This window comes from Winogradskyella sp. (assembly GCF_013213835.1).
Lineage (GTDB): Bacteria > Bacteroidota > Bacteroidia > Flavobacteriales > Flavobacteriaceae > Winogradskyella.
This window is the reverse complement of sequence record NZ_JABSSU010000001.1, coordinates 57,672-113,674: the sequence shown is the minus strand read 5'-3', so window position 1 is coordinate 113,674 and position 56,003 is coordinate 57,672. Positions and strand designations below refer to the sequence as shown.

The window sequence follows — 56,003 nt, the reverse complement described above, 5'->3', positions numbered from 1 at the left end:
TATTGAAAGTCTTTGGGGAGACGCTAAAACAACCCAAATTGAATCTAGTTACTAAAAAGATAAAAAGCTTATAATGGCAAAAGACAATAAAAATCTTAATAAAAAACCAAAAGTAAACCCTTATTGGATATATGGCGTTATCATTGCCGTATTCCTATCAATCCAATTATTTGGTGGAGGTGCATTCCAAAACACTAAAGAGATTAAAACTTCTGAATTTATATCTTATTTAGAAAGTGGAGATGTAAAAGAAGTAATGATTGTTAGTAATACAAAAACTGCTAAAGTTTATCTTACTAAAGAAGCACTTGAAAAAGAAGTACATAAAAACTCTAAATCAAAAGGATTACTGCCTTCATTTAATGAACCAAACTACACACTAAAATTTGGTGATCTTCAAAATTTTGAAAACCAGATTGACACCATAATTGCAGAAAATGACTTAGCAACAACTAGAGATGCCGATATTGAACAAAATTTATTCGGTGATATTCTTCTTACACTATTGCCATTTGTATTAATTATTGCGGTTTGGATTTTTATAATGCGCCGAATGTCTGCTGGTGGTGGCGGCGGTGCTGGTGGTCAGATCTTCAATATAGGTAAATCTAAGGCTAAACTGTTTGATGAAAAAACAGATACTAAAACGTCATTTAAAGATGTTGCTGGCTTAGAAGGTGCAAAAGAAGAGGTGCAAGAAATTGTAGACTTTTTAAAGTTTCCTGAAAAATACACATCACTTGGTGGTAAAATTCCTAAAGGAGCATTACTTGTAGGACCTCCAGGAACAGGTAAAACCTTATTAGCAAAAGCAGTAGCAGGTGAAGCTAAAGTACCTTTCTTCTCGCTCTCTGGTTCAGATTTTGTTGAGATGTTTGTAGGTGTTGGTGCGTCTCGTGTAAGAGATCTATTTAAGCAAGCTAAAGAAAAATCACCGTCAATTATCTTTATTGACGAAATTGATGCTATAGGTAGAGCAAGAGGTAAAAACAACTTCTCTGGTTCTAATGATGAACGCGAAAACACCTTAAACCAATTACTTACCGAAATGGATGGTTTTGGGACAAACACTAATGTTATTGTTTTAGCAGCTACAAACAGAGCTGACGTTTTAGATAGTGCTTTAATGCGTGCTGGGCGTTTTGACAGACAAATTTATGTGGATTTACCAGACGTAAGAGAGCGTAAGGAGATCTTCGAAGTGCATCTGCGTCCACTAAAAAAGGAAGAAACTTTAGATGTCGATTTCCTTGCTAAGCAAACACCAGGGTTTTCTGGTGCGGATATAGCTAATGTTTGTAACGAAGCAGCACTTATAGCTGCAAGAAAAGGAAAGAAAGCGGTTAACAAACAAGACTTTTTAGATGCTGTAGACAGAATTATTGGTGGTCTAGAAAAGAAAAATAAAATCATAACTCCTGAAGAAAAAAGAGCTGTCGCTTTCCACGAGGCAGGTCACGCTACTGTGAGCTGGATGCTTGAACATGCAGCGCCTTTGGTAAAAGTAACCATTGTACCTAGAGGACGCTCTCTCGGTGCTGCTTGGTACTTACCAGAAGAACGACTAATAGTGAGACCAGAACAAATGCTTGATGAAATGTGTGCTGCACTTGGTGGTAGAGCTGCTGAACAAGTTATCTTCAATAAGATTTCAACTGGTGCCCTTAGTGACTTAGAAAAAGTAACTAAACAAGCTAGAGCTATGGTGACGGTTTATGGCTTAAGTGACAAAGTAGGTAATTTAACCTATTATGATTCAACAGGTCAATCTGAATACGGATTTACAAAACCATATAGTGAAGAAACTGCTGTTTTAATTGACAAGGAGATATCAGATATTATTGAAAAGCAGTATGATAGAGCAGTAAAACTGCTTGAAGAAAACAAAGATAAACTTACAGAACTTGCTGAAGTCTTGCTTGAAAAAGAAGTAATCTTTAAGGATAACCTAGAAAAAATCTTTGGTAAAAGAGAGTTTGATAAGGACAAAACATTAGCCGAAGAAGAAGAATAAACCAATAGTGTTTTTATAAAAATCTTAAATTAATAGTAATTAATTTAAGATTTTTTATCTTTGGTAGGAATCCCTCATATTGATAATAATAGCAGTATTTAAATGAGCATATTTCGTAGACTCTTCGGTAAAAAATCTGAGACTTCAGATCAAGTACCAAATCAAGAGCGTGGCAAATACATGCCAGAAATAAAACTTCCTGCTGATGAGAGGTTTACCATAAATTTTAAAGCCAATGGAGGTAAGTTTTTGTATTGCGAAAACTTAGACGAAATAAAAGAAAGTTTCAATGCCATATTAACGGAAAATGATTGGCAGGATAAAAAAGCTTTCTTAATAGATGACCGCCTAAAAGAATTATTTAAAGACTTAAGCCTTAATTCTACCAATAAAATTTCTGAGAGTTCTTATTTTCTATCTACTTGTGAATATTTAATTTCGGATGATGGCTCATTACTCATCTCTTCAAATCAAATAGCAGAGAAGAAACTTAAAGAACTACCTCATCATTTTATTATCTATGCCACTACTAGTCAATTTGTTGAAAATATTGGTGAAGGCTTAAAAGGAATTAAGGAAAAAAACAAGAATAAAATTCCGACTAATATTACCACGATAAAGCACTTCAAAACTGCTGATGATAAAGACTTTTTAACTTACGGAAGTAGTGCAAAAGATCTCTATCTACTTTTACTTGAAGATTTATAATGAAAGAATTATTCATTAGAACATTATCTGGTATTGTATATGCAGCCTTACTTATTATGTCGCTCTTGAATGAAACGGCATTAGTGCTGCTTTTCGCCGTTTTTGGGTTTTTAAGTTTAATTGAGTTTAGCAAACTAATTAAGTTAAAGTCTTACATACAATACATCATATTTATTGTTCTTTATTTTGGTTTTTGTTTCTTTTCAATTTACAATGCAGATTTCAAAGGTTCAGATGAAGCGGTTCAAATCCTTTTAGTGATTTCGATTTTTGTAAATCTTTTACTTCTAAAAGATTTATTCACCTCAAGAAAAATACCATTGTTCGAATCAAAAAGATACGTCCTAACTACTTTTTATTTATCAAGCAGCTTCATATTTTTATTACTTATTGCGCATTATCACAATACGTTTTCACCACTTTTATTATTAGGATCTTTCATTTTGATATGGATTAACGATAGTGGTGCATATATGGTTGGAAAAAATTTAGGTAAGCAAAAACTTTTTCCAAGTATTTCACCAAAAAAGACCGTTGAGGGATTTCTTGGTGGTTTATTTATTGCCTGTGTTTCAAGTTATTTCATATTCATTTACACAGCAACATTGAGCTTTACAAGTTGGTTAATACTCGCTATTACGGTTAGCGTTCTAGGTACATTTGGTGACTTAATAGAATCAAAATTTAAAAGACAAGCAGAAGTTAAAGATAGTGGAGTATTAATGCCTGGTCATGGAGGTATTTTAGATCGATTAGATAGTATTATCTTTGCATCACCATTTATATATTTATTTTTAAGAATTATATCAAGTTATGTTTCATAAAGAAGGACATAAAATTATATTTATAACACTCGTCATTGTAGTTGGATCTTTTTTTCTAATTGACGAGTTCATCCTAAATGAATGGATACGAAAAGGATTGATGATTACCGTTTTGGTTTTCTTTATTCTAATTCTTCAATTCTTTAGAAATCCTAAAAGACATACACACCCAAACGAAAAACATGCACTTTCACCGGTTGACGGTAAAGTTGTTGTTATTGAGGAAGTAATGGAAAACGAAGTTTTTAAGGACAAACGTATTCAAGTTTCTGTATTTATGTCACCTTTAAATGTTCATGTTACACGATACCCAATAAGTGGTAACGTAAGCTTTAGTAAATATCATCCTGGAAAGTATTTAGTAGCTTGGCATCCAAAAGCTAGTGAAGAAAACGAGCGTACTACAGTTGTTGTTGAAAACGAAGGTTTTGGTAAAGTACTATACAGACAGATAGCAGGTGCATTGGCTAAACGTATTGTCAACTATGCAAAACCGAATGACACAGCAGTGCAAGGTGCTGACTCTGGATTCATTAAATTTGGTTCAAGAGTAGATTTATTTCTACCTTTAGATGCTGATATTAAAGTTGAGCTTAATCAAAAAGTAAGAGGAGGCGAGAGTATCATTGCAGAAATGAAATGACACCAGAAGAATTACATAAAACATTTGAAGATGCGGTAAAACGCATTAATGAACATACCGAGCCGTTTCCTGCGGATTTCCTTCTTAGATTATATGCTTATTATAAAAAGGCGACTAACGATTATGGTAGACCAAATAGTCGTAAACCAATTATTAATGCATTTAAGACAAATGCTTTATTTCAAGTACAAGATATCAGCGAGGATGAAGCTAAGCAAGAATATATAATCCTAGTAAATAATTACTTTTTATATCGGAATTAAAGCTAAAAAATGGTAAAAGCGGCGTTTATAGAAAATCCTTTCATATTCATTTGATAGTCATCATCTAAATTTATTCCTAAGCTGTAATAATTAATTTCTACCATATATTTATTTGCATAAGTCAATCCTATACCAAAAAAACCGCCTGAATTGGATTTTTTGTCCATATTTGCTTTTCGTCGAAAAAAATAAGGTGTCGGAGATATAGATTCCTCTTCGATAACAGTATTTTGACTAGAACTCATAATAATACTCTGTGAATAAGCTAATTGTGAAAACAATTCTAAGTTATCACTAATGTCAAAATAATGCCTTATACCTAAAGGAGCCTGAATAAATGAATAAGACAATGTAGAAGTAATCTCGAAATTTGCAATATTAGGTTCTGTAAAAGCGATACTCTCTTCTACTTCCTGTATATTATGATAATTTGGTGCAATAAATAAACTCCAATTATTTTGTCCAAAGGGTAAACGCATTTCCAACTCAAATCCAAAAGAAGAATAATTGCTTACATTATAATTACTAATACCGCCATAATTTCTTACTACATCCTCACCAAATGGACTTCCTGAAAAAGGTGGTGTTGTATAAGATAGTAAATAGCCACTCGCTTTATCTGTAACACTCGAATTAAAATTCATACCACCTTTTAACTTTAATTTTATTTTAGTTTTTGTTCTTTTTTTATGTAAGTTGGTATAACCTTCACCCATACAATCATTATATTCAGAAAAGAAATCTGATAACTTTGTACTATTATATCTCAAGGAAGAGTAGTCTTTTAAAGTGAAATTTTTGCACTTAAAATTATCATAAAGCTGCTTTTTATACTTCGCATTTTCTTTTATCTTATTATTCTCATCAACTGTACGTTCATAGTCAAGCATCACTAAGACGTCATCCCTTTCATAAAAAAAATAGTATTTTCCATTAGTATGAACCTCCAACAAATCAGATTGCCCTTCAACTAATACTCTAAGCAATACCATATTATTTGATAGTTTCATCTCCTCCCAAAATGAACCCACCAACTGTTTATTTACACTACGCCTTTTGTAAAAATTATCTGTATTTTGTATTCTAAACTCTTTTAATTCACTAAGCGATATTTTTTCTTCCCGAGAATTATCACTTAACTTATAAATTATTTCCTCAGGACTCTTTTTCCAATCCTTGTTTTTTATTAAACATTCAAATTTATTATTAGAATTATCAATTATATAACCCTTTTGAAAATTAACTTGAGAATATAGCGGTAAAGAAAATAAAAGTAGTAGTGTAAAAATTTTCATGTTAAATTAATTTTGACAAATGAAAATCATTAATAATGAAAAAGCAAGTAATTTAATCTCTTATTAGTGGCATTGTTGAGCAACGTAGTAAACCTTCTTGCTTCGCAATCTCAGCATAAGGGACTTCTTCTACTGTAAAGCCATTTTGTCGTAACCAAGTATTTAATCTAGTGAAGTTTTGTTCTGAAATGATAATATCTTCAGAAATTGAAAATATGTTACTATTCATATTATACATTTCCTCCTTTGTAATTTCAAAGACATTGCCTTTTCCAAAGTAATCAACCAACCACTGGTACTCACTTTCAACCAAAAATCCATTTTTATGAATAATAGCTTTATCTTTTCCTATTGGCTGAAAACAACAATCTAAATGCAAGGCATTTTCTTTTGGATTTGTATTTGACTTTCTAAGCTCAAAAGCTTTTACCTTTTTATGAGGAAATAACTCTTGAATAGCATTTACAGCCTGAATATTTGTTCTTGCAGTGATAAAATCTGGATAATCTTCGCCAGTATATGTACCTATAAAAATATATTCATTCCAAGGCATAACATCACCACCTTCTACATGACATTCCTCAGGTAGTTTAATCCTACTTTCCTTGTCAATTAAAGCCCAAACATGTTCTATGGCATCTATCTCTCGCTCTCGGTTAGGCAAAATATTGGCAATAATAATTTTATCTTCTATTACAAACGAAATATCTCTCGAGAATATCTGATTATAATCCTTTATTACCTCTGGTCTATAAACTTTTACATCATACTTCTTCAACACATTTGCAACAGCTTCCATTTCTTTAATCATATCCTCTTCTAGTGGATATGTGCCAGCTTTGATGTGTTCGATTGATTTTGGATCATAAGCTTCTTCAATTGAAGGTATTGGCCCATTACTCTTTGCAGTTCCTAATACCACTGCTCTTAATCGCGAAGTTTCGTTGTTTATGTTTAATTTCATAAAGCCTAAAATACAAAAGCTTCATAATTATTATGAAGCTTTTTTATCATTTAAGAGATTTCTTATCTTTCGTTAATTGTTTTGAAAGGTCTATAGGTTTCACCAGTGTATAACTGACGAGGACGACCAATCGGCTCTTTTCTTAGACGCATTTCTCTCCATTGGGCAATCCAACCCGGCAAGCGACCTAGTGCAAACATTACTGTAAACATTTCTACAGGAATACCCATTGCTCTATAGATTATTCCCGAATAGAAATCTACATTAGGGTATAACTTTCTATCCACAAAGTATTGATCATCTAAAGCTTCTTGTTCAAGACCTTTAGCAATATCTAAAATTGGATCTTCAACACCTAAGTCACCTAATACTTCATCAGCAGCCTTTTTGATAATTCTAGCTCTTGGGTCAAAGTTTTTATATACTCTGTGCCCAAAGCCCATAAGACGGAATGGATCTTCTTTGTCTTTTGCTTTAGCCATATACTTCTTAGTGTCGCCACCATCTTCTTTAATAGCTTCAAGCATTTCTAATACTGCTTGGTTAGCCCCACCATGTAATGGTCCCCAAAGTGCTGAAATACCAGACGCTAGAGAAACAAATAGTCCGGCATGTGAAGAACCTGCAATTCTTACTGTAGACGCAGAACAGTTTTGCTCATGATCAGCATGAAGTATCAATAACTTATCTAAAGCATCAACAAGAATTGAATTTTGAACATATTCACTATTAGGCTTCTTAAACATCATTTTAAGGACGTTCTCAACATAACCCAAATTATCATCTCCGTATTCTAAAGGCAATCCTTGTTTCTTTCGCATGGTCCATGCTACAAGAATTGGAAACTTAGCCATGATCTTAACAATTGCATGATACATTGCTTCTTCAGATCTTACATCTACAGAAGCAGGATAAAATGCTGTTAACGCACTCGTTAAAGAAGATAGCACACCCATTGGATGTGCTGCTTTAGGGAAAGCATCTAAAATCTTCTTAATATCATCATCTACAACAGACTCTTCTTTAATGTCACTTTCAAATTTTGAAAGTTGCTCTTCAGTTGGTAATTCACCAAAAATCAAAAGATATGCAACCTCTAGGAAATCAGCCTTTTCAGCTAATTCCTCAATTGAATAACCTCTATACCTTAGAATTCCTTTTTCACCATCTAAGAATGTAATGGCGCTTTCGCAACTTCCCGTGTTTTTGTAACCAGGATCAATAGTAATTACACCTCCTGTTGCACTTCTCAAAGTTTTAATATCAATAGCAACTTCGTTTTCTGTGCCTACTTTTATAGGCAAATCAAACTTGTCACCATTAATTTCTAAGGTAGCTTTTTCTGACATATTTAAATATTAGTTTATTGTGAATTTATAAGGACCGTAAAATTACAAAATATCAAACGATTTCGGAAGGAGTTTTACAATCGATTTAACAATTGAAGCATCTAGAAACTCTATAAAAAAGAAAAGCGATTATCGCTTGATAATCGCCTTCAATATTTTTGATTAAAATAAGTATAAATTACTTCACTTTAAACGCGTTCTCTTGTGGAAAATAAGCTACATCAGCTAATTCTTCTTCAATGCGTAATAACTGGTTGTATTTTGCCATTCTATCAGAACGAGAAGCAGAACCAGTTTTAATCTGACCTGTATTTAATGCTACAGCTAAATCAGCAATTGTGTTATCTTCAGTTTCTCCAGACCTATGAGACATTACAGATGTATAACCTGCATTATGTGCCATGTTTACTGCAGAAATAGTTTCTGTTAAAGTACCGATTTGGTTTACTTTAATTAAGATAGAGTTTGCAATCCCGTTTTCAATACCACGAGATAAGCGCTCAACATTAGTTACAAATAAATCGTCACCTACTAATTGTACTTTATCACCGATTTTTTCAGTTAATAACTTCCAACCATCCCAATCGTTTTCATCCATTCCATCTTCAATAGAAATGATAGGATATTTTGAAGCTAGCTCAGCCAAGTATTCAGCTTGTTCCTCAGATGTTCTTACCACACCTTTATCACCTTCAAACTTCGTGTAATCGTATTTACCATCTACATAAAACTCAGCCGAAGCACAGTCTAATGCAATCTTAACATCATCACCAAAAGTATATCCAGCTTTCTCAACTGCTAATTTTATAGAATCTAAAGCATCTTCTGTTCCACCTGCCAAGTTTGGTGCAAAACCACCTTCATCACCTACTGCAGTACTTAAACTTCTATCGTGTAATACTTTCTTAAGGTTATGGAAAATCTCAGTACCCATTTGCATTGCATGCGTAAAGTTCTTCGCCTTTACTGGCATTACCATAAACTCTTGGAATGCGATTGGTGCATCACTATGAGAACCACCATTAATGATATTCATCATTGGTACTGGTAATGTATTTGCTGAAACTCCACCAACATATCTGTATAATGGCATACCTAATTCGTTAGCAGCAGCTTTAGCAACAGCCAAAGACACACCTAAAATAGCATTAGCACCTAATTTAGATTTGTTTGTTGTACCGTCTAACTCAATCATTAATTTATCGATAGCGTTTTGTTCAAAAACGGAAACACCAAGTAATTCTTGAGCAATTACAGAATTAACATTCTCTACAGCTTTAGAAACACCTTTACCCATGTAAGTATCTCCACCATCTCTTAACTCAACAGCTTCGTGTTCTCCTGTAGAAGCTCCTGAAGGCACAGCAGCTCTTCCCATTATTCCACTTTCTGTAACAACATCTACTTCTACTGTAGGGTTACCTCTCGAATCTAAAATTTGTCTTGCGTGTACGTTAACTATAATGCTCATTATATTAAGTTTTTAGTTTAAATGTTATATGTTCAAATTTACTAAATTGATGGCTGATTTCCTTGTGAAAACGCCTTATTAGGATTAATATTTACGATAATGTTTTCGTAACTAAAAAAACGCAACAAATGTAAAATTTTGTTGCGTTTTTCCTATTAACTATTCTTTATATTCTCAATAAATTGATCGAATAAATAGACCGAATCGTTTGGTCCAGGACTTGCTTCTGGATGATACTGTACCGAGAAGCAATTTTTATCTTTAATTTTTATACCAGCTACAGTATTGTCATTAAGATGCACATGCGTAATTTCTACATTCTCATTTGCTTCAGTTTCTTCTCTATTGATAGCAAACCCATGGTTTTGAGATGTGATTTCACCTTTACCTGTAATTAAGTTTTTTACTGGGTGATTTATTCCTCTATGTCCATTATGCATTTTGTAAGTCGAAATTCCATTAGCTAATGCAATAACTTGATGACCTAAACAAATTCCGAATAATGGCTTATTCTTTTCTATAATTTCTTTAGCAACAGCTTGTGCCTCTACTAATGGTTCTGGATCGCCAGGTCCATTAGAAATAAAATAACCATCTGGATTAAAAGCCTCTAATTCTTCAAATTTAGCATTATGTGGAAATACTTTAATATATGCATCTCTACTTGCTAAATTTCTAAGGATATTCTTCTTAATACCAATATCTAAAGCTGAAATTTTATACGTCGCATTTTCATCACCAAAATAATATGGCTCTTTTGTAGATACTTTTGAAGCCAATTCTAAACCTTCCATTTTTGGTTGCTCAGCTAACTGTTCCTTTAATGCAGCAACATTATCTACATCTGTAGTAATTACGGCATTCATTGCGCCATGATCCCTGATATAACTTACTAAAGCTCTTGTATCTACATCCGCAATTGCCATAGTGTTGTGCTTTTCGAAAAACTCTTCTAACGACGCATCGCCACCAGGTCTTGAATACTCAAAACTAAAGTTCTTACAAATAAGACCAGCAATCTTTACTGTATCAGATTCAACCTCTTCTTCTTTAGTACCGTAATTACCAATATGTGCATTGGTAGTAACCATTAATTGCCCAAAGTATGAAGGATCAGTAAAAATTTCTTGATAACCAGTAGTTCCAGTATTAAAACATACTTCACCAAATGAAGTGCCTTCTTTACCTATAGACTTTCCATGAAAAATTGTTCCATCTGCTAATAGAATTAATGCCTTTTTTCGTTGTTTATATTTCATGTGCAATATTTAAAAAGATTTCTGTTTGTACAGAAATGAGTTTTGCAAAATTCCAAAAAAAAAGGATAAACTAAAAAAGTTTATCCTTCATATTTATTAATGCTTATTAACACTCGATAATCGAGATTTTTTAAAAACGAATAACTGTCCTAAATCTATAGTAAAAGATGATTGGAAGTTGGTTCGTCTTAAATGCATTTTTATTCTTCTTCGTTCGTAGCTTTAGTTTCTACTGGTGCAGCAGCCGCAACAGCTTTCTTTCCACCTCTTCTACTTCTACGAGTTGTTTTCTTAGCAGGCTTACCAGCGTTGTATAACTCATTGTAATCTACTAATTCTATCATTGCCATATCAGCGTTATCACCTAAACGGTTACCTAACTTAATGATACGTGTATATCCACCTGGACGATCACCAACTTTAGCAGCTACATCTCTAAATAATTCAGTTACAGCTTGCTTTTGCTTTAACTTAGACATTACAATACGTCTGTTGTGTGTAGTGTCTTCTTTAGATTTAGTTACTAAAGGCTCAACAAATTGTTTTAAAGCTTTTGCTTTTGCAACTGTAGTGTTGATACGCTTGTGCTCTATTAAAGAACAAGCCATATTTGCCAACATTGCTTTTCTGTGAGCTGTTTTTCTTCCTAAGTGGTTGAATTTTTTTCCGTGTCTCATGACTTTTGTTTTATCATCTTGCTACCAAACTCGTTAATTCGAGGAGCAAAATATGATTATTAATAATTGTATTTGTAGAATGAGATTCCTGCTTTCAAAGGAATGACAATCCTTAATCTTTATCTAATTTATATTTGCTTAAATCCATTCCGAAGTTAAGACCTTTAACGTTTACAAGCTCTTCTAGCTCAGTTAAAGACTTCTTACCAAAGTTTCTAAATTTCATTAAGTCATTTTTATTAAATGATACTAAATCACCTAATGTATCAACTTCTGCAGCTTTTAAACAGTTAAGTGCACGTACAGACAAATCCATATCAACTAATTTAGTTTTCAATAATTGTCTCATGTGAAGTGATTCTTCATCATAAGTTTCTGTTTGTGCTATTTCATCAGCTTCAAGAGTGATACGCTCATCCGAGAATAACATGAAGTGGTGAATTAATATTTTAGCTGCTTCTGTTAAAGCATCTTTTGGGTGAATAGATCCGTCAGTAATAATTTCGAAAACTAATTTTTCATAATCCGTCTTTTGCTCAACACGGAAGTTCTCGATACCATACTTAACATTCTTTATTGGCGTGTAAATAGAATCTGTAAAGATTGTCCCGATAGGTGCAGAAGCTTTTTTGTTCTCCTCTGCTGGCACATAACCTCTACCTTTTTCTATAGTAATCTCCATGTTGATGTTTACCTTAGGATCTAAGTTACAGATTACTAAGTCTGTATTTAATACTTGGAAACCAGAGATAAACTTCTGGAAGTCACCTGCAGTAATTTGATCTTGTCCAGAGATTGAAATTGTAACAGTTTCGTTATCAACTTCGTCAATTTGACGCTTAAAGTTAACTTGCTTTAAGTTTAAGATCATTTCAGTAACGTCTTCAACTACACCAGAAATTGTATAGAATTCGTGCTCTACACCTTCTATTCTTACAGATGTAATTGCAAAACCTTCTAAAGAAGATAACAAAACTCTTCTTAATGCATTACCTACTGTTAATCCGTATCCTGGTTCTAAAGGTCTGAATTCAAACTTACCTTCAAAATCAGTAGAATCGATCATGATTACCTTGTCAGGCTTCTGAAAATTTAATATTGCCATTTTTGTTCTTCGTTTTAATTGTTATTTGGTTGCGCGGTTTAGAGGTTTGAAGAAGACCATAAACCCTTTGGCCAAATACCAATATGATTATTAAATTATTATTTAGAGTAAAGTTCTACGATGAACTGCTCATTGATTTGCTCTGGAATTTGGATTCTTGCAGGAACAGAAACATAAGTACCTTCTTTTGTATCATTGTTCCAAGTAATCCACTCGTATACATTGCTAGAGTTAGCTAATGAATTTTGAATAGCTTCTAAAGACTTAGACTTTTCTCTTACACCTACAACATCACCAGCTTTTAATTGGTAAGAAGGAATATTTACCTTTTCACCATTTACTGTAATGTGTCTGTGAGATACTAATTGTCTTGCTGCACTTCTTGTTGGTGCGATACCCATTCTGAAAACCACGTTATCTAAACGAGACTCACATAATTGTAATAAAACTTCACCAGTAATACCTTGAGCAGCTGTAGCTCTTTTGAACATGTTTCTGAATTGACGCTCTAAAATACCGTAAGTATATTTAGCTTTTTGCTTCTCCATTAATTGGATAGCGTATTCAGATTTCTTACCTCTTCTTTTGTTAGGACCATGTTGTCCTGGAGGATAATTTCTTTTTTCGAAGGCTTTGTCATCTCCGAAGATAGCTTGACCAAATTTTCTAGCTATTTTAGTTTTAGGACCAGTATATCTTGCCATTTTAAATTAATTTTGAGAGTGATAATAAAATTAAGGTCTTAAGCTTATCCTTCTACTATCCTTAATCTCTCGTTGATACTTGTTTATTTTTTCGGTTTGCAAATGTACATAAAAAATTAATATCAACCGCATAAACGATTGATATTAATCTCATCTACATATGTGTATGTATTATACTCTACGTCTCTTTGGAGGACGACAACCATTATGTGGTAGTGGAGTAACATCTACAATTTCTGATACCTCAATACCTGCATTATGAATTGATCTGATAGCAGATTCTCTACCGTTACCAGGACCTTTAACGTATACTTTTACTTTCTTTAAACCAGCTTCTTTTGCAACTCCTGCTGCATCTTCTGCTGCCATTTGTGCTGCATATGGTGTGTTCTTTTTAGAACCTCTAAATCCCATTTTACCAGCTGATGACCAAGAAATAACGTCACCTTTTTTGTTTGTTAAAGAAATGATGATGTTGTTAAATGATGCTGTTATGTGAGCTTCACCAATTGCATCAACAATTACTTTACGTTTTTTTGTATTTGACTTTGCCATTTTTTTAAGTTTCTAGTTGTTAGCTTTTAGTTGTTAGAATCCTAAACCTTCCGATTTCGAACAGATTCATCTAACGTCTAATTACTAATGACTAATGTCTGTTATTACTTAGTTACTTTCTTTTTGTTAGCAACTGTTTTTCTTCTACCTTTTCTTGTACGAGAGTTGTTCTTAGTACGTTGTCCTCTTAAAGGAAGACCAGCTCTATGACGAATACCTCTGTAACATCCAATATCCATTAAACGCTTAATGTTTAATTGTGTTTCAGAACGTAATTCACCTTCGATCTTAAATGTACCTACAGCTTCACGGATCGCTCCGATCTCTGCATCTGTCCAATCTTGAACTTTTGTACTCTCGTCTACTTTAGCAGTTTCTAAAATTTCTTTTGCTCTACTTTTACCTATTCCATAGATATAAGTCAAAGAGATAACTCCTCTTTTTTGTTTTGGTATGTCTACACCTGCAATTCTTGCCATAAATTTAGTGTTTAGCTGTTAGCTTTTAGTTGTTAGAATCCTAAACCTTTCGATTTCGAACAGATTCATCTAACTACTAATTACTAATGACTTTATTATCCTTGTCTTTGTTTGAATCTAGGATTCTTTTTGTTAATTACGTATAGTCTTCCTTTACGTCGTACTAATTTACAATCAGCACTTCTTTTTTTAACTGATGCTCTTACTTTCATCTTTTTTTAAATTTAGAACTCCTTGTGGCTTCGAGTACCTCAGCCACCAGAGCATTCTTAGTATCTATAAGTTATACGAGCCTTTGTTAAATCGTAAGGGCTCATTTCTAGTTTTACTTTATCTCCTGGTAATAACTTAATATAGTGCATACGCATTTTACCAGAAATGTGAGCTGTCACAATGTGACCGTTTTCTAATTCTACACGAAACATTGCATTAGATAATGCTTCTATAATTGTTCCGTCTTGTTCTATTGCTGCTTGTTTTGCCATAAATAATTTTTAGTATTCAATCCAAGTTTAACAAATACCTTGCCTAATTTTTTGAATGGAATCTTCTAAATAATTTTATAATTAAGCGGTAACAGACTTTCTGTTTTTACCGGTTTTCATCAAGCCATCATAATGCTTATTTAATAAATAAGAATTAATCTGCTGCATTGTATCGATCGCCACACCAACCATAATTAATAGTGATGTACCACCGAAGAATAATGACCAACCTTGTTGCGTACCAACTAATTGATAAACAAAAGCTGGAAATACAGCTACCAATGCTAGGAATATAGATCCTGGTAATGTTATCTGTGACATTATCTTATCTAAGTACTCCGCAGTTTCAGTGCCTGGTCTTATACCTGGAATAAAACCACCGCTACGCTTTAAATCGTCAGCCATTTTATTAGTAGGTACAGTAATCGCAGTATAGAAATATGTAAATATTATAATTAAAAATGCGAACACTAAATTATACCAGAATCCAAATATATTATTACCGAACTCAGCTTGTAGCCATTGACCAGTATCAGTTCCTTCTAAAAACGAGGCACTACCAATTAAACCAGGCACAAACATAATAGCTTGCGCGAATATGATTGGCATAACCCCAGAAGCATTGAGCTTTAATGGTAAAAACTGACGCGATCCGAATACATTCTTTTCATAACCACCTGAAGCTGTTCTTCTTGCATATTGTACAGCAACTTTACGTACTGCCATTACAAGGAATACTGACGCTAAGATGATTAAAAACCATATTACTAATTCTATTAATACCATCATGATACCACCATTTCCACCTTCAGTTCTAGAACCTAGATTTTGTAAAAACGATTGAGGCATTGTTGCAATGATACCAACCATAATTAATAATGAAATACCGTTTCCGATACCTTTGTCTGTAATTTTCTCACCTAACCACATTGCAAAAACACAACCAGTTACTAAGATTACCACAGAAGAGAAATAGAAAACACTTTCGTTAAAACCTGGTAAAAGTAAAGCACCCATAGATTGTGCACCCGATAAAGCAGGTACACTCGCTAAATAACCTGGTGCTTGCACTAAACAAATACCAATAGTTAACCAACGTGTAATCTGAGTAATTTTCTTCTGACCACTAGCTCCTTCTTTTTGTAACTTCTGTAAATAAGGAATCGCTATACCCATTAATTGTACTACAATAGATGCAGAAATGTAAGGCATAATTCCTAATGCAAATACAGATGCGTTTGCAAAAGCACCACCTGTAAAAGCGTTTAATAATCCTAATATTCCGCCATCAACACCAGATTGTAGTCCACCTAAAGCGTTGATATTAATACCTGGCAATACAACTTGAGCACCAAAACGATATACTAATAACAATCCTAAAGTTAGAACAATTCTATCTTTAAGCTCAGTGATTTTCCAGACGTTTTTTAATGTTTCTATTATTTTCATCCTTGTGTTCTTATAAAGTTACAGCCTCACCACCAGCAGCTTCAATAGCAGCTTTTGCTGTAGCAGTAAATTTATGAGCAGTTACTGTTAATTTAGACTTTAATTCACCTCTTCCTAAGATTTTAACTAGATCATTTTTTCCAGCCTTACCTAAAGACACAAGTGTTTCAAAATCTACTGAGTCGTTAATTTTCTTCTCATCAACTAATTGTTGTAAAGTATCTAAGTTGATTCCTTGATACTCTACTCTGTTGATATTTTTAAATCCAAACTTTGGAACACGCCTTTGTAAAGGCATTTGACCACCTTCAAATCCTAATTTCTTAGAATAACCAGAACGAGACTTAGCACCTTTGTGACCTCTTGTTGCAGTACCACCTTTACCAGATCCTTGACCACGTCCTATACGTTTTCCTTGATTTTTAACTGAACCTTCTGCAGGTTTTAAATTACTTAAATCCATTGTTAAGTGTATATTTTTAAGCTTCTTCTACAGAAACTAAATGTTCAACTTTTCTTACCATACCAAGGATATTTGGTGTGGCATCGTGCTCTACTACTTGACCAATCTTTTTAAGACCTAAAGCTTCTAATGTTAACTTTTGTCTTTTAGTACGATTGATTGCACTTTTTACTTTAGTTACTTTTATCTTCTTTGCCATCTTTCCTATGATTTATCCTTTAAATACTTTTTCAAGTGAAATTCCACGTTCTCTTGCAACAGTTTTAGCATCTCTTAATTGTAATAATGCATCAAAAGTTGCTTTCACTACATTGTGAGGGTTAGATGAACCTTGAGACTTAGATAATACATCATGTACACCTACTGCTTCAAGTACAGTTCTTACAGCACCACCAGCAATTACTCCGGTACCAGGTGCAGCTGGAATAATGTTTACTCTAGCACCACCAAATTTACCTTTTTGCTCGTGTGGTAATGTTCCTTTAATGATAGGAATTCTCACTAAATTTTTCTTAGCGTCTTCAACAGCCTTTGCAATTGCAGTTGCAACGTCTTTAGATTTACCTAAACCGTGACCAACAACACCTGCTTCGTCTCCTACTACTACTATAGCAGAAAAACCGAATGCTCTACCACCTTTTGTTACTTTAGTTACACGCTGTACGCCAACTAAACGGTCTTTTAAATCTAGTCCGCCTGGCTTTACTAATTCTGCGTTTTTATATTTTTGATACATAATGTCTTAAAATTTAAGTCCTGCTTCTCTAGCACCTTCTGCTAATGATTTTACTCTTCCGTGATATAAGTAACCACCTCTATCAAAAGAAATAGCTTCAACACCAGCTTTGATAGCTTTTTCTGCAACAGCCTTACCAACTAAAGCAGCTACTTCAGTCTTATTACCTTTAGACTTTGCGATCTCTTTGTCTCTTGAAGATGCAGCAGCTATAGTTACACCGGTTACATCATTTACAACTTGAGCATAGATCTCTTTGTTACTTCTAAAAACAGTTAATCTTGGTCTTGCTTCAGTACCAGATACAACCTTACGGATTCTGTTTTTTATTCTGTGTCTTCTTTCGTTCTTTGTTAATGCCATAACTCAATTATTAAGCTGATTTACCTGCTTTTCTTCTAATTTCTTCACCAACAAACTTGATACCTTTTCCTTTGTAAGGCTCTGGCTTACGGAAACCACGGATTTTCGCAGCAACCTGACCAACTAATTGTTTGTCGTGAGATGTTAATTTAACTATAGGGTTTTTACCTTTTTCAGAAATAGTTTCAACTTTTACTTCTGGCGCAATATCCATTACGATATTGTGAGAGAAACCGATAGCTAAATCTAATTTTTGTCCTTGATTAGAAGCTCTGTAACCAACACCTACTAATTCTAATTCTTTAGTATACCCGTTAGAAACGCCTTCTATCATATTTGCAATTAACGCTCTGTAAAGACCGTGTTTTGCTCTGTGATCTTTTTTGTCTGATGGACGAGCAACAGTAATTGTAGCATCTTCCATTGTTATCTCAACATCTGAATAATCTTGAGTTAACTCTCCTAATTTACCTTTAACGGTAATTACGTTGTTTTGAACATCAACAGTAACACCATCAGGAATTGTTATTGGGCTTTTACCTATTCTTGACATAATTTCCTGTTTTTAGTAAACGTAACATAATACCTCGCCACCAACGTTTTCTCTTTGCGCTTGCTTACCTGTCATAACTCCATGAGAAGTAGAAACAATTGCAATACCTAAACCATTTAAGATTCTTGGCATTTCGTTAGCACCAGCATATTTACGTAAACCTGGTTTACTGATTCTTTGAATTTTTTTGATTACTGACTCTTTAGTGTCTTTGTTGTACTTTAAGGCAATTTTGATTGTACCTTGTACTGATGAGTCATCAAATTTGTAACTTAAAATATATCCTTGATCGAATAATATTTTAGTTATCTCCTTTTTTAAGTTAGAAGCAGGAATCTCAACCACTCTGTGGTTTGCTTTCACAGCATTTCTAACTCGCGTTAAATAATCCGCTATTGGATCTGTGTACATAATTTAAAATTTTGGAAAATGGTTTTCGAACTTCTCGAACCTAAATTCCGATTATACAATAGTTATATTGATAATTGTACAGAAGCTAATTCGCTTCCTCAATGTTACCAACTTGCTTTTTTCACACCAGGAATTAACCCTTTGTTAGCCATTTCTCTAAACATTACACGAGAAATACCAAACTGTCTCATATAACCTTTTGGTCTACCTGTAAGTTTACAACGGTTGTGCATACGTATTGGTGATGCATTCTTTGGTAACTTTTGTAATGCTTCGTAATCGCCAGCTTCTTTTAAAGCTTTTCTTTTCGCAGCATATTTAGCAACCGTTTTAGCGCGCTTCACCTCACGAGCTTTCATTGATTCTTTAGCCATAATTAATTCTTTTTAAATGGTAATCCTAGTTCTGTTAATAGTGACTTTGCTTCTTTGTCTGTCTCTGCAGAAGTCACAAATGTGATATCCATACCTGAGATTTTGTTGATTTTATCAATATCAATCTCTGGGAAAATAATCTGTTCTGTTACACCTAAGTTGTAGTTTCCACGACCATCAAAACCATTAGCTTTGATACCGTTAAAATCTCTAACTCGTGGTAAAGCACTAGTTACTAAACGATCTAAGAACTCATACATTTGCTCTCCACGTAAAGTTACTTTTGCACCAATTGGCATACCTTTACGTAACTTAAATGTAGCAACGTCTTTCTTTGATATTGTAGCAACAGCTTTTTGACCAGATATTTTAGTTAATTCGTCAACAGCGTGATCAATTAACTTCTTATCTGCTACAGCAGCCCCAACTCCTCTAGATAAAACTATCTTTTGTAGTTTTGGTACTTGCATCACATTTTTATATCCAAATTCTTCTGTAAGAGCAGGAACAACTTTTTCCTGGTACTCTTTTTTTAATCTTGCAACGTAAGCCATAATTAAATTACTTCATTAGATTTTTTAGAAAATCTTACTTTATTGTCGCCATCCATTCTATAACCTACCCTTGTAGTTTCACCCTTACTTGTTAATAAAGACAAGTTAGAAATGTGAATTGATGCTTCTTTCTCAACAATGCCACCTTGTGGATTCTGTGCACTTGGCTTAGTGTGTTTCTTCACCATATTTACACCTTCTACGATGGCTCTGTTCTTTTCTCTTAATACTTTAAGTACTTTACCTTCTGATCCTTTGTGATCTCCAGCAATTACTTTTACTGTATCTCCTGATTTTATTTTAAGCTTTATCATCTTACTAATCAATTAAAGCACCTCCGGTGCTAATGATACAATTTTCATGAATTGTTTATCACGAAGTTCTCTTGCTACAGGACCAAATACACGCGTACCTCTCATCTCACCTTGTGGGTTTAATAAAACACATGCATTATCGTCAAATCTAATGTAAGAACCATCTGGTCTTCTTACTTCTTTAGCTGTACGTACAACAACCGCAGTAGAAACTGCTTTTTTCTTTACGTTTCCGTTAGGGGTAGCATCTTTTACAGAAACTACAACTTTATCACCAACAGAAGCATATCTTCTTTTTGTACCACCTAAAACACGAATTACTAAAACTTCTTTAGCTCCTGTGTTGTCAGCTACTTTTAATCTTGATTCTTGTTGTACCATAATTACTTCGCTCTTTCAATTATTTCTACTAATCTCCAACACTTAGATTTACTTAAAGGTCTTGTTTCCATGATCTTTACAGTATCACCTTCGTTGCAGTCGTTTGTCTCATCGTGCGCAACATATTTCTTTGTTTTTAACACGAATTTTCCATACATAGGGTGTTTTACTTTCTTTACTTCTGAAACAACAATAGATTTCTCCATTTTGTTACTAGTAACTATCCCTATACGTTCTTTTCTTAAGTTTCTTTTTTCCATCTTTCAGCAGATACAATTATTGATCGTCTCTTTTAGTTAATTCTGTCGCAATTCTTGCTACGCTACGACGTACGTTACGTAATTGAATTGGATTGTCTAAAGGAGATATTGCGTGAGCCATTTTTAGGTCTGCATAACTCTTTTTAGTCTCACTAAGTTTTTCTTGTAACTCAGCTGTTGAAAGCTGTTTAATTTCTGATTGCTTCATAATAATTTGTTATTAAGCTTCGTAATCTCTAGCTATGATAAACTTAGTTTTTACTGGAAGTTTTTGAGCTGCCAAACGTAATGCTTCTTTAGCTACGTTTAATGGCACACCACTTACTTCAAATAATACACGTCCTGGTTTTACAACAGCTGCCCAATACTCAACACCACCTTTACCTTTACCCATACGTACTTCAAGAGGTTTCTTTGTGATAGGCTTGTCTGGAAATATTTTAATCCATAATGACCCTTCTCTTTTCATGTAACGAGTAGCGGCAATACGCGCTGCTTCTATTTGACGAGCAGTTATAAAAGATGCGTCTAATGATTTAATACCGAAAGTACCATTTGATAACATATGGCCTCTTCCTGCATTACCTTTCATACGACCCTTTTGCTGCTTACGAAATTTTGTTCTTTTAGGCTGTAACATTTTTTCTTCTCTTTAAAAAATTACTTTCTTCGACGTTGTTTGTTGTTACCACGTCCACCTTTTCCTTTTTGCTTAGAAAGACCAACTAATGGAGAAAGCTCTCTTTTTCCATACACTTCACCTTTCATAATCCACACCTTCACACCTAATCTACCATAAGTAGTGTGTGCTTCAACTAGAGCATAATCTATATCAGCTCTAAATGTAGATAACGGAATACGTCCTTCTTTGTAGTGCTCAGAACGTGCCATTTCAGCACCGTTCAAACGACCACTAATTTGAACTTTAATTCCTTCAGCATTCATACGCATTGCAGCAGCGATAGCCATTTTAATTGCTCTTCTGTAAGAAATTCGGCTTTCAATTTGACGAGCAATACTTGCTGCTACTAAATGTGCATCTAGTTCAGGTCTTTTAATTTCAAAGATGTTCAATTGAACCTCTTTTCCAGTAATCTTTTTAAGCTCTTCTTTTAACTTATCTACCTCTTGACCACCTTTACCGATAATTATACCAGGTCTAGCAGTAGTGATAGTAACGGTTACAAGTTTAAGCGTACGCTCAATAATTACTCTACTTACACTAGCTTTAGATAAACGCGCATGGATATACTTACGGATTTTATCATCCTCAGCAAGTTTATCTCCATAATCATTTCCGCCATACCAGTTAGATTCCCATCCTCTGATAATACCTAAACGATTTCCGATTGGATTTGTCTTTTGTCCCATGTTCTATCTTAGCTTTGTGTTTTATTTAATGAATCTATTACCACTGTAACATGATTAGATCTCTTTCTAATTCTGTGTGCTCTACCTTGAGGTGCTGGACGCAATCTCTTTAACATAGAACCACCATCTACTCTAATCTCTTTGATAAATAGATTAGCTTCTTCTACATCAGCATCTTCGTTTTTAGCCTGCCAGTTTGCAATAGCAGACATAACTAACTTCTCTAAACGACGAGACGCTTCCTTAGGGCTAAATCTAAGAATCTGAAGAGCTTTCTCAGCCTTTTCACCTCTTACTAAATCTGCAACTAAACGCATCTTTCTTGGAGATGTAGGACTGTTATTTAGCTTAGCAAAAGCAACCTGCTTCTTCTCAGCCTTAATAGCTTCCGCCATTTGTTTTTTACGACTTCCCATGATTCTTATTTTTTACCTTTATTCTTAGCACCTGCATGACCTCTAAAAGATCTTGTTGGTGAAAATTCTCCTAATTTGTGACCTACCATATTCTCAGTTACATAAACTGGAACGAATTGACGACCATTGTGAACTGCAATCGTTTGACCAACGAAATCTGGAGATATCATTGATGCTCTAGACCAAGTTTTGATAACCGTCTTTTTGTTTGAAGCTACATTCTCTGCAACTTTCTTTTCTAATTTATAGTGGATATAAGGTCCTTTTTTTAATGAACGTGCCATACTACTTTCTTAATTATTTCTTTCTACGTTCTACAATATACTTGTTACTTGCCTTGGTCTTAGAACGCGTTCTATAACCTTTAGCAGGTATACCGTTTCTAGATCTTGGGTGACCTCCAGCAGATTTACCTTCACCACCACCCATTGGATGATCAACCGGGTTCATTACTACTGGTCTAGTACGTGGACGTCTTCCTAACCATCTTGTTCTACCTGCTTTACCAGATACTAACAACTGATGATCTGAGTTAGAAACAACTCCAATAGTAGCCATACATGTTACTAACACCATTCTAGTTTCCCCTGAAGGTAATTTTACCGTAGCAAACTTACCATCTCTTGCCATTAACTGAGCAAATGCACCAGCACTACGCGCCATAACAGCACCTTGACCTGGACGTAACTCTATACAAGAAATAATTGTACCTAAAGGTATCTCACTTAATGGCATTGCGTTACCAATTTCTGGCGCAATTCCTGATTCACCAGACACAACATTTTGCCCTACTTGTAAACCATTTTGAGCGATGATGTATCTCTTCTCACCATCTTGATAGTTTAATAAAGCAATAAAAGCTGTTCTGTTTGGATCGTACTCGATTGTTTTAACTTCAGCTGGAATTCCTGCTTTGTTACGTTTAAAATCAATAATACGATACTTCTTCTTATGACCACCACCAATATAACGCATGGTCATTTTTCCTTGACTGTTTCTACCACCAGATCTTTTTTTCGGAGCAAGTAAACTTTTCTCCGGCTTATCAGTAGTGATGGCGTCAAATCCATTTACTACTCTAAAACGCTGAGCTGATGTGATCGGTTTTAATTTTCTAACTGACATTTTCGTCTAATTACATGTTAGCGTATAAATCTATTGTCTCACCTTCCGCCAGTTGTACAATTGCCTTTTTAACAGCATTTGTTTTACCATGTTGAATACCCGTTTTTGTATAACGAGTTCTTCTATCTGGACGGACATTTATAGTACGAACTTTTTCTACAGAAACACCGTAAGCAGCTTCAACTGCTTTTTTGATTTCTACCTTGTTCGCCTTAGTATTCACCTCAAATGCATAAGCATTTAGCAACTCACTTTGCATGGTTGCTTTTTCTGTGATTATCGGTTTAATTAAGATACTCATCTGTGTTTTATTTACTTAAGTTCGATTCAATTCCTTCTAAAGCACCTTCTAAAAGAACAACCTTATTAGCGTTCATTATCTTATAAGTACTTAATTCTGAAGTAGTTACAACTTCAGACCCTTTTAAATTGCGCGACGACAAATATACATTATTATTCGAGTCACCCAACACAAATAGAGACTTTTTGTTCTCTATCTCTAATGCTTTCAATACATCCACGAAATTCTTAGTTTTTGGAGCCTCAAAATTGAAGTCTTCTAAAACTACTATTGAATTGTCGTTTGCTTTGATACTTAATGCAGATTTACGTGCTAAACGCTTAACGCTTTTGTTAAGTTTGAAACCATAATTTCTTGGTCTTGGTCCAAACATACGTCCACCACCTTTAAATACACCAGACTTAATAGAACCAGCACGTGCAGTACCTGTTCCTTTTTGTTTTTTAATCTTACGTGTACTTCCAGTAATCTCTCCTCTTTCTTTAGCCTTATGCGTTCCTTGTCTTTGATTTGCTAAGTATTGCTTAACATCTAAATAAACAGCATGATTGTTTGGCTCTATAGCGAATACGTCTTTAGAAAGCTCAGCTTTTCTACCCGTATCTTTTCCGTTTATATCTAAAACTGCTACTTCCATTACTTCTCAATAATTACATAAGAATTCTTGTGACCTGGTACACAACCTTTCACTACTAGTAAGTTCTTTTCTGGAACCACTTTGTAAACTCCTAAATTTTGAACTTTAATTGTTTCGCCACCCATTCTTCCGGCCATCTTCATTCCTTTGAATACTCTCGCAGGATAAGAAGCTGCACCAATAGAACCTGGAGCTCTTAAACGGTTGTGCTGACCATGCGTTGCTTGACCTACACCACCAAAACCGTGACGCTTAACTACACCTTGAAAACCTTTACCTTTAGAAGTTCCTGAGATATCGACGAACTCACCTTCCGTAAATTGCTCAACTGTGATTGCATCACCTAATTTGTACTCCTCACCAAAACCTTTAAATTCTACGACTTTGCGTTTTACAGAAGTACCCGCTTTCTTAGCGTGCCCGATAGCAGCTTTAGTAGCGTTTTTTTCTGTCGCGTCATCGAAACCTAATTGAAGCGCAGAATAGCCATCTGTTTCTTCGGTTCTGACTTGGGTAACGATACATGGACCTGCTTCGATTACTGTACATGGAATGTTCTTTCCATTTTCATCGAAAATGCTGGTCATACCGATTTTTTTTCCAATTAACCCAGACATATTTATTATTTATTAATTATTACTTTTTGTTATTTAAAATTCAAGGCTGAAAAATACGTTTCAGCCTTGAATTGTATTTATACCGTTTTTCCCGCGACCGCATCGGTGGGACATTTTAGATTCCTGTTTTCACAGGAATTAGAAATTACACCTTAATCTCTACCTCAACACCACTTGGTAATTCAAGCTTCATTAAAGCGTCAATTGTTTTAGAAGATGAAGAGTAAATATCTAATAATCTCTTGTAAGAGCTTAATTGAAATTGTTCTCTAGACTTCTTATTAACGTGAGGTGAACGCAACACAGTGAATATTTTCTTGTGTGTTGGTAATGGAATTGGACCAGTTACAACGGCACCTGTGCTCTTTACAGTTTTTACAATCTTATCAGCAGACTTATCAACTAAATTATGATCGTAAGACTTTAACTTTATTCTAATTTTCTGACTCATTTTCTTTTAGTTTTTAAGCTTCTACTCCTTTAGCTGCTTTGATTACTTCTTCTGATATGTTAGATGGAGTCTCTGCATAGTGAGAGAATTCCATTGTAGATGTTGCTCTACCTGAAGATAATGTTCTTAATGACGTCACATAACCAAACATTTCTGATAATGGCACGTGAGCTTTAACAACTTTAGAACCTGCTCTATCACTCATGTCATTTACTTGACCACGACGACGGTTAAGGTCACCTACGATGTCACCCATATATTCTTCTGGCGTTAACACTTCTAACTTCATGATTGGCTCCATGATTACAGCTTTTGCAGCTTTTGCAGCAGCTTTAAATCCTAATTTTGCAGCCAATTCGAAAGATAACTGATCAGAATCTACATCGTGGTAAGAACCATCAGTTAAAGTCACTTTCATAGCATCTACTTCGTAACCTGCTAATGGGCCATTAATCATTGCCATCTTAAATCCTTTCTCAACTGAAGGAACGAATTCTTTTGGAACGTTACCACCTTTAATTTCAGAAACGAATTCAAGACCTTGTTTACCTTCTTCAGCTGGCTCAAGAGTAAATACGATGTCTGCGAATTTACCACGTCCACCAGATTGCTTTTTGTAAACCTCTCTGTGTTGTGCACGTTGTGTAATAGCTTCTTTATACTCTACTTGTGGCTGACCTTGGTTAACCTCAACCTTAAACTCACGCTTAAGACGGTCTACAATAATATCTAAGTGAAGCTCACCCATACCAGAAATAATAGTCTGACCTGAAGCTTCGTCTGTTCTAACTGTAAATGTTGGATCTTCTTCCGCTAATTTAGCTAAAGACATACCTAACTTATCAACGTCTGCCTTAGTTTTAGGCTCAACAGCGATACCAATTACTGGATCTGGGAAGTCCATTGATTCTAATACAATTGGATTCTTCTCATCAGATAAAGTATCACCTGTTTTAATATCTTTAAATCCTACCGCTGCACCGATATCACCTGCCTCGATGAACTCGATAGCATTTTGCTTATTAGAATGCATTTGATAGATACGAGAGATACGCTCTTTTTTACCAGATCTGTTATTTAAAACATAAGAACCTGCGTCTAAACGACCTGAATACGCTCTAAAGAATGCTAAACGACCAACAAAAGGATCAGTAGCAATTTTAAATGCTAATGCAGAGAAAGGTTCTTTAACATCTGGCTTACGAGAGATTTCACTCTCAGTATTTGGATCAGTACCTACAATCGCTTCCTTATCTACCGGAGAAGGTAAATAACGACAAACAGCGTCTAATAAAAACTGTACACCTTTATTTTTGAATGCAGAACCACAAATCATTGGAATAATAGACATATCCATAACCGCAGCCCTTAAAGCAGCATGTACTTCTTCTTCAGTAATTGAATCTTCATCTTCCATGAATTTCTCAAGAAGATTTTCATCATAACTTGCTACCTCTTCAATTAACTGAGCTCTTAATTCAGCAGCTTCAGCTTTTAATTCTTCTGGAATATCGATAACATCGAAAGTAGAACCTTGAGTTTCATCATGCCATACGATTGCACGGTTCTTTACTAAATCAACGATCCCTTTAAAATCAGCTTCGTCACCAATGTTCATTACGATTGGCACTGCGTTAGAACCTAACATATCTTTAACTTGCTGACATACTGCCATAAAGTTAGATCCTTGACGGTCCATTTTATTTACGAAACCAATACGTGGTACCTTATAGTTATCAGCTAATCTCCAGTTAGTTTCTGACTGTGGCTCAACACCATCAACAGCACTAAATAAGAATACTAAACCATCTAATACACGTAAAGAACGGTTCACCTCAACAGTAAAGTCAACGTGACCCGGAGTATCAATAATATTAAAGTGGTAACCCTTAGTATCTGGAGTTTTTTGACCATTCTCTAATGGAAAGTTCCATGTACAAGTTGTAGCAGCAGAAGTAATTGTTATACCTCTTTCTTGCTCTTGCTCCATCCAGTCCATTGTTGCAGCACCATCATGTACTTCACCAATCTTGTGCGATACACCTGTATAGTAAAGGATACGCTCTGTAGTTGTAGTTTTACCTGCATCAATATGTGCGGCAATACCAATATTTCTTGTAAATTTTAAATCTCTTCCCATTATATATTAAAATCTAAAGTGTGAGAATGCTTTGTTTGCTTCTGCCATTTTGTGAGTATCAACTCTTTTCTTAACGGCCGCACCTTCTTCTTTAGCTGCAGCTATAATTTCCGAAGCTAAACGTTGTGCCATAGATTTTTCGTTTCTTTTTCTTGCGTAGCCAATTAACCACTTCATTGCCGTAGAAACTTTACGGTCTGGACGAATTTGCATTGGAATTTGGAATGTAGCACCACCAACACGACGACTACGTACTTCTACGTGAGGCATCACATTAGATAAGGCATCTTTCCAGATTTCTAAAGCTGTTTTTTCGTCATCATTTTTTTTCTCTTCAACAATATCAATTGCATCGTAGAATACTTTAAAAGCTACTGACTTTTTACCATCCCACATCATCATGTTAACAAAACGTGTTACTAACTGATCGTTAAACCTTGGGTCTGGTAAAAGAGGTCTCTTTTTTGCTGCTCTTTTTCTCATGTCTTCTTCTTAAAGTTTTAAATTACTTCTTAGGGCGTTTTGCACCATACTTAGATCTTCGTTGTGTACGTCCAGCAACACCTGCTGTATCTAACGCACCACGAACGATGTGATATCTAACTCCTGGTAAATCTTTTACCCTTCCACCTCTAACTAATACTATCGAGTGCTCTTGTAAATTGTGACCTTCACCACCGATGTATGCGTTAACCTCGTTTCCGTTTGTTAAACGAACCCTTGCTACCTTTCTCATTGCTGAGTTTGGTTTCTTAGGTGTCGTTGTATAAACACGAGTACATACACCACGTCTTTGAGGACACGAATCCAAAGCAGCCGATTTACTCTTCTTGGTTATTTTGGCTCTTCCTTTTCGTACTAATTGTGAAATTGTTGGCATATATTTCTATATAAATATTTATTTAACCCTCACTTTTGAGGGCTGCAAAGGTAGAAATATATATTTATTATTCAAATAGTTGAGAATTTATTTTTTAAAGAAATAATACGTTTCACTTTATACATATATATTATGGTCTATTTTTACGTTTTACTTTTAAGAATCAAGATTAATTAAAAACAGGAAACAAGACGAAATTATAAATGCCAAGTAAGTATTATTTTTCCTTTATTTTTTTCATATTGATTTGGGCAAATCAAAGTTTTGGTCAATCTCTTAATTTAAAGGTAGAAGGCAATACTGCTGCTGAAACCAAAATAATTGATTCTGTAGGCTATGTAAATAGCTTCAAGAATTATTTAAAACTAGAAAAAGAACTATCTTCTTTAAAAAAGAAACTACTCCGCATTGGCTTTATTGATACAAGCATCGAACATATCACAAAAGAGAATGACTCCTTATATACAGCAAATTTAAATCTTAAAAATCGCATCAATAGCATACGGATACATTATGATTCTATATTTAATAAAGATTTATTAAAACTGTTCAACTTCACACAAAAAGAAAACCATTTTGAAGTTAACATCATTGAACTTGAAAAAACCCTTAACATATTAAACTCAAAAATAGCAGAAGAAGGCGACCCCTTTTCTTCATTGCAATTAATAAATATAAACAAGCTTAACTCTAAACTACTTGCTGCTGACCTAAAAGTGATTTCCAATCAAAAACGACGAATTGACAATATAGTCATTAAAGGTTATGAGAAGTTTCCAAAATCATACATCAAACGATTTTTAAAACTAAAAACCGGCGAGACATTTAACCTCAATGAGATTACAAACAAAGTTGAACTTTTGGAAGATATTCGTTTCGCAAGCAAAATAAGAGATCCTGAGGTTTTATTCACTAAAGATTCTACAACACTCTATTTATATGTAGAAAAAACTAGAACCAATAATTTTGATGGCTTCCTTGGTTTCGGCACGAATGAAAACACTAATAGAATTGAGTTTGATGGGTACCTTGATTTGAGGCTTATCAACAATTTAAATTACGGTGAATCCATAAACCTATTCTATAAAAGTGACGAGATTGATCAACAAACATTTAGAATCGACACAGACTTACCCTATTTATTTGGATCGCCTATTGGGCTTCAGTTTGGTTTAAACATTTTTAGAAAGGATACCACATTTTCTAATGCAAAGCAATACGTTAAAATGAATTACCAAATCAATTCTCAACACAGAATTGGCGCAGGTGTATCTAGTACAAGCTCAACTAATTTACTGGAAAATGACACTGCAATTTTAAATGATTACACCTCTAATTATTACACTTTAAGTTACAACTTTATTAAACCACAATTTTATGATCCATTATTCCCTGTAAATTTTAGGTTTGATTTATCTTCAGGTTTAGGTAATAGGGAAAATAATTTAAGTAATCAGAGTCAATCAGTATTTAATGTTGATGCTTTTAAGATTTTTAATCTTAACCCCAATAACAGTATTTACACAAGAATAAACGGCGCGATTCTAACTTCCGATGATTACCTAGATAATGAACTTTTTAGATTTGGCGGCATCAATTCCATTAGAGGATTTGAAGAAAATAGCCTTGTAGCAAATCTTTATGGTGTACTAAATACAGAGTATCGATATAGGCTAAGCAATAGTGTCTATGTGCATTCTGTTTTTGACGCTGCGTATTTCGAAAATCAAATCACAGATAGTAAGGAAAAACTATTTGGATTTGGATTTGGATTAGGACTGCTAACCAACTCAGGTCTATTTAGATTAAATTATTCTAGCGGTAAGTCAGAAAATAGACCATTTAAGCTTTCTGATTCTAAGGTACATGTAAGTTTAACAGCTACTTTTTGACAAATCCTCTAGACTTCTTATTTTTACCAAGCTAGAAAAAGAAAATATGATGATTAAAAAACTACTAGTTACTGTACTTTTTATTGCACAATTAGCCCATAGCCAAAACACTGTTGGTAACATACAAATTACAGATGATGTATTCGAGGGTTATACGCTTTTTACTGTTTCAACAGAATCTTATTTAATTAATAATTGCGGCCAAGTCATTAACCAGTGGTCTAGTGGATTTCCTCCAGGTAATGCAGTGTACTTGATGGAAAACGGTAATTTGCTAAGAGCAGGAAGAACAAATAGCTCGGATATTTCATTTGGTGGTCAAGGCGGAGTCGTAGAAATGTATAATTGGGAAGGTAATTTAATATGGCAGTACTTTTACGACACACCCGAAGTTAGACAACATCATGATGTATTTCCAATGCCTAATGGTAATATTTTAATATTAGCAGCCACTAGAATGACTAATGCAGAAGCAATACAAGCTGGAAGAAATCCTGTTTTATTAACGGAAACGGATTTATATAACGAACGTATTATAGAGGTTACACCTTTAAATTTTTCTGAAGCAACTATTGTTTGGGAATGGAATATCAATGATCATCTTGTGCAAGATTTTGATAATACAAAAGATAATTTTGGAGATGTGAGTTTAAGTCCAAATAGGTTAGATATCAACTTTTTAAATGGTGGTATTGGCGGCTCTAATTGGCTTCATATAAATTCCATTCAATACAACGAAGCATTAGACCAAATAGTTTTAAGTTCAAGAAACTTAAGTGAAATTTATATTATTGACCACTCTACCACAACGGCTGAAGCAGCTTCAAGTACTGGCGGTTTATATGGTAAAGGTGGTGACTTTTTATATAGATGGGGAAACCCGCAGTCCTATGACCAAGGAACAGAAGCAGATCGAATATTGTACGGACAACATTATCCTTATATTATACAATCAGGATTTATTGATGAAGGTAAAATTATTCTTTTTAATAATGGCAATGGCCGCTCTCCTTCATTTTCTGAAGCTATGATTATTAATCCTCCAATTTCAATCCCAGGAGTATACACCTATACACCTGGTATGGCTTTTGGCCCAATCGCAGCAGACTATATATACACTGATCCTGTAGACCAGAGTAATTTCTTTTCTCATATACTTAGCAGCGCTCAAAGACTCTCTAATGGAAACACCTTAATATGCGAAGGTACAAGTGGCCGTTTCTTTGAAATTACACCTTCAGAAGATATTGCTTGGGAATATATTCATCCGATAAATTCAAATTCTGGTAGTATAGCAAATCAAGGTGAAGACTCAAATACTTTTCAAAACTATAGTTTTAGAGCAAACAAATATCCAACAGATTATGCAGCATTCACAGGAAGAGATTTAACCCCAGGCGACCCAATAGAACTTAACTTTAATTTAGATCCTTGTAACGAATTACTTAATTTAAACGAAATAACAGAAGACAATACAACATTTACTCCAAACCCTACAAAAGGTATTTTAAATATTAATACGTCAAATAATATAAGTAAAATTGAGGTTTATAATGCTTTAGGCAATAAATTAATAGAAACAACCACAAAGTTTATAGATCTTTCTGATTACGAGGATGGCATGTACTTTTTGAAGGTATTTAGTAACGATAAAGTACTAAGCAAAAAGATTATTAAAATTTAGGGTTATCTTGAATCTTATAAAATAACATAATGGTTTTTCATACTTTTGCCTAATTATGAAAAATGAAACAACCATTTTCGGAATAAGAGCTATCATCGAAGCCATTACGTCTGGAAAGACCATAGATAAAGTATTTGTTCAAAAAGGTTTGCGCAGTGAGCTTTTTCAAGAACTTGAGCATTTAATGCGTTCAGAAGGCATAAATTCCTCATATGTCCCTATTGAAAAACTAAACCGTTTAAGTAAAGGAGGTAACCACCAAGGCGCCGTTGCTAACATCTCACCTATAGCCTTTCATAATATAGATGATTTAGTTCTTAATGTGACTGAATCAGGAAAAACTCCGTTATTTTTATTGCTAGATCAATTAAGCGATGTGCGAAATTTTGGTGCAATAGTACGGACAGCAGAGTGCACGGGTGTTTCAGGTATTATAATTCAAAAAAAAGGTGGGGCACCAATAAATGGCGATACTATAAAAACAAGTGCTGGCGCAATCTTTAAAATTCCAATTTGCAAGGTTGATCACATAAAAGATGCTGTATTTTATATGCAATCTTCAGGTATTAAAGTTGTTGCAGCTACAGAGAAAGCTGATGATTACATATATGATATTTCTTTAAATGAACCTTGTGCTATTGTTATGGGTTCTGAAGGAAAAGGTATTAATCCTTCTGTTCTAAAAGTTGTGGACAACAAGGCTAAACTTCCAATTTTAGGTAACATTGCATCCTTAAATGTATCTGTTGCATGCGGTGCGTTTTTATACGAAACTGTAAGACAGCGTTCGTAGAAATCAATCTTCATTCTTTTTAAAAATGTAGTTGATGGTAGGCTCTTCTTTTATTTGAGAAACCTGCACCGGTTCACCCTCAGGTAAAACTTCTATAAAATTACCATTCTCATCAAAATGTTTCATGAATGGATCATCTTCTTCATTATAATCTGGTTGTTCCCAAACATATTTTTCTGGTTTAGCTACCTGCTTTCTAAATATAAAAGCAAAAAGCAACCCAGTTATTAAGCCACCTAAATGTCCTTCCCATGACATGCCATCTTTTATTGGAAACACGTACCAAATCATGCTACCATAAAGAAATATAACCATCAATGACAGTGCTATTAATCTATAGTGTTTTGCAAAAATTCCTTTAAAGAAAATGAAACTAAATAATACATATATTAATCCACTTGCCCCTATGTGATTACCGGATTTCCCTATTAACCAAGTTAAAAAACCAGAAAGAAGAATTCCATAAAGAATAACTTTCCAAGCAATTTTGTTATAGAAATAGAACAAGGCAAGTGATAGTACAAGAAGTGGAATGGAGTTATTATAAAGATGATCTAAATCTGCGTGTAAAAAAGGACTTGTGAAAATCCCCAACAACCCTTCTAACTTATATGGTCTTATTCCAAAAGATTTAATGCTGTAATCGATATTTATTTGATACCAAAAAACTAACCATACCAAAAAAACTATCAATAAGGGATATATGATTACGCTATTGGAGTATTTGAATGGTGGTGATGACATCATTAAATTTACATATTTCTAGTCAATTATTCTTCCAAAGTCAATTTTATGAAATATTGTCAGCACTTCAATCTAGAACGTATGATTTTACTTAATTTTACAGTATGAACATCCCTTTAGCAGAACGTTTAAGACCTAAAAGCTTAAAAGATTATTTAAGTCAACATCATTTGGTTGGTAAAGACGGTATGCTATATCATCAAATAAAGAGTGGTGTTATACCATCTTTGATTCTTTGGGGTCCACCTGGAATTGGAAAAACGACTCTCGCTAATATTATTGCCAACGAATCTGAACGTCCTTTTTTTAAATTAAGCGCCATAAATTCTGGTGTAAAAGACATTAGAGATGTTATTGATAAAGCCAAAAAAAGTGGTGGCCTATTTACTGCAAAAAATCCAATCTTATTTATAGACGAGATTCACCGTTTTAGTAAATCACAACAAGATTCTCTACTTGAAGCGGTTGAAAAAGGTTGGGTAACATTAATTGGCGCTACCACAGAAAACCCAAGTTTTGAAGTCATCTCGGCTCTACTTTCAAGATGTCAGGTCTACACTTTAACTGCCTTCAGTAAAAGTGACTTAGAAGCATTATTAAACCGAGCACTTTCAGAAGATGAAATCCTTTCAAATTTGAATATTGATTTAAAGGAAACCGAGATGATCCTCAGACTTTCTGGTGGAGATGCCAGAAAGCTATTAAACATCTTTGAACTTCTCGTTACTTCTTTTGAAAATGAACCTATAGTCATTACTAACGAATTGGTAATGAAACAAGTTCAAAACAAAGCTGCCAGTTATGACAAGACTGGAGATCAACACTACAATATCATCTCTGCTTTTATAAAATCTATACGTGGAAGTGACCCAAATGCAGCAGTTTATTACTTAGCTAGAATGATTGAAGGTGGTGAAGATGTAAAATTCATAGCCCGTAGATTGCTCATTTTAGCTAGTGAAGATATTGGCAATGCTAACCCGACAGCCTTAGTTATTGCGAATAACACATTTCAGGCAGTATCTGTAATCGGTCATCCTGAATCTAGAATTATTCTAAGTCAATGTACAACCTATTTAGCAAGTTCACCTAAAAGTAATGCTGCTTATGAAGCCATCAATAAAGCACAACAGTTAGTTAAGGAAACTGGTGACCTGTCAGTGCCATTCTCAATTAGGAATGCATCAACCAAACTTATGAAAGAATTAGGTTATGGTGATGATTATAAATATGCACATCACTATAAAAACAACTTTGCAGAACATGAATTTTTACCTGAAGAAATAAAAAATACTACATTATATAATCCAGGTAACAACTCTAGAGAACAAGCGCAGCGCAATTATCTTAAGGCACTGTGGAAAGAAAAATATGGTTACTAGAATTTTACTTTAAACGATTTCATTACTAAGTCAGCGCTATCACTTTTGTAATATTCCGCAACCCATAAATCATCTTTTTTATAAAGCACACCTTTGTAATTGTGAAGAATATATAAATCTTTATTTGAAGTTTCCTTTATGATAAATGCTATTTGATTTCCATTCATTAATTGAATGACATCTTCTTTCACAACAGAGGTAAGTGTTGGTAGTTCATCGCTTTCATTCACTTCCTTCTGAATTTCTTTAACGACCTCAACCATAACTATTTCCTCTTCTATCTCTTCTTCATCTTCAATAACCTCTATTATTTCTGGTGTCGTAGGTGGAGCTGGCGATGGTATATTTTCTATTGGTTTATATTTATACTCTATATCATCAAAAGTCCTCATAGCTTCTCTCAATGACTCACTATATGCTCTGTCATATTGTTTTAGTTTAGAATCACCAATATTTGAAGTGAAAATTATATCACCATCACAATCTTCTAATTCTACAATTAACTTCGTCACTAAGAATCCCTTTTTGGGTTTTTTGATTCTAGCTGTAAGGGCTAAACATCTTTCGAGATTTAAATCGTAGGGTAATTCTTCGTCTGTAAAATAGGCTTCAAAACCATACTTATTAAATAAAAATTTTGTGATTGAACTTAATTGGTACTGATCTTCACCTTTTGTAAAATCAAAAGATTTAGGTACTACAATATATTTATAGTTATTCATATTCTTTTGAGCACTACCTACGAAATGTACTGCAATAAAAAGTATTAATACAAGTAGATATTTGAAATTGACAATCATACGTTAAAGGTAATTTATTAAGGATTTTAGATCTATGACTCTCTTAAAGTCATGGTTGTTGGTTACATCTTTATAATCAAAATGAATGGTTTTCATTCCGATATTATCGGCACCCTGAATATCTGCCTCAAGACTATCCCCAATCATAATGCTTTCTTCTGGTGTTGCATTCGCCAAGTCTAAGGCAAAATTAAATATTTTGGGGTTTGGTTTTTTAACCCCAACCATTTCAGAATTTGTTATTGTTTTAAAATAGTGTTTAATATTGGCATTTTTCATCTTTCTCTCTTGAGCCTCTTCAAACCCGTTTGTGATTATGTGCAATTCATACTTATGTTTTAAGTATTCTAAGATCTCAATTGTACCATCAAAAAGATGATTAAACGTGGTCAAATAATCTATATATGCCACTGACAATTGATTGATTTGAAAATCACTAACATATACGCCAACGGCATCAAAAGCATCTTTTAGTCTTCCATACCTTAAAGCGGATTTCGTAACTCTTTCTTCTCTATAAAGTTTCCAATAATTGAAATTAATCGGCTCATAAACATCTAAGAATGTTCTTAACTCAACATCTATATTGTTTATTCTAAAAATCTTTTCAAATGTTAGACCTGAATTCTTATCAAAATCCCATAACGTGTGATCTAAATCGAAAAAAACGTGCTTTAACTTTTCTTTCATTATGCTGATGCCAAAATTTGATTAAATAATGTTCTAAAACCACTCCAACGTTCAATATTGCCGAAGGTATAATTATGAAAAACTGGAATAAATGTACCATTGACAGCCTTAACTTGGTCAATTAATTTTTGTAAATGTTCTGATTTATCAAGTTGAGATTGGTGCCTTAACAAGGCAAAATCCATACATTGATAAGGATTTATCTGCAATGGAGTTTGCACCTCGTAGTCAAGATCATAGAACTGAAAAGGTGTACACGTACTTGCTCTAAATCCTAAAGTATCAACATAGCCCATAGAATAGTCTTCATCTATTTCTAACTCTATGTGATTTCTATAACTTGATGGCATATTTAGCTTAGAAAACGAATGTCTTACAGCCTTTAAATTTCTGTTTGTGATAGATTCAATTTTAGTTTTTTCTTTTTTCAAAATTGAAATATTTTCTAATGCAAAATAAGACACCTTTAGCCCTACCTTGGAATAGTCTGCAATAGATTTAATTAAACTTACAAATACTTTTTTATTAGTACTGACACCTTTATCATAGGTCGAATAATCACCCACAAGAAAAAGCACTAAAAACTGAAATGACGTTTGTTTTTGCTTGGCAATTATCCAATTAAAAGTATCGTAAGGATCTCGTTTGATGCCAAGTAATACTAAGTAGCGCTGATATAATTGTTTTAGCTTCAGTCTACGGATATCATTAAGTGTACCTCCAATTGTTCTTAACAACCCCTTTTTTCTGTAATAGAATGCCATTGGGACATCAATTATCGGTTTTACAGCATACTTTCTTTCAGGAAAATCAAAATCTGGAAAGCGTTCTTCTAAAACCGACTTCAATCTATAAGCCCAAATATCTATAACTGGTTGATGTAAAAATCCGTTATTATATGCCAAACTCTCTTTTGCTGTAAAACGACCGTACTCATCTTTAACATGTGGCATATATTCCTCATAACGGCTCAACAAATAGAAGGAAGCTGCAAAAATATCAAATGGTAAATCACTGCGATCACCAGTAGCAAAAAAGCCTTTTGTTTTTCCCCATGTCTGCACATTTATGTCAATATCAGACAAGCCAGTTTCAAATAACAACTTATGACTTCTAACATGCAGTTCACTACTCAGCGGCTGTTTGGTGTATGACATCTTAATACTACTGTGCGCAATAAAATCCTCAATCTTTGAAGTAAACTTCACCTCAACTCCTAATATTCTTTTACTTATATGTTTAAAAATATAGGTGAGTCTTGGTGTAATATTATGCGTATAAACTAGTAACATCCCAAATGACAATTCCAAAAACTAAAAATAACAAATTCCTATACCAATTAGAAAGTAATTAGCTTATAAACAGAATTAAATATTAATGTTAATAGTTATAGGATACCTTCATCAGCAAAACTGAAGTAAGCATGCTCAGTAACAATTAAGTGATCTAAAATTTTAATGTCTAAGCTATAGCCCGCATTTTTAAGTTTTTGAGTAATATCTCGATCAGCTTTGCTTGGTTTTAATGTTCCTGATGGATGATTATGACATAAAATTAATGCTGTTGCACCAACTTCTAGCGCATTCTTTAACACTAGGCGAACATCTACAAGTGTCCCAGTAATGCCACCTTTACTTAATTGACTTCTTTGAATAACTTTATTAGAATTATTGAGGTATAGAATCCAGAACTCTTCGTGTGGTAATTCACCTAATATAGGCTGCATGATATCAAAAACCGATTTGCTAGAGACAATTTTATCTTGTCTCTTAACATCTCCTAATTTTCTGCGCCTACCTAGTTCTAAAGCCGCAGCAATTGTAATTGCTTTAGCCTCACCAATGCCTTTAAATTGCATCAACTGCTTAATGGTCAATTTTCCCAATGTATTGAGATTGTTATCCACATACGCTAATATTCGCTTAGACAAATCTACTGCACTCTCCTCTCTGTTACCTGAACCAATTAATATTGCAACGAGTTCCGCATCACTTAAAAACTCTTTTCCCTTGTCTCTTAATTTCTCTCTAGGTTGATCATTATGAGACCAATTTTTAATAGAAAATGATGTTGGCTTTTCTGACATGCTCTAAATATAAAAATTGTAAATTTAAGCGTCTAAAGAAATTGAGAAATTATGAAATCATTGTTTACAGATGAAGGTCTAAACGACATTACAGTAAGACTTGAAAATTTGACAGATACATCTTCAGCGCAATGGGGCAAAATGGATGTTGCACAAATGCTAAAGCACTGTCAAGGTCCACTTCAAGTAGGTTTGGGAATTACTCCTTTACAAACAAAAAACATAGGTTTTTTAAAAAAACTATTATTTAAAGCCTTTAAACCAACAATGTACAATGATAAACCTTGGAAGCGTAACCTACCAACAGTTGAACAATATATCGTGGTGGATTCTCATGAATTTGTACACGAAAAAGAAATATTGAAAAACTTAATTCATGACTTTTCCAATGAAAAAGAAAAAACCGATTGGCAACCGCATCCTTATTTTGGCACATTTACACCAGACCAATGGGGACAACTACAATACAAACATTTAGATCATCATTTAAAACAGTTTGGAGTGTAATGAAATATCCACCTAAACACCACCAAGAAGATAATAAAGCTCATATAATTGAAGTTATAAAAGCTTATCCATTAGCAACTGTTATCTCTATTGAAAATAACCAACCTTTTATTACACACTTACCTCTTATTTATGATAATGAAAAGCTTATAGGTCATATAGATATTTTTAATCCGCAAGCAGAACTTCTTAAAAACAATAATGAGGTTACTGTTTTATTTACCGGACCGCAATGTTATATATCACCAACAGTATACTCAACCACCCAATTACCAACATGGAACTACATTAAGGTGCACCTAAAAGGAAAAGTTAAGGCTATTGAAAGTAAGGAATCATTAAAACAATCTTTAATTACAATGACCGAATTTTTAGAAGCGCCGGAGCACAAATATGTTTTAGACCCAAATAATCCTAGATTAAATACCAATCTCGATTATATTAAAATGTTTGAAATACAAATTGAACAATGGGAAGGTAAATTTAAGCTTTCGCAAGACAAGAAAACCAGCGACACCAATGCTGCACGAGAGGAACTAATTAGGATCAATCAGGAAAGTGTTAGACAGTTTTTGGATAAAGTTTTTGACTAGGCATGACACTTATCTAAAACAGACTGAATGGTATCAATAAAGCTCTGTGGACTAAATGGTTTAGAAATGAAGCCATTAACACCGACTTTCTCACCCATTTTTCTATTTTCTTTGGTGACATCTGCAGTAACAGCAATTATAGGTACATTACTGTTATCTGAATTTGATGCTCTGATCACTTTAGTGGCTTCAAAACCATCGCAAACAGGCATATGAACATCCATTAAAATCAAGTCTAATTGATTATTTTTAAAGAGTTCTACAGCCATTTTTCCGTTCTCAGCTGTAATTAAACTGGCACCAAATCTCTCTAAAAACTGCCCACCAATTTTTAGATTAATTCTGTTATCATCAACCAATAATACGTTTACATTCTTAAGAAGGTTTGAATTAAATGCTGTCTTTTTCTCTATTAACCTTGCTTCTGGTTTTACCTTCTCGGGCTCAGATTTTTGCAAATCTAAATAAACCACAAATGTTGTTCCCTCACCTTCTAAGCTACTCACAGTTATGTGACCACCAAGCAGTTCTACCAAGCTCTTAGAAATTGCCAATCCTAAACCAGTTCCGCCGTATCGTCTAGAGATTGAGCTCTCTGCTTGTTGAAAGGGTTTAAAAATATACTTTAACTTATTTTCAGAAATACCAATACCTGTATCTGTTAATTGAAAACTAAACCTGTGCTTATCTTCAGAATTAGATATACTTGTCACTGACAACGAGATATGGCCTGTATCAGTAAACTTTATAGCATTACTCAAAAGGTTAAATAGAATCTGATAGATTTTAGTTTCGTCACCATAGAAAGTATTGTATGCATTCTTTTCAATATTAAAATCTAAAGTATTTCCTTTTCTCTCACTCTCAAAGGAAAGGGTTTTCTTTAAGTTATCAAGTAGTTTACCTAAATTAAAAAGGCCGTTGTCAATTATTACTTCTTGAGCCTCGATTTTTTCAACATCAAGTATGTTATTTAACAGCACCAGTAATTTTTCACTTGCAAAATCTACCGTTTCTAAATGTGATAATTGATTTTCAGTTAAACTATCAAGTCTCAATAAATTTAAGGAACCAATAATCGCATTAAGTGGAGTTCTAATTTCGTGACTAATCACCGATAAAAACTTATCTTTAACCTTATTAGCCTTCTCAGCACTTAGTTGTGCTTTCTTAACATCTGTAATATTATTTGAATATACATTTACATATTTCTTTTCTACAATGGGTGCAAAAGTAAAATTGTAAGTATCACCATCGATGTCAATTTCAATTGTTTTCTCCTTATTTAATTTTAAGGCAACGCGAATTAAGCCTAATATCCTTGGACTAACAACTTTTCCATTTTCAACACCCCATTTCTCAAGAGCTATATGTGCTATCTTGTTCTTATTGATAACATATCCATCATAGCTAAGTCTAATTTTAGGGAAAGGTGCCTCATTAAAAAATCTTGCTAAACCTTCATTTTCCGTATTAGCAATCATCTCTGCTATTTTTACAGCACATATAGACGAAATACTATTAAAAATATCAAGATGGTGTTGTGTGAAATAGTTCTTATTAGAATGCTCAGAATCTATAACACCAATTAGCTGATCTTCAAATACTAGCGGAACTGATATCTCTGAATGTTTTTGTTTATCATCCACAACATAGCGACTATCTTCTGAACAATCATTAACAATTTCTGGGACTTTTGATTCAGCGACATAACCTGTAATACCCTTTCCCATTTCAATGATAATCGGGTCAGTGACTTTTCTTGACTCATACTCCTTTTCTCCGAAGGATGCCTTCTGAACTAAAATATTTTGATCAGGATCATATACATAAATAACCATATCCTCTAGGCCTAGAAGTCTAGAGCAGTTGTATGCCACATCCCAGAGAATATCTTCAATACTATTGGCTTTGTAGGTATGCTTAAAAGTATTCTCGACAAGATGCTTTACAATTGATAAATGAATTTCTGAGTAATTCAAACTTGAGGCTTATTGAAAAATTTATGTAAGGCAATATACAAACACATTTAATAATAAATATTAACATCGGTTAAGTAAAACACAGTAAATCAGCGTTTTTTCTTTAACAAATACTGACAAATTCCATCTGAAAAAGAAACAAATCTGTAAAAAGGTTGAGTAAAAAACAATTAGAACAATGCTCTTACCTCATCAAAGTCTAAGCCACCATAATTACCAGAACTCATAAGAAGTAATGATTTATTACTATAGTTTTGTGAGAATAAGTAGTCTTTAAAATCCTCAGGATTGGTATATATAATTAGATCGTCTCTTTCAAATGCTAATGCTATTTGTTGATGAGTAACTTCTTCTAACTTTTTTATTTGTACTGCATGAGGTGAATAAAACACAACTGCAACATCTGCGGCATCTAAAGCACCTTTGTACTCTTTTAAAAATTCTGCATTAAGACTACTGTATGTGTGCAACTCTAAACATGCTACAAGATTTCTTTCTTTGTATTGATTTTTAACAGCATTTGTTGTTGCCTTTACTTTACTAGGTGAATGTGCAAAATCTTTGTAGGCCACACTTGTTGCGGTTTCTGCTATCTTTTCTAAGCGTTTACTCGCACCTTTAAAAGTAGAAATGGCTTCATAGAAATCGTCTTCATCAATACCCATATGTTGGCAAATCCATTTTGCTCCTGCCAAATTATTAAGGTTATGCGCTCCAAAAACCTCAATTGGCATAGGACCTTCAGGCGTTTCTAATAACGTATCACCATCTTCTACAATGTACTCCGGTGTTTGGTAAGGAATTTTTCTGATTTGGTTCTCAGAAGCTTCAACTACACGTTTTACTTCTTCATCTTCTTCATTGTAATTAATGCTTCCACCTAAAACAATTGAATCTACAAATATTTTGAATTGCTCCACATAATTTTCATAGGTAGGAAAAACATTAATATGATCCCAAGCGATACCGCTTAGTAAAGCAATGTTCGGCTTGTACAAATGAAATTTTGGTCGTCTATCTATTGGTGAACATAAATATTCGTCACCTTCTAAAACAATAAAATCATTGTCTTCGGTAAGTTTTACCATAACATCAAAACCTTCTAGTTGAGCCCCAACCATAAAGTCTACATCTCTGTCGTGATATTGCATTACATGGAGAATCATAGAAGTGATAGTTGTTTTACCATGACTACCACTAATCACAACACGAGTTTTATGTTTAGATTGCTCATAAAGAAACTCAGGATAACTATAAATCTTCAAGCCTAATTCTTGTGCCTCTAAAAGTTCAGGATTGTCTTCTTTAGCATGCATACCAAGAACGATAGCATCTAATTGAGTTGTTATTTTTTCTGGTAACCAACCAAAAACTTCAGGTAACAATCCTTTAGATTCTAATCTCGATTTTGAGGGATCGAATATAGTATCGTCACTTCCTGTAACGTTGTATCCTTTATTATGAAGAGCTAAAGCTAAATTGTGCATTGCTGCACCACCAATGGCAATAAAATGTACGTTCATATAACAAATATCAAATTACAATTTTCAATATCCAAATAAGTGGATTTAAATCTGATCTAAAAAATTGAACAATTTACATTTACGCACAAACATTAACAACAAGCGTCCACTTTCTGCTTCTTAAAGATCTGGATTAACTGCTAAACTATTAAATAACTTTGCTTTAGTACTGAAAAACTTAAACTGTAATTCTACAGCTTTTAACTGACCTTCAATAAGTTTTGATTCACGAGAATTCACTAAAAACAGAGAACTCTCCCCAAGTTGAAATTTTCGTTCTTCTGCAGCTAACATCGCTTCCGAATCTGTAACCATCTGCGTAAGAATGTCGTTCTGACTTATAAAAGAATTTAGCTCTTGTCTAATGGCATTTATTTTGTTTAAAAGATTAACTCTTGTTGCATCAATTTCGAACTCAGTATCTTGTACTTTCAGCTTGGCCAATCTCAAATCACCTCTTTCTTTTCTTAAAAAGAGAGGAAAACTCACATTAACTCCACCTTTGTATTCAGCCGTATTGAAAGAACGGGCCACATCAGGATTCTCGGTAATAAAATTGTATTCTAAATCTACCTTAGGCAATAATTTATTAGCCTTCAATCTTGAATTCACCTCTAAACTCTGTAACTTATAATCTAAGGATAACATTTTTGGATGCGTCTCAATGATGTTATCATCTTCAATCAATTCATTGATAGTAAAAACGTCATCTATAATAGGTTCAGACTGAATATCTGGAACCACATTGTCTTGCAATTCTACAGGTATATTATTTTCTAACCATAAAAAAGTCGAAAGTTCTAAAGCAGCCTTCATCAGCTTAACCCTAGCCTGCTCTTGACTTAAGCGTCTCTGATTGATAGCTATTCGTGCTTCCACAACATCAATTTCAGCACGCTCCCCAACTTCTGCACCACGTTCTACACCTCTAAAACGCAATTGCGCATTGACGAGGAAATTACCAAATACTTGAAACTCATTATAAGCTTGTAACCATTTGAAGTAAGCTATAGAAGCTTCAAAAAGTATATTGTTGACAAAAATATCTCTGTCCGCTTTAGCTTGTTCTCTAAACAACTTTGCTTGCTTTAATGAAGCCATTCTATCATTAATCAACAATCCTTGAGCAACAGGTAATTTTACACCTGCAGAATACAATCCTTCATCTGGAACAAAACCTTGCGGATTTAAAAAATCGCCAGTGTTTTCTTCGAAGGTGGCTTTGAGTTCAATACCATACCAAGTTGGTATCTTAAACATACCATTTAATCTATCGAAATATTCGGTGCCTTTAAACTTTTTTCTATCATAATCAACTTCAAACTTCGGATCAAAAGCTCCTCTAGACTTTAAGAGTTTAGCTTGACTTTCATCTATTACAAGCTCCGCTTGCTTAACAATAGGATGAAACTTTTTTACATAACCTAAATACTCATCAAATCGTAAAACTTCTGAAAGCTCCTCTTCTTGCCCAAAGCTAAATAAGCTGATAAAAACAATAAGTAATGTGCTTAGATACTTCATAGTTACTTTTTATCTTTTTTGGACTTACCACTTTCAACAGGTTGATAATAGTTTGGAGGGAATCCATTAAGTTGACGCCATAACTCAAACCAAATTGGTACATCTTCTAAAAGCGCCATTGTAAAGGCACCTGAACCAGCTCTTATTTCATCTGGCCATGGATGATCTTCAGGATCTGGCTTTAACAGTATTCTAAATTTACCATTAGAACTTATAAAACGTTCTACGGCAACAACCTCAGCACCATATGTACCATATGATACATTTGGCCAACCACTAAAGATAATTGCAGGCCAACCATCGAACTGAATTCTTACCTTCTCACCTACATGCATTAAAGGTAAATCTATCGGTCTTACATAGGTTTCAACTGCTAAATCTATATTATCCGGTATAATACCAACCAATTCTTCACCTTCTTTAAACGTTTGCCCAACTCCACCTCTAAATGCTGTATTAATAAATCCGTCATATGGTGCAGTGATGAATTGCATATTTCTCCTTAACTGGTAATTAGAAACTTGATTTTCTAATTTCTGAACATCAGCTTCTGTACTAAATTGACTTGACTGTGCTTTAAATTTCTCACTTCTCGCTTTAGATATTTTATCTGAAAATTCCTGTTTCACACGGTTGATTTCTAACTTCGCATTTGTAACCTCCGCTTTACTCACTAAAAGTTTAGCTTCTTGAGAGGTCTCTTTAGCTTGGGTTTCTTGAAGTTTTATTGCAGCATCCTCAAGATTTTTTCGTGCTACAAAACCATCCTTTAATAAAGTGTCTGCTCGATTATACTTAATTTGAGCAATTCGCAGATTTGTGCGTGCTGCCACCAAATCAATGCTGTCAGCCTTTACTTTTTGAATGGCCTGAGCCAATTTATTTTGAGCTTGCTCTAATTTAAGAACTCTCTCATTTTGTAATGCACCAATTCTAACATCTTGTGCTCTTACGGTTTCCTGATAAGATTTCGCAGAAAACTCTTTAGCATCTCTTTGTTGCTGAGTTCTCTCAACTAAATTAGGATCGAAATAGTCACTTTTAATTTCAGCAATTTGCATAATGGTGTCACCTTTCTTGACACCTTGACCTTCTCGCACATACCATTTTTGAATACTACCAGGAATTGGCGATTGAATGGTTTGTGGTCTTTGCTCTGGTGTTAAAGAAGTTACCTGACCTCTACCTGAAATATTCTGAGTCCAAGGTAGAAAAAGTATAATAAGACAAACTATAGCAAAACCTGCTAAAAATCTTCTTGATTGCTTATAATAGTTTTTATTAAAAACATGTTTTGAAGACTTAAACTTCGTTAAGTCAACCTTTTTATTCAATGGGTTTCTAGATATATTTAACATGACCTTTTTCTTTAAACTATTTGTCCTTTTTTTAATGTGATGGTATCTGTACATTCACTAGCCCAATCGTTATTAAAACTTACCACAATTAGTGTCCAAGGATTAGATTTTTCTGTTAAGAATTTAATTAAGGCTCTTGCTTCATCTCTTTCAAAGTGTTCTAAAGGATCTTCGAGTAACAATAATTTTGGCTTACGTACAATAGCTCTTGCAAGCATCAATTTTTTAGCAACCGTGTATGATGTTTGCTTAGCTTCAGGATAGATTACTGTATTTAAACCTTTATCTGTATCCTTAATGTACTCTAACAACCTTACATTCTTCAGTGCCTCTCTTACTTCTTCTACAGAAACATTAGGATCACCAAAGGTTATATTTTCCATAATGGTTCCCTCAAATGGTGTTTCATCTGATAGAGCAATCCCTAAATTTGATCTGTACTTATTTCCATGAATATTTTTAAGATTCACGTCATTTAAATACACTGCTCCTTCGGTAGGATTATTTATATCTGCGATTAATCTGAGTAAACTAGACTTTCCTGCTCCACTCGCGCCACGCACTAAAATTCTACTTTTCGCTTTAATGGTGAATGAAATATTCTTAAGAATAGGATTTGGTCTACTTGGCACAGAGTATGTCACATCATCTAATTCAATAGAGAAATCATCCGTGAAATTTGGGTCTTCACCTTCTTGACTTTCAATCCTCTTATCAACAACTTGCCCCATCTTTTCTAGAGATGTTAAAACGTCATAAAAGGATTCTAAACCTAAGATTAGTTTTTCTACAGACGTAATAATCAATAAAATGATAATCTCAGCTGCTACAAACTGACCAATATTCATTTCTTGATTTAAAACGAGTAAGCCACCAATAACTAATAATCCTGCTGTTACAATAACCTTAAATCCTATCATTTGAATAAACTGTAAGACCAATATCTTAAAGTGACTCTCACGATCTTTTAAGTAACCATCCACCAAATAATCATTTTTATTTAATGCCATAGTGGTTTTACCAGACATTTTAAAACTAGTTATTGAACGCGCAACCTCTTGAATCCAATGTGCAACCTTATACTTTTGCTTAGACTCCTTAAGACTTGTCACCATACCACGCTCTATTGTATACTTGAAAACAATATAAATAAGGACAACTAATAAAATTCCAAATGCTATGAAGAATGGATGATATAATGATAGTAATATTAACGCAAACACAATCTGTAATGTAGCTGCAGGTACATCTAACAAAAGCTTCGCTAGTCCTTTTTGTATGTTTAATACATCAAAAAAACGATTTGCCAATTCTGGTGGATAATAGTTCTCTAGCTCATTCATCTTTATCTTCGGAAATCTGTAGATGAATTCAAAAGATGCTCGCATAAAAATACGTTGCTGAATGGTTTCAATAATACGCATCTGCATCAGCTGTAAAATACCTACGAAGGCAACACCTAATGTCACCAAAATGACCAACACAATCCAAGATGTACTGACTTGTGCACCTTGAATAAGATTAATAATTGCTTGTATCCCAAGTGGAAGAGTTAATGCTATTAACCCCGAAAATACTGCATAATATAAAACTTGAGTGATGTCTTTTCGCTCTAATTTTAGTATACCGACAAATCTTTGCCATGGTGTTAATAGTGGTTTATTTTGATCCATTTGTTTTTATATTTAAAACGTTCTGAGTTAGGTTGATGAAGAACTTTGTTGGTGTAACCTTATCGTTACAATCTGTAATTGAAATAAAATGTGATTTTAAAAAATGTTGATGTAAGGCACCTTCAACAATGGTACTTGCCAAGCTTGAAGGGAACTGATAATCCTTATTCACCTTAGTGATCATCTCACTCAATCGTCTAATGAGACGCTTGTATAGTACAAAATAACCTTCTTTGTTTTCGCTATCTACTTCTTTCGTTAAGTAAGATTTTGAGTATTCATTAATTACAATCCGATTAAGAACAACTTCATTTATATGTGTGAACGTCACATCCTCTTTAATTGTTCTTGTAATAACCTCAATTGCCTTAGTCAATTTTGTATTATCATCCGGTACGTTGTGCGTAGCAAATACCAATTGATATTCAACCCATGCCCAATACCTTGATGTAAGATATAGTAATAACTTATGTTTACTTTCAAAATAACGGTAAATTGAACTTTCATTAGAGCCAATTCTTACCCCAAGCTTTTTAAAAGTAAAGCTATCAAAACCTATCTCGTCGATTAGTATAATGCTGTGCTCAATAATGCGTTTTCCCAAATCTGAAGACTCAGGATCTTTAATGTAGATCTTATCTGGTACAGCAATTTTTATGTTTGATAGTAAACTATCCATCTTTAAAACATTTAATTGCAAAGATAATAGTAATACTATCATGAAATTGCGTATTAACAGATATTTAAGGTATAAATAATAGATATGAAATACATAAACAAAACTTATGTATCACTCCTTAAATATTTAATATTGACGCTTTTTCCTCTTTAAATACTTTAATTTTTGGTAAACCTACAATGGCCTTTTCAATCCACTTTAAGGCCTCATCCTTATCCTTTTTATGCTTGTAAATTTGAGCCAAGCGATAGTAAGCCCATGCCCTTGGAACACCATCTTTAGCGGAATAGTTATTAAGATAAGTTTTCAAGCATTTTTCACCTTTTTCTAGTTGAATATTATAATCCGCACATACTTTACCTATTTGATAATGCATGGCATTACGTTGATGTACTTGATGTGCTTGTTCTAAGTTATTGATAGCCTTATCTGGCTGTTCTTGACCTTCATAAAAGTTAGTTAGTTTGTCATAACAGGTAATTGAACCTCCAACTTTAATGGCCATTTTATAATATTTCTCGGCAAGTTCAGGCTCATCATCATATTCATAGATATAGCCTTTTGCCAAATATCCGTCAACTTTAGATAGACTTTCTAATTGATTGGCATATTTAAGCGCTTTTGATTTACTTCCACCAACAATACCTGGAAGTGACATATACAGTTCAACTAATGCCCATCTGGCATCAATATGATTAGGATCAAGTTCTGCAGCTTTTAAAAATGCTTTTTTTACATCACCAATAATCCCAAGTGCTTTAAACTTGCTCACACTAAGCGCCTTCATGCCTAAAGCTCCACCATATTTATATTGGTAATTCGCATTATTCGATGCTTTATCAACGAGTTTCTTGTATTGAACTATAGCTTCATCCCACTTTTTTTGATGTCCAAAAGTATCACCAAATAACTCAATCGCCTCAATGTCATTAGGATGTGAATCTAAATAACTTTTGATTTCTAATTCAGCCTTTGCGAATTTCTTGTTTTCGATTAAGGTTTTAGTTTTCTCTATTGAGGTTTGAGCAAAACTGATTGAAGAAATGAAAAATAGCCAAAAATATTTTGTCATATTGAAATATAATTACATCAAAAATATAATGATTCGCAACCGCTTTATCTTAATAAAATGTTTAATTTAATTCTTAAAGGTGTCTTGTAAGATTTGTTACTTAGGTGGATATTGACTAAAAATCTTTTCAACTAATTTTACGAAAGCTTCTTCTCGTTTTTCAGGTGAAGCATTTTGTCTATAGGTGCTTTCGCTAACTGCTTGCCAAAATAATTTTTCATTTTGCTGCTTATCTACAAAATCAATCTTGATTTGTCTCGTATTTTGATTTCCACCAATTGGGAAACCTATAGATACTCCACCACCTACATTACCACCAGTACCACCAGCGCCAACACCAATATTTGAATTACTTCTATTTTGTATCTCTTCACTTTGAATATCGATATAAAAATCTGGATTCTCAGAACGTGACAAACCCATTGTTGCCAATTTATCATCAATAGCCCTTACAATTCGCTTGGTATCTAATTGACTCAAACCAGTATTCATATCATCAAAATAATTGTAAGTTTTGTATTTTGAAAAGTTTGTGGTTTTCTCATAGTCATAGTTAATCAATGGACCACATGAAAAGCATATGAGAAATACGATAAAATATCTTAAAGGCTTCATTATTTTTCTTTTAAAGATATTAAAAAATGATATCGAGAAGAAACTTTTAACTATTCGCTATCATCATTAGGTTCAACAACTTTTGTCAAGGAAGATGAAATAATTCCTGTAGGAATCGCAACAATACCTAAACCAATAAGAAGGATGAAAAAAGTAAAAATTCTACCACCAACAGTAATAGGATAAACATCACCATAACCTACTGTCGTTAGTGTTACGATAGACCACCAAAGACTATCAAAAATTGAAGAAAAATGCTCTGGTTGTGCTTCGTTTTCAAAATAATATATACCAATTGCCGCAAAATAGATGAGGACCAAAGTCACACCCATAAACAGTATGATTTGCTCTTTTGCCAACATCATAGCTTTAGCAAAATGTCGCATAGCCTTGTTGTATCTCACCAATTTTAAAAGCCTAAATAATCGGAACATTCTCAGCACTCTCAACGACCTTAAATCAACACCAAATGAGAGATAAAAAGGAAGAATAGCAAACAAATCTATCAGTCCGAAAAAACTAAAAATAAATTTCAATTTTTTTTCAGACACTAATATTCTAGCTAAATATTCTAAGATAAATACAACAACACAAAAAATTTCAATAGAGTTTAGAATGTGTTGTGTTCGTGGTTTTAAATTAGGTAGTGTTTCTATTGAAAACGTTATTACAGATAGCACAATTAAAAACTGAATAAAAAACGCAAAACCCTTACTGAGTTTATTGTCATTATATTCTACAATGTTTTTAATGGTGTCTTTCATGTGAAGAAAGCCTTAGTCATTAAGCATTCGCCAAAGTTTATCCTTAAGTTCGGTTAGTCCTTGTTGTGCTACAGATGAAATAAACATATAATCTGCTTCTAAATCCTTATCTAGTATTGTAGATATTTCAGACTTTAACTCATCATCTAACATATCAGATTTTGAAATAACTACATAGCGTTCTTTATCTAACATTTCAGGATTGTAGCGTCTTAATTCATCAACCAAAATTTCATATTGCTCGACGATATCCTTAGCATCAGCAGGAATTAAAAACAACAAAATAGAATTACGTTCTATATGTCTTAAAAAATAATACCCTAAACCTTTGCCTTCTGCTGCACCTTCAATAATACCAGGTATATCTGCCATTACAAAAGATTGGTAGTCGCGATACTTCACAATTCCAAGATTAGGTTTTAATGTGGTAAACTCGTAATCGGCAATTTTTGGTTTTGCAGAAGTCAACACGGAAAGTAATGTAGATTTTCCTGCATTTGGAAACCCGACCAAACCAACATCTGCTAATACTTTAAGTTCTAAAGTGATATTTTTTTCTTCGAGCGGAATACCAGGTTGCGCATATCTTGGTGTTTGATTTACAGAACTCTTAAAATGCCAATTTCCGCGACCTCCTTTTCCACCTTCAGCAACAATACGTTCTTCGCCGTCTTCTGTGATTTCAAATAAGATGTTATTGGTTTCAGTATCTCTGATTACAGTTCCTAATGGCACTTCAATAATAGCATCTTCACCATCAGCACCTGTACTTCTACCTGAACTCCCATGTGCGCCATGACCAGCCTTTATATGCCTCTTAAATTTAAGGTGAAGTAGTGTCCAAAGATTACCATTTCCTTTTATAATAACGTGTCCACCACGACCACCATCGCCACCGTCTGGTCCACCTTTAGCTATGTATTTTTCACGATGTAAATGCGCAGAACCTTTACCTCCATTTCCGGAAGCGACGTGCATTTTTACGTAATCAACAAAATTTCCTTCAGTCATGTTTACTTCCCACGACAGTGGGAATCTTGTTAATTGTCATTCCTTAACATTATACTAATGAGATTCCTGTCTAACCAGGAATGACAATTTGGTTTTACTTATAGCTTATCAATTACAGTACTTAATCGCTCTGTAATATCTTCTATACTTCCTACTCCATCAACACCATGATACTTATCTTGTGCTGAATAGTAATCTTTTAAAATTGCTGTTTTATCGTAGTATTCTTTAATACGGTTTCTAATAATACTTTCGTCAGCATCATCTGCTCTTCCACTAGTTTCACCACGTTTTAATAAACGTCCTACCAATACCTCATCGTCAACCTCTAATGCCACCATTGCATTGATTTGAGAATCCTTAGAAACCATTAATTTATCTAATGCTTCTGCTTGTGCATTTGTTCTTGGAAATCCATCAAAAATGAAACCTTTAGCATCTGCATTTTTTTCAACCTCTTTGTTTAACATATCTATTGTTACTTGGTCTGGCACTAACTCACCTTTATCCATGTATGACTTTGCCAACATTCCTAAGGCAGTTTCGTTTTTAATATTATATCTAAAAACATCTCCTGTAGAAATGTGTACTAAATCGTACTTTTCTTTTAAAAATTCGGCTTGTGTTCCCTTTCCTGCTCCTGGAGGTCCAAATAGAACAATGTTAGTCATGTGTTGTGTGGTTTTTAATTGATATACATCTGGCAAATCTCTTCCAAGCTGGTCGTAATCTAATCCGTAACCAACAATAAATTTATTCGGTATTTCTTTGCCTACATAATGAAGTTTAAAATCTTTATCGTATGATTCTGGTTTGTAAAAAAGTGTGGCAATTAACAATTGCTTTACATTTTCATTTTTAAAAATGCGATGTACTTCTCCTAAAGTGTTTCCAGAATCTATAATATCTTCTAAAATTACGACGGTTCTATCTGTTAAATCTTGCGTTATACCTATAAGGCGTTGTATATCTTCTGTAGACTTTACACCTTTATAAGACGCTAACTTTATAAACGTCACTTCACAAGGTTTTGGGTACTTCTTTACAAAGTCACTAACTAGCATAAAAGACCCATTAAGAATGCCCACAAAAACTGGCATTTCATCACCTAAATCTTCAGAAATATCATCCACCATTTTCTGAACTGCATCGTCTATTTCTTTGGCCGACAAATAAGGTTTAAAGTATAAATCGTGAAGTTTTATATCCATCTTCAAATTTTAGATTCGCTAAGATAATCATTTGATTAAGTATAGGCGATTTTTGATTTAGGATTTTGGAATTTTATACTAGAATTAGCTTATTTTTGCCTTAAATTAAGTCAAATCTTTATAAAAGTGTTTCTCTATGTCTTGAGAACAACAATTATTGATGAACTATTTTTCTTCAGATTTTAAATTAGGAATTCTTGGTGGCGGACAATTGGGCAAAATGATATTGTACGTTACAAGAAAATACGATATTCATACCTGTGTTTTAGACCCAAGTGAAGATGCTCCTTCTAGGTTAGCGTGTAACGAATTTACAGTTGGTGATTTACTAGATTATGATACTGTTGTTAACTTCGGAAAAACAGTAGATGTTCTTACTATAGAAATTGAGAATGTAAATGTTGACGCCTTAGAAACTCTAGAAAATGAAGGCATTAAAGTATTTCCATCAGCAAAGACATTAAGGACTATTCAAAATAAGGCACATCAAAAACTGTTTTATGTAGATCATAATATTCCGACAGCAGATTTTTCACGTTTCGCACATACTTCAGAAATTTATGATGCGGTTGAAAATGGTGGTTTAAGCTATCCGTTTGTATGGAAAAGTGCAAGATTTGGTTATGATGGTCAAGGTGTAAAAGTGGTGCGACGCTACACAGATTTAATTGACCTACCAAATGTTGAGTGTATTGCTGAAGATTTAATCCCTTTTAAAAACGAACTTGCTGTTATTGTTGCAAGAAATGAAAAAGGGGATTTAAAAACATATCCTGTAGTTGAAATGGAATTTCATCCTGAAGCCAATCAAGTAGAATATGTGATTTGCCCAGCAAGAATACCTGATGAGATTTCTAAAAAAGCTGAACTTATTGCGCTAAAAACAGCTGCTGCATTTAAACATGTTGGGCTATTGGCTGTAGAAATGTTTCAGACTGAAGATGATGACATCATCGTAAATGAAGTGGCACCAAGACCTCATAATTCAGGTCATTACAGTATTGAAGCAAGTTACACTTGTCAGTTTGAACAACACTTAAGATGTGTACTTGGTTTGCCTCTTGGAAATACAGAAAGTAAAGTTGCTGGTGTTATGGTAAACTTGGTTGGTGCAGAAAATCATACTGGTAATGTTCTTTATGAAAATATTGAAGATATTATGGCAATGGATGGAGTAACACCACATATTTATGGTAAAAAACAAACCAGACCATTTAGAAAAATGGGTCATGTTACCATAGTTGACAAAGATATTGCTAAAGCAAGGGAAGTCGCGGAAAAGGTAAAACGAACAATAAAAGTTATAAGTAAATAAATGAGTAAAGTAGGAGTAATCATGGGAAGCAAAAGCGATTTGCCAGTAATGCAAGACGCTATAGATATATTAAAAGGATTTGATATTGAAGTGGAAGTAGACATAGTTTCTGCGCATCGTACTCCAGAAAAATTATTCGATTATAGTAAAAATGCACATACCAGAGGTATTAAAGTCATTGTTGCAGGTGCTGGTGGCGCTGCACATTTACCAGGTATGGTAGCATCGTTATCTCCATTACCAGTAATTGGTGTACCAGTAAAGAGTAGTAACTCAATAGATGGCTGGGATTCTGTATTATCAATTCTTCAAATGCCTGGTGGAGTTCCTGTGGCAACTGTTGCTTTAAATGGTGCGAAAAACGCTGGAATTTTAGCAGCTCAAATTTTAGGTAGTGCGGACCAATGTATACTAGATAAAGTTATGGTATACAAAGAAGGACTTAAAGCTAAGGTGCACGAGTCTGCTAAAGACTTATAAAAAAGCCTCGATTCTCATCAAGGCTTAAGCTATTAACCAATTCTTTAGAGTAATAAGACTTACTTCTAAAGAACATTCAAAGATACTAAAAACTTATAATGAAAGTATTTTTGAAGCTCTTAAAAATGAGTTAAAATACAGATTATCAATATTATAACAAGGAAATTTTAGATCAAAACACATGAATATTCTTAATAATACATTCAATACACCTTTCAATACTGCACCGTTTTCAAAAATTAAAAATGAAGATTATTTGCCTGCATTTAAAACCGCAATTGAAAAAGCAAAGGCAGAGATTGATGCTATTACTAGTACCAAAGAAGTGCCAAATTTTGAAAACACTATTGAAGCCTTAGATTATTCTGGTCAAGAACTAAGTCGTATTTCCAGTATATTCTTTAATCTAAATTCTGCTGAAACTAATGATGACATTCAAAAAATAGCACAAGAGGTTTCTCCGCTTTTATCTGAGTTCAGCAATGACATCACACTAAATGAAGAATTATTTAAAAAAGTAAAAGCTGTTTACGACATTAAGTCTGAATTAGATCTAACTACAGAACAAAAAACCCTATTAGATGAAAAATACAAAGGCTTTTCTAGAAATGGCGCCAATTTAAAAGATGAGGACAAAGAAAAACTTAGAGCTATTGATAAAGAATTAAGCCAATTAAAATTAAAGTTTGGTGAGCATATTTTAGCTGAAACCAACAATTTTGAAATGCACATTACAGATGAAACTGATTTATCTGGTTTACCTGATGATGCAAAAGAAGCTGCTAAACAATTAACAGAAAGTAAAGAAAAAGACGGTTGGTTGATTACTTTAGATTATCCTAGCTACATTCCATTTATGACGTATGCCGACAATAGAAACTTAAGAGAAAAATTGTCTAAAGCATTTGGCAGCAAAGGTTTTAAAAATGATGATTTAGACAATCAAGACAATGTTTTAAGAATTGCAGAATTACGTTATCAAAGAGCACAACTTTTAGGCTATAAAACACACGCGCATTTTGTACTAGAAGAGC

The 56,003-nt window shown here is 33.8% G+C and carries 68 protein-coding genes (2 of these 68 cut by a window edge); 15 read left to right on the top strand and 53 right to left on the bottom strand.

Features of this window, described 5'->3' with window-relative positions; all coding sequences use genetic code 11:
• From rsfS to HRU50_RS00585, 6 genes are all read left to right on the top strand, one after another.
• A protein-coding gene (gene rsfS, locus HRU50_RS00610; RefSeq protein WP_296347034.1) for a ribosome silencing factor crosses the window boundary here: on the top strand, positions 1-55 show its 3' end. It extends 317 nt beyond the left edge of the window; only the last 55 of its 372 coding nucleotides appear in the window; its start codon lies beyond the left edge, outside the window; its stop codon occupies positions 53-55.
• Positions 56-73: 18 nt separating this feature from the next.
• Entirely contained in the window at positions 74-2,014 is a 1,941-nt protein-coding gene (gene ftsH / locus HRU50_RS00605) for an ATP-dependent zinc metalloprotease FtsH (protein ID WP_296347032.1), read from the top strand.
• A 102-nt stretch (positions 2,015-2,116) separates the two neighbouring features.
• Positions 2,117-2,722 (top strand): LUD domain-containing protein, encoded by a 606-nt coding sequence (locus tag HRU50_RS00600; RefSeq protein ID WP_296347030.1) that lies wholly within the window; start codon positions 2,117-2,119, stop codon positions 2,720-2,722.
• Positions 2,722-3,546 (top strand): phosphatidate cytidylyltransferase, encoded by an 825-nt coding sequence (locus HRU50_RS00595; RefSeq protein ID WP_296347028.1) that lies wholly within the window; start codon positions 2,722-2,724, stop codon positions 3,544-3,546. The genes HRU50_RS00600 and HRU50_RS00595 overlap by 1 nt, the downstream gene beginning before the upstream one ends.
• Positions 3,536-4,189 carry a phosphatidylserine decarboxylase family protein gene (locus HRU50_RS00590; protein WP_296347025.1) on the top strand — a complete coding sequence of 218 codons (654 nt, stop codon included), beginning with the start codon at positions 3,536-3,538 and terminating at the stop codon, positions 4,187-4,189. The genes HRU50_RS00595 and HRU50_RS00590 overlap by 11 nt, the downstream gene beginning before the upstream one ends.
• Positions 4,186-4,452, top strand: coding sequence for an acyl-CoA-binding protein (locus tag HRU50_RS00585; protein ID WP_296347023.1), 267 nt, complete (start codon positions 4,186-4,188; stop codon positions 4,450-4,452). Before HRU50_RS00590 ends, HRU50_RS00585 begins: the two co-directional genes overlap by 4 nt.
• A 2-nt stretch (positions 4,453-4,454) precedes the next feature.
• Here the strand turns inward: HRU50_RS00585 and HRU50_RS00580 are convergent, their stop codons facing one another.
• The 37 genes from HRU50_RS00580 to rpsL all read right to left on the bottom strand — a co-directional run bounded on the left by HRU50_RS00580 (position 4,455) and on the right by rpsL (position 28,591).
• The gene (locus tag HRU50_RS00580) at positions 4,455-5,747 is read right to left on the bottom strand and encodes a hypothetical protein (protein ID WP_296347021.1); all 1,293 of its coding nucleotides are present in this window, start codon (positions 5,745-5,747) and stop codon (positions 4,455-4,457) included.
• A gap of 52 nt (positions 5,748-5,799) precedes the next feature.
• A complete protein-coding gene (locus HRU50_RS00575) occupies positions 5,800-6,711 on the bottom strand; it encodes a dimethylarginine dimethylaminohydrolase family protein (protein ID WP_296347019.1) in 912 nt (303 codons plus the stop codon).
• A 62-nt stretch (positions 6,712-6,773) separates the two neighbouring features.
• Positions 6,774-8,060 carry a citrate synthase gene (locus HRU50_RS00570; RefSeq protein WP_296347017.1) on the bottom strand — a complete coding sequence of 429 codons (1,287 nt, stop codon included), beginning with the start codon at positions 8,058-8,060 and terminating at the stop codon, positions 6,774-6,776.
• 178 nt (positions 8,061-8,238) lie between these two features.
• On the bottom strand, positions 8,239-9,531 hold the full coding sequence (gene eno, locus HRU50_RS00565; protein ID WP_296347016.1) for a phosphopyruvate hydratase: 1,293 nt from the start codon (positions 9,529-9,531) through the stop codon (positions 8,239-8,241).
• Positions 9,532-9,686: 155 nt separating this feature from the next.
• The gene (gene carA, locus HRU50_RS00560) at positions 9,687-10,790 is read right to left on the bottom strand and encodes a glutamine-hydrolyzing carbamoyl-phosphate synthase small subunit (protein WP_296347014.1); all 1,104 of its coding nucleotides are present in this window, start codon (positions 10,788-10,790) and stop codon (positions 9,687-9,689) included.
• Positions 10,791-10,990: 200 nt separating this feature from the next.
• Complete coding sequence (gene rplQ, locus HRU50_RS00555; RefSeq protein ID WP_296347012.1) at positions 10,991-11,467, bottom strand: 50S ribosomal protein L17; 477 nt, start codon at positions 11,465-11,467, stop codon at positions 10,991-10,993.
• A gap of 112 nt (positions 11,468-11,579) precedes the next feature.
• Entirely contained in the window at positions 11,580-12,572 is a 993-nt protein-coding gene (locus HRU50_RS00550) for a DNA-directed RNA polymerase subunit alpha (RefSeq protein WP_296347010.1), read from the bottom strand.
• Between the two features lie 98 nt (positions 12,573-12,670).
• Positions 12,671-13,276: a 30S ribosomal protein S4 gene (gene rpsD, locus HRU50_RS00545; RefSeq protein WP_296347008.1), complete on the bottom strand. Its 606-nt coding sequence runs from the start codon at positions 13,274-13,276 to the stop codon at positions 12,671-12,673.
• Positions 13,277-13,447: 171 nt separating this feature from the next.
• Entirely contained in the window at positions 13,448-13,831 is a 384-nt protein-coding gene (gene rpsK / locus HRU50_RS00540; protein ID WP_296347006.1) for a 30S ribosomal protein S11, read from the bottom strand.
• A 104-nt stretch (positions 13,832-13,935) separates the two neighbouring features.
• Positions 13,936-14,310 carry a 30S ribosomal protein S13 gene (gene rpsM / locus HRU50_RS00535; RefSeq protein WP_296347004.1) on the bottom strand — a complete coding sequence of 125 codons (375 nt, stop codon included), beginning with the start codon at positions 14,308-14,310 and terminating at the stop codon, positions 13,936-13,938.
• A gap of 95 nt (positions 14,311-14,405) precedes the next feature.
• On the bottom strand, positions 14,406-14,522 hold the full coding sequence (ykgO, locus tag HRU50_RS00530) for a type B 50S ribosomal protein L36 (protein WP_008269159.1): 117 nt from the start codon (positions 14,520-14,522) through the stop codon (positions 14,406-14,408).
• Between the two features lie 57 nt (positions 14,523-14,579).
• Complete coding sequence (gene infA, locus HRU50_RS00525; RefSeq protein WP_007094967.1) at positions 14,580-14,795, bottom strand: translation initiation factor IF-1; 216 nt, start codon at positions 14,793-14,795, stop codon at positions 14,580-14,582.
• 81 nt (positions 14,796-14,876) lie between these two features.
• The gene (gene secY, locus HRU50_RS00520) at positions 14,877-16,244 is read right to left on the bottom strand and encodes a preprotein translocase subunit SecY (protein ID WP_296347001.1); all 1,368 of its coding nucleotides are present in this window, start codon (positions 16,242-16,244) and stop codon (positions 14,877-14,879) included.
• Between the two features lie 10 nt (positions 16,245-16,254).
• Complete coding sequence (gene rplO / locus HRU50_RS00515; protein WP_296346999.1) at positions 16,255-16,707, bottom strand: 50S ribosomal protein L15; 453 nt, start codon at positions 16,705-16,707, stop codon at positions 16,255-16,257.
• Positions 16,708-16,723: 16 nt separating this feature from the next.
• Positions 16,724-16,906 (bottom strand): 50S ribosomal protein L30, encoded by a 183-nt coding sequence (gene rpmD / locus HRU50_RS00510; RefSeq protein WP_296346997.1) that lies wholly within the window; start codon positions 16,904-16,906, stop codon positions 16,724-16,726.
• Positions 16,907-16,918: 12 nt separating this feature from the next.
• Positions 16,919-17,443, bottom strand: coding sequence for a 30S ribosomal protein S5 (gene rpsE, locus HRU50_RS00505; RefSeq protein WP_296346995.1), 525 nt, complete (start codon positions 17,441-17,443; stop codon positions 16,919-16,921).
• A gap of 6 nt (positions 17,444-17,449) precedes the next feature.
• On the bottom strand, positions 17,450-17,806 hold the full coding sequence (gene rplR / locus HRU50_RS00500) for a 50S ribosomal protein L18 (protein ID WP_296346993.1): 357 nt from the start codon (positions 17,804-17,806) through the stop codon (positions 17,450-17,452).
• Positions 17,807-17,816: 10 nt separating this feature from the next.
• A complete protein-coding gene (gene rplF / locus HRU50_RS00495) occupies positions 17,817-18,359 on the bottom strand; it encodes a 50S ribosomal protein L6 (RefSeq protein ID WP_296346991.1) in 543 nt (180 codons plus the stop codon).
• 12 nt (positions 18,360-18,371) lie between these two features.
• Positions 18,372-18,770 carry a 30S ribosomal protein S8 gene (gene rpsH, locus HRU50_RS00490; protein WP_296346989.1) on the bottom strand — a complete coding sequence of 133 codons (399 nt, stop codon included), beginning with the start codon at positions 18,768-18,770 and terminating at the stop codon, positions 18,372-18,374.
• A 104-nt stretch (positions 18,771-18,874) separates the two neighbouring features.
• Positions 18,875-19,144, bottom strand: coding sequence for a 30S ribosomal protein S14 (rpsN, locus tag HRU50_RS00485; protein ID WP_111685484.1), 270 nt, complete (start codon positions 19,142-19,144; stop codon positions 18,875-18,877).
• Between the two features lie 2 nt (positions 19,145-19,146).
• The gene (gene rplE / locus HRU50_RS00480) at positions 19,147-19,698 is read right to left on the bottom strand and encodes a 50S ribosomal protein L5 (RefSeq protein ID WP_296346987.1); all 552 of its coding nucleotides are present in this window, start codon (positions 19,696-19,698) and stop codon (positions 19,147-19,149) included.
• A 2-nt stretch (positions 19,699-19,700) separates the two neighbouring features.
• Positions 19,701-20,012: a 50S ribosomal protein L24 gene (rplX, locus tag HRU50_RS00475; protein ID WP_296346985.1), complete on the bottom strand. Its 312-nt coding sequence runs from the start codon at positions 20,010-20,012 to the stop codon at positions 19,701-19,703.
• Between the two features lie 12 nt (positions 20,013-20,024).
• A complete protein-coding gene (gene rplN, locus HRU50_RS00470) occupies positions 20,025-20,393 on the bottom strand; it encodes a 50S ribosomal protein L14 (protein ID WP_278006379.1) in 369 nt (122 codons plus the stop codon).
• Between the two features lie 2 nt (positions 20,394-20,395).
• Positions 20,396-20,653 carry a 30S ribosomal protein S17 gene (rpsQ, locus tag HRU50_RS00465; protein ID WP_040756784.1) on the bottom strand — a complete coding sequence of 86 codons (258 nt, stop codon included), beginning with the start codon at positions 20,651-20,653 and terminating at the stop codon, positions 20,396-20,398.
• A 16-nt stretch (positions 20,654-20,669) separates the two neighbouring features.
• Positions 20,670-20,861, bottom strand: a complete 192-nt coding sequence (gene rpmC, locus HRU50_RS00460) for a 50S ribosomal protein L29 (protein ID WP_296346978.1) — start codon at positions 20,859-20,861, stop codon at positions 20,670-20,672.
• Between the two features lie 12 nt (positions 20,862-20,873).
• Positions 20,874-21,293 (bottom strand): 50S ribosomal protein L16, encoded by a 420-nt coding sequence (rplP, locus tag HRU50_RS00455; RefSeq protein ID WP_296346977.1) that lies wholly within the window; start codon positions 21,291-21,293, stop codon positions 20,874-20,876.
• Between the two features lie 20 nt (positions 21,294-21,313).
• Positions 21,314-22,024 (bottom strand): 30S ribosomal protein S3, encoded by a 711-nt coding sequence (gene rpsC / locus HRU50_RS00450; protein WP_296346975.1) that lies wholly within the window; start codon positions 22,022-22,024, stop codon positions 21,314-21,316.
• 8 nt (positions 22,025-22,032) lie between these two features.
• Positions 22,033-22,440: a 50S ribosomal protein L22 gene (gene rplV / locus HRU50_RS00445; protein ID WP_296346973.1), complete on the bottom strand. Its 408-nt coding sequence runs from the start codon at positions 22,438-22,440 to the stop codon at positions 22,033-22,035.
• 5 nt (positions 22,441-22,445) lie between these two features.
• Positions 22,446-22,724, bottom strand: a complete 279-nt coding sequence (rpsS, locus tag HRU50_RS00440) for a 30S ribosomal protein S19 (RefSeq protein ID WP_008269180.1) — start codon at positions 22,722-22,724, stop codon at positions 22,446-22,448.
• 13 nt (positions 22,725-22,737) lie between these two features.
• Complete coding sequence (gene rplB / locus HRU50_RS00435; RefSeq protein ID WP_296346970.1) at positions 22,738-23,565, bottom strand: 50S ribosomal protein L2; 828 nt, start codon at positions 23,563-23,565, stop codon at positions 22,738-22,740.
• A 10-nt stretch (positions 23,566-23,575) separates the two neighbouring features.
• The gene (gene rplW / locus HRU50_RS00430) at positions 23,576-23,866 is read right to left on the bottom strand and encodes a 50S ribosomal protein L23 (RefSeq protein WP_111685495.1); all 291 of its coding nucleotides are present in this window, start codon (positions 23,864-23,866) and stop codon (positions 23,576-23,578) included.
• A 7-nt stretch (positions 23,867-23,873) separates the two neighbouring features.
• Positions 23,874-24,503: a 50S ribosomal protein L4 gene (gene rplD, locus HRU50_RS00425; protein WP_296346966.1), complete on the bottom strand. Its 630-nt coding sequence runs from the start codon at positions 24,501-24,503 to the stop codon at positions 23,874-23,876.
• A complete protein-coding gene (rplC, locus tag HRU50_RS00420) occupies positions 24,503-25,120 on the bottom strand; it encodes a 50S ribosomal protein L3 (protein WP_296346964.1) in 618 nt (205 codons plus the stop codon). The genes rplD and rplC overlap by 1 nt, the downstream gene beginning before the upstream one ends.
• Positions 25,121-25,265: 145 nt before the next feature.
• The gene (gene rpsJ, locus HRU50_RS00415; protein ID WP_007650482.1) at positions 25,266-25,571 is read right to left on the bottom strand and encodes a 30S ribosomal protein S10; all 306 of its coding nucleotides are present in this window, start codon (positions 25,569-25,571) and stop codon (positions 25,266-25,268) included.
• Positions 25,572-25,584: 13 nt separating this feature from the next.
• Positions 25,585-27,711 carry an elongation factor G gene (fusA, locus tag HRU50_RS00410; protein WP_296346962.1) on the bottom strand — a complete coding sequence of 709 codons (2,127 nt, stop codon included), beginning with the start codon at positions 27,709-27,711 and terminating at the stop codon, positions 25,585-25,587.
• Between the two features lie 6 nt (positions 27,712-27,717).
• Positions 27,718-28,194 (bottom strand): 30S ribosomal protein S7, encoded by a 477-nt coding sequence (gene rpsG / locus HRU50_RS00405; protein ID WP_296346960.1) that lies wholly within the window; start codon positions 28,192-28,194, stop codon positions 27,718-27,720.
• Positions 28,195-28,216: 22 nt separating this feature from the next.
• A complete protein-coding gene (rpsL, locus tag HRU50_RS00400; RefSeq protein WP_008269190.1) occupies positions 28,217-28,591 on the bottom strand; it encodes a 30S ribosomal protein S12 in 375 nt (124 codons plus the stop codon).
• A gap of 203 nt (positions 28,592-28,794) precedes the next feature.
• Here rpsL and HRU50_RS00395 point away from each other — a divergent pair, with 203 nt between their 5' ends.
• Genes HRU50_RS00395 through rlmB form a run of 3 tightly spaced genes read left to right on the top strand, consistent with a single transcriptional unit; the run spans position 28,795 to position 32,960 of the window.
• A complete protein-coding gene (locus HRU50_RS00395) occupies positions 28,795-30,483 on the top strand; it encodes a POTRA domain-containing protein (RefSeq protein ID WP_296346957.1) in 1,689 nt (562 codons plus the stop codon).
• 46 nt (positions 30,484-30,529) lie between these two features.
• On the top strand, positions 30,530-32,167 hold the full coding sequence (locus HRU50_RS00390) for an aryl-sulfate sulfotransferase (RefSeq protein WP_296346955.1): 1,638 nt from the start codon (positions 30,530-30,532) through the stop codon (positions 32,165-32,167).
• A gap of 55 nt (positions 32,168-32,222) precedes the next feature.
• On the top strand, positions 32,223-32,960 hold the full coding sequence (rlmB, locus tag HRU50_RS00385) for a 23S rRNA (guanosine(2251)-2'-O)-methyltransferase RlmB (RefSeq protein ID WP_296346954.1): 738 nt from the start codon (positions 32,223-32,225) through the stop codon (positions 32,958-32,960).
• Between the two features lie 3 nt (positions 32,961-32,963).
• On the opposite strand, the gene HRU50_RS00380 is transcribed toward rlmB, so the two are convergent.
• Positions 32,964-33,707 carry a rhomboid family intramembrane serine protease gene (locus HRU50_RS00380; RefSeq protein ID WP_296346952.1) on the bottom strand — a complete coding sequence of 248 codons (744 nt, stop codon included), beginning with the start codon at positions 33,705-33,707 and terminating at the stop codon, positions 32,964-32,966.
• Between the two features lie 101 nt (positions 33,708-33,808).
• On the opposite strand from HRU50_RS00380, the gene HRU50_RS00375 reads away from it, so the two are divergent.
• On the top strand, positions 33,809-35,086 hold the full coding sequence (locus tag HRU50_RS00375; protein WP_296346950.1) for a replication-associated recombination protein A: 1,278 nt from the start codon (positions 33,809-33,811) through the stop codon (positions 35,084-35,086).
• Here HRU50_RS00375 and HRU50_RS00370 read toward each other — a convergent pair.
• The 4 genes from HRU50_RS00370 to radC form a co-directional block, all read right to left on the bottom strand.
• Positions 35,083-35,886 carry a hypothetical protein gene (locus HRU50_RS00370; RefSeq protein ID WP_296346948.1) on the bottom strand — a complete coding sequence of 268 codons (804 nt, stop codon included), beginning with the start codon at positions 35,884-35,886 and terminating at the stop codon, positions 35,083-35,085. The two genes, HRU50_RS00375 and HRU50_RS00370, sit on opposite strands and share 4 nt — an antisense overlap.
• Before the next feature lie 3 nt (positions 35,887-35,889).
• Positions 35,890-36,576, bottom strand: coding sequence for a YjjG family noncanonical pyrimidine nucleotidase (locus HRU50_RS00365; protein WP_296346945.1), 687 nt, complete (start codon positions 36,574-36,576; stop codon positions 35,890-35,892).
• Positions 36,576-37,886 (bottom strand): polysaccharide deacetylase family protein, encoded by a 1,311-nt coding sequence (locus tag HRU50_RS00360; protein WP_366927325.1) that lies wholly within the window; start codon positions 37,884-37,886, stop codon positions 36,576-36,578. Before HRU50_RS00360 ends, HRU50_RS00365 begins: the two co-directional genes overlap by 1 nt.
• 77 nt (positions 37,887-37,963) lie before the next feature.
• The gene (gene radC, locus HRU50_RS00355) at positions 37,964-38,662 is read right to left on the bottom strand and encodes a DNA repair protein RadC (RefSeq protein WP_296346942.1); all 699 of its coding nucleotides are present in this window, start codon (positions 38,660-38,662) and stop codon (positions 37,964-37,966) included.
• Between the two features lie 51 nt (positions 38,663-38,713).
• On the opposite strand from radC, the gene HRU50_RS00350 reads away from it, so the two are divergent.
• Positions 38,714-39,169: a DUF1569 domain-containing protein gene (locus HRU50_RS00350; protein ID WP_296346940.1), complete on the top strand. Its 456-nt coding sequence runs from the start codon at positions 38,714-38,716 to the stop codon at positions 39,167-39,169.
• The gene (locus HRU50_RS00345; RefSeq protein WP_296346938.1) at positions 39,169-39,762 is read left to right on the top strand and encodes an FMN-binding negative transcriptional regulator; all 594 of its coding nucleotides are present in this window, start codon (positions 39,169-39,171) and stop codon (positions 39,760-39,762) included. Before HRU50_RS00350 ends, HRU50_RS00345 begins: the two co-directional genes overlap by 1 nt.
• Here the strand turns inward: HRU50_RS00345 and HRU50_RS00340 are convergent.
• The 11 genes from HRU50_RS00340 to HRU50_RS00290 all read right to left on the bottom strand — a co-directional run bounded on the left by HRU50_RS00340 (position 39,759) and on the right by HRU50_RS00290 (position 53,174).
• The gene (locus HRU50_RS00340) at positions 39,759-41,744 is read right to left on the bottom strand and encodes an ATP-binding protein (protein WP_296346936.1); all 1,986 of its coding nucleotides are present in this window, start codon (positions 41,742-41,744) and stop codon (positions 39,759-39,761) included. The genes HRU50_RS00345 and HRU50_RS00340 overlap by 4 nt on opposite strands.
• A 170-nt stretch (positions 41,745-41,914) precedes the next feature.
• A complete protein-coding gene (locus tag HRU50_RS00335) occupies positions 41,915-43,267 on the bottom strand; it encodes a Mur ligase domain-containing protein (protein WP_296346934.1) in 1,353 nt (450 codons plus the stop codon).
• Positions 43,268-43,387: 120 nt separating this feature from the next.
• The gene (locus tag HRU50_RS00330; RefSeq protein ID WP_296346932.1) at positions 43,388-44,791 is read right to left on the bottom strand and encodes a TolC family protein; all 1,404 of its coding nucleotides are present in this window, start codon (positions 44,789-44,791) and stop codon (positions 43,388-43,390) included.
• Between the two features lie 2 nt (positions 44,792-44,793).
• The gene (locus HRU50_RS00325) at positions 44,794-46,149 is read right to left on the bottom strand and encodes an HlyD family efflux transporter periplasmic adaptor subunit (protein ID WP_296346930.1); all 1,356 of its coding nucleotides are present in this window, start codon (positions 46,147-46,149) and stop codon (positions 44,794-44,796) included.
• A gap of 11 nt (positions 46,150-46,160) precedes the next feature.
• Positions 46,161-47,822 (bottom strand): ATP-binding cassette domain-containing protein, encoded by a 1,662-nt coding sequence (locus HRU50_RS00320; protein ID WP_296346929.1) that lies wholly within the window; start codon positions 47,820-47,822, stop codon positions 46,161-46,163.
• Complete coding sequence (locus HRU50_RS00315) at positions 47,809-48,501, bottom strand: TetR/AcrR family transcriptional regulator (RefSeq protein WP_296347706.1); 693 nt, start codon at positions 48,499-48,501, stop codon at positions 47,809-47,811. The genes HRU50_RS00320 and HRU50_RS00315 overlap by 14 nt, the downstream gene beginning before the upstream one ends.
• A gap of 118 nt (positions 48,502-48,619) precedes the next feature.
• Positions 48,620-49,573, bottom strand: a complete 954-nt coding sequence (locus HRU50_RS00310) for a lipopolysaccharide assembly protein LapB (RefSeq protein WP_296346928.1) — start codon at positions 49,571-49,573, stop codon at positions 48,620-48,622.
• 96 nt (positions 49,574-49,669) lie between these two features.
• Complete coding sequence (locus tag HRU50_RS00305) at positions 49,670-50,188, bottom strand: DUF4136 domain-containing protein (RefSeq protein ID WP_296346925.1); 519 nt, start codon at positions 50,186-50,188, stop codon at positions 49,670-49,672.
• A 50-nt stretch (positions 50,189-50,238) separates the two neighbouring features.
• Positions 50,239-50,952 (bottom strand): ion transporter, encoded by a 714-nt coding sequence (locus HRU50_RS00300; protein WP_296346923.1) that lies wholly within the window; start codon positions 50,950-50,952, stop codon positions 50,239-50,241.
• A gap of 12 nt (positions 50,953-50,964) precedes the next feature.
• A complete protein-coding gene (obgE, locus tag HRU50_RS00295) occupies positions 50,965-51,963 on the bottom strand; it encodes a GTPase ObgE (RefSeq protein ID WP_296346922.1) in 999 nt (332 codons plus the stop codon).
• Positions 51,964-52,061: 98 nt separating this feature from the next.
• Positions 52,062-53,174: an adenylate kinase gene (locus HRU50_RS00290; RefSeq protein WP_296346920.1), complete on the bottom strand. Its 1,113-nt coding sequence runs from the start codon at positions 53,172-53,174 to the stop codon at positions 52,062-52,064.
• A gap of 160 nt (positions 53,175-53,334) precedes the next feature.
• Here HRU50_RS00290 and HRU50_RS00285 point away from each other — a divergent pair, with 160 nt between their 5' ends.
• From HRU50_RS00285 to HRU50_RS00275, 3 genes are all read left to right on the top strand, one after another.
• Positions 53,335-54,489 carry a 5-(carboxyamino)imidazole ribonucleotide synthase gene (locus HRU50_RS00285; protein ID WP_296346918.1) on the top strand — a complete coding sequence of 385 codons (1,155 nt, stop codon included), beginning with the start codon at positions 53,335-53,337 and terminating at the stop codon, positions 54,487-54,489.
• Complete coding sequence (purE, locus tag HRU50_RS00280) at positions 54,490-54,969, top strand: 5-(carboxyamino)imidazole ribonucleotide mutase (RefSeq protein ID WP_296346916.1); 480 nt, start codon at positions 54,490-54,492, stop codon at positions 54,967-54,969. It begins immediately after the preceding gene.
• A 181-nt stretch (positions 54,970-55,150) separates the two neighbouring features.
• Positions 55,151-56,003, top strand: the 5' end (the start) of a protein-coding gene (locus tag HRU50_RS00275) for a M3 family metallopeptidase (protein ID WP_296346914.1). 1,181 nt of this gene lie beyond the right edge of the window; the window shows 853 of its 2,034 coding nt (coding positions 1-853); the start codon lies at positions 55,151-55,153; its stop codon lies beyond the right edge, outside the window.

What these genes read in the sequence shown, in the direction of transcription:
- HRU50_RS00570 (WP_296347017.1), bottom strand. Translation starts at nt 8,060, where the DNA reads ATGTCAGAAAAAGCTACCTTAGAAATTAATGGTGACAAGTTTGATTTG.
- HRU50_RS00285 (WP_296346918.1), top strand. Translation starts at nt 53,335, where the DNA reads ATGAACTATTTTTCTTCAGATTTTAAATTAGGAATTCTTGGTGGCGGA.
- HRU50_RS00300 (WP_296346923.1), bottom strand. Translation starts at nt 50,952, where the DNA reads ATGAAAGACACCATTAAAAACATTGTAGAATATAATGACAATAAACTC.
- HRU50_RS00305 (WP_296346925.1), bottom strand. Translation starts at nt 50,188, where the DNA reads ATGAAGCCTTTAAGATATTTTATCGTATTTCTCATATGCTTTTCATGT.
- fusA (WP_296346962.1), bottom strand. Translation starts at nt 27,711, where the DNA reads ATGGGAAGAGATTTAAAATTTACAAGAAATATTGGTATTGCCGCACAT.
- HRU50_RS00325 (WP_296346930.1), bottom strand. Translation starts at nt 46,149, where the DNA reads ATGTTAAATATATCTAGAAACCCATTGAATAAAAAGGTTGACTTAACG.
- rplE (WP_296346987.1), bottom strand. Translation starts at nt 19,698, where the DNA reads ATGGCTTACGTTGCAAGATTAAAAAAAGAGTACCAGGAAAAAGTTGTT.
- HRU50_RS00590 (WP_296347025.1), top strand. Translation starts at nt 3,536, where the DNA reads ATGTTTCATAAAGAAGGACATAAAATTATATTTATAACACTCGTCATT.
- HRU50_RS00550 (WP_296347010.1), bottom strand. Translation starts at nt 12,572, where the DNA reads ATGGCAATATTAAATTTTCAGAAGCCTGACAAGGTAATCATGATCGAT.
- rpsD (WP_296347008.1), bottom strand. Translation starts at nt 13,276, where the DNA reads ATGGCAAGATATACTGGTCCTAAAACTAAAATAGCTAGAAAATTTGGT.
- rplO (WP_296346999.1), bottom strand. Translation starts at nt 16,707, where the DNA reads ATGGATTTAAGTAATTTAAAACCTGCAGAAGGTTCAGTTAAAAATCAA.
- HRU50_RS00365 (WP_296346945.1), bottom strand. Translation starts at nt 36,576, where the DNA reads ATGAAAGAAAAGTTAAAGCACGTTTTTTTCGATTTAGATCACACGTTA.
- rpsS (WP_008269180.1), bottom strand. Translation starts at nt 22,724, where the DNA reads ATGGCACGTTCATTAAAAAAAGGACCTTATATCCACTATAAATTAGAA.
- rplN (WP_278006379.1), bottom strand. Translation starts at nt 20,393, where the DNA reads ATGGTACAACAAGAATCAAGATTAAAAGTAGCTGACAACACAGGAGCT.
- HRU50_RS00575 (WP_296347019.1), bottom strand. Translation starts at nt 6,711, where the DNA reads ATGAAATTAAACATAAACAACGAAACTTCGCGATTAAGAGCAGTGGTA.
- rlmB (WP_296346954.1), top strand. Translation starts at nt 32,223, where the DNA reads ATGAAAAATGAAACAACCATTTTCGGAATAAGAGCTATCATCGAAGCC.
- HRU50_RS00395 (WP_296346957.1), top strand. Translation starts at nt 28,795, where the DNA reads ATGCCAAGTAAGTATTATTTTTCCTTTATTTTTTTCATATTGATTTGG.
- rplR (WP_296346993.1), bottom strand. Translation starts at nt 17,806, where the DNA reads ATGGCATTAACAAAGAACGAAAGAAGACACAGAATAAAAAACAGAATC.
- rplX (WP_296346985.1), bottom strand. Translation starts at nt 20,012, where the DNA reads ATGATAAAGCTTAAAATAAAATCAGGAGATACAGTAAAAGTAATTGCT.
- rpsE (WP_296346995.1), bottom strand. Translation starts at nt 17,443, where the DNA reads ATGTATCAAAAATATAAAAACGCAGAATTAGTAAAGCCAGGCGGACTA.
- HRU50_RS00390 (WP_296346955.1), top strand. Translation starts at nt 30,530, where the DNA reads ATGATGATTAAAAAACTACTAGTTACTGTACTTTTTATTGCACAATTA.
- rpmD (WP_296346997.1), bottom strand. Translation starts at nt 16,906, where the DNA reads ATGGCAAAGAAGATAAAAGTAACTAAAGTAAAAAGTGCAATCAATCGT.
- rplP (WP_296346977.1), bottom strand. Translation starts at nt 21,293, where the DNA reads ATGTTACAGCCTAAAAGAACAAAATTTCGTAAGCAGCAAAAGGGTCGT.
- rplD (WP_296346966.1), bottom strand. Translation starts at nt 24,503, where the DNA reads ATGGAAGTAGCAGTTTTAGATATAAACGGAAAAGATACGGGTAGAAAA.
- rplV (WP_296346973.1), bottom strand. Translation starts at nt 22,440, where the DNA reads ATGGGAAGTCGTAAAAAACAAATGGCGGAAGCTATTAAGGCTGAGAAG.
- secY (WP_296347001.1), bottom strand. Translation starts at nt 16,244, where the DNA reads ATGAAAATAATAGAAACATTAAAAAACGTCTGGAAAATCACTGAGCTT.
- radC (WP_296346942.1), bottom strand. Translation starts at nt 38,662, where the DNA reads ATGTCAGAAAAGCCAACATCATTTTCTATTAAAAATTGGTCTCATAAT.
- rplB (WP_296346970.1), bottom strand. Translation starts at nt 23,565, where the DNA reads ATGTCAGTTAGAAAATTAAAACCGATCACATCAGCTCAGCGTTTTAGA.
- HRU50_RS00335 (WP_296346934.1), bottom strand. Translation starts at nt 43,267, where the DNA reads ATGAACGTACATTTTATTGCCATTGGTGGTGCAGCAATGCACAATTTA.
- rpsM (WP_296347004.1), bottom strand. Translation starts at nt 14,310, where the DNA reads ATGGCAAGAATTGCAGGTGTAGACATACCAAAACAAAAAAGAGGAGTT.
- rpsC (WP_296346975.1), bottom strand. Translation starts at nt 22,024, where the DNA reads ATGGGACAAAAGACAAATCCAATCGGAAATCGTTTAGGTATTATCAGA.
- rpsL (WP_008269190.1), bottom strand. Translation starts at nt 28,591, where the DNA reads ATGCCAACAATTTCACAATTAGTACGAAAAGGAAGAGCCAAAATAACC.
- rplF (WP_296346991.1), bottom strand. Translation starts at nt 18,359, where the DNA reads ATGTCAAGAATAGGTAAAAGCCCAATAACAATTCCTGATGGTGTTACT.
- HRU50_RS00330 (WP_296346932.1), bottom strand. Translation starts at nt 44,791, where the DNA reads ATGAAGTATCTAAGCACATTACTTATTGTTTTTATCAGCTTATTTAGC.
- HRU50_RS00350 (WP_296346940.1), top strand. Translation starts at nt 38,714, where the DNA reads ATGAAATCATTGTTTACAGATGAAGGTCTAAACGACATTACAGTAAGA.
- infA (WP_007094967.1), bottom strand. Translation starts at nt 14,795, where the DNA reads ATGGCAAAACAAGCAGCAATAGAACAAGACGGAACAATTATAGAAGCA.
- rplW (WP_111685495.1), bottom strand. Translation starts at nt 23,866, where the DNA reads ATGAGTATCTTAATTAAACCGATAATCACAGAAAAAGCAACCATGCAA.
- obgE (WP_296346922.1), bottom strand. Translation starts at nt 51,963, where the DNA reads ATGACTGAAGGAAATTTTGTTGATTACGTAAAAATGCACGTCGCTTCC.
- HRU50_RS00290 (WP_296346920.1), bottom strand. Translation starts at nt 53,174, where the DNA reads ATGGATATAAAACTTCACGATTTATACTTTAAACCTTATTTGTCGGCC.
- HRU50_RS00580 (WP_296347021.1), bottom strand. Translation starts at nt 5,747, where the DNA reads ATGAAAATTTTTACACTACTACTTTTATTTTCTTTACCGCTATATTCT.
- HRU50_RS00320 (WP_296346929.1), bottom strand. Translation starts at nt 47,822, where the DNA reads ATGGATCAAAATAAACCACTATTAACACCATGGCAAAGATTTGTCGGT.
- rpsH (WP_296346989.1), bottom strand. Translation starts at nt 18,770, where the DNA reads ATGTACACAGATCCAATAGCGGATTATTTAACGCGAGTTAGAAATGCT.
- HRU50_RS00370 (WP_296346948.1), bottom strand. Translation starts at nt 35,886, where the DNA reads ATGATTGTCAATTTCAAATATCTACTTGTATTAATACTTTTTATTGCA.
- carA (WP_296347014.1), bottom strand. Translation starts at nt 10,790, where the DNA reads ATGAAATATAAACAACGAAAAAAGGCATTAATTCTATTAGCAGATGGA.
- rpsG (WP_296346960.1), bottom strand. Translation starts at nt 28,194, where the DNA reads ATGAGAAAAAGAGCAGCAAAAAAGAGACCTCTTTTACCAGACCCAAGG.
- HRU50_RS00315 (WP_296347706.1), bottom strand. Translation starts at nt 48,501, where the DNA reads ATGGATAGTTTACTATCAAACATAAAAATTGCTGTACCAGATAAGATC.
- rpsN (WP_111685484.1), bottom strand. Translation starts at nt 19,144, where the DNA reads ATGGCTAAAGAATCAATGAAAGCTCGTGAGGTGAAGCGCGCTAAAACG.
- rplC (WP_296346964.1), bottom strand. Translation starts at nt 25,120, where the DNA reads ATGTCTGGGTTAATTGGAAAAAAAATCGGTATGACCAGCATTTTCGAT.
- rpsJ (WP_007650482.1), bottom strand. Translation starts at nt 25,571, where the DNA reads ATGAGTCAGAAAATTAGAATAAAGTTAAAGTCTTACGATCATAATTTA.
- HRU50_RS00380 (WP_296346952.1), bottom strand. Translation starts at nt 33,707, where the DNA reads ATGATGTCATCACCACCATTCAAATACTCCAATAGCGTAATCATATAT.
- HRU50_RS00585 (WP_296347023.1), top strand. Translation starts at nt 4,186, where the DNA reads ATGACACCAGAAGAATTACATAAAACATTTGAAGATGCGGTAAAACGC.
- purE (WP_296346916.1), top strand. Translation starts at nt 54,490, where the DNA reads ATGAGTAAAGTAGGAGTAATCATGGGAAGCAAAAGCGATTTGCCAGTA.
- HRU50_RS00345 (WP_296346938.1), top strand. Translation starts at nt 39,169, where the DNA reads ATGAAATATCCACCTAAACACCACCAAGAAGATAATAAAGCTCATATA.
- rpmC (WP_296346978.1), bottom strand. Translation starts at nt 20,861, where the DNA reads ATGAAGCAATCAGAAATTAAACAGCTTTCAACAGCTGAGTTACAAGAA.
- eno (WP_296347016.1), bottom strand. Translation starts at nt 9,531, where the DNA reads ATGAGCATTATAGTTAACGTACACGCAAGACAAATTTTAGATTCGAGA.
- HRU50_RS00600 (WP_296347030.1), top strand. Translation starts at nt 2,117, where the DNA reads ATGAGCATATTTCGTAGACTCTTCGGTAAAAAATCTGAGACTTCAGAT.
- ftsH (WP_296347032.1), top strand. Translation starts at nt 74, where the DNA reads ATGGCAAAAGACAATAAAAATCTTAATAAAAAACCAAAAGTAAACCCT.
- HRU50_RS00310 (WP_296346928.1), bottom strand. Translation starts at nt 49,573, where the DNA reads ATGACAAAATATTTTTGGCTATTTTTCATTTCTTCAATCAGTTTTGCT.
- HRU50_RS00595 (WP_296347028.1), top strand. Translation starts at nt 2,722, where the DNA reads ATGAAAGAATTATTCATTAGAACATTATCTGGTATTGTATATGCAGCC.
- rplQ (WP_296347012.1), bottom strand. Translation starts at nt 11,467, where the DNA reads ATGAGACACGGAAAAAAATTCAACCACTTAGGAAGAAAAACAGCTCAC.
- rpsQ (WP_040756784.1), bottom strand. Translation starts at nt 20,653, where the DNA reads ATGGAAAAAAGAAACTTAAGAAAAGAACGTATAGGGATAGTTACTAGT.
- rpsK (WP_296347006.1), bottom strand. Translation starts at nt 13,831, where the DNA reads ATGGCAAAGTCAAATACAAAAAAACGTAAAGTAATTGTTGATGCAATT.
- ykgO (WP_008269159.1), bottom strand. Translation starts at nt 14,522, where the DNA reads ATGAAAGTAAGAGCATCAGTTAAAAAAAGAAGTGCTGATTGTAAATTA.
- HRU50_RS00375 (WP_296346950.1), top strand. Translation starts at nt 33,809, where the DNA reads ATGAACATCCCTTTAGCAGAACGTTTAAGACCTAAAAGCTTAAAAGAT.